The organism is Coprobacillus sp. AF33-1AC, assembly GCF_003475785.1.
GTDB lineage: Bacteria > Bacillota_I > Bacilli_A > Erysipelotrichales > Coprobacillaceae > Faecalibacillus.
This window is the reverse complement of sequence record NZ_QRQB01000012.1, coordinates 1-57671: the sequence shown is the minus strand read 5'-3', so window position 1 is coordinate 57671 and position 57671 is coordinate 1. Positions and strand designations below refer to the sequence as shown.

Annotated in this window: 55 protein-coding genes and 3 other annotated features (1 of these 58 running past the window's edge); of the genes, 49 read left to right on the top strand and 6 right to left on the bottom strand. The window is 32.1% G+C overall.

All coding sequences use genetic code 11. The annotated features are described in order from the left end of the window. The 14 genes from gap to DWZ53_RS05925 form a co-directional block, all read left to right on the top strand. A protein-coding gene (gene gap, locus DWZ53_RS05990) for a type I glyceraldehyde-3-phosphate dehydrogenase (protein WP_118432789.1) crosses the window boundary here: on the top strand, nucleotides 1-860 show its 3' portion. Its footprint begins 154 nt before the window's first position; the window shows 860 of its 1014 coding nt (coding positions 155-1014); the start codon falls outside the window, past its left edge; it ends in the stop codon at nucleotides 858-860. 174 nt (nucleotides 861-1034) lie between these two features. After that, nucleotides 1035-1274: a binding site (T-box leader), on the top strand. A 55-nt stretch (nucleotides 1275-1329) separates the two neighbouring features. After that, nucleotides 1330-2142: a MetQ/NlpA family ABC transporter substrate-binding protein gene (locus DWZ53_RS05985; RefSeq protein WP_118432788.1), complete on the top strand. Its 813-nt coding sequence runs from the start codon at nucleotides 1330-1332 to the stop codon at nucleotides 2140-2142. A 41-nt stretch (nucleotides 2143-2183) separates the two neighbouring features. Then, complete coding sequence (locus tag DWZ53_RS05980) at nucleotides 2184-3152, top strand: methionine ABC transporter ATP-binding protein (RefSeq protein WP_118432787.1); 969 nt, start codon at nucleotides 2184-2186, stop codon at nucleotides 3150-3152. Beyond that, entirely contained in the window at nucleotides 3149-3784 is a 636-nt protein-coding gene (locus tag DWZ53_RS05975) for a methionine ABC transporter permease (protein WP_118432786.1), read from the top strand. Before DWZ53_RS05980 ends, DWZ53_RS05975 begins: the two co-directional genes overlap by 4 nt. A gap of 115 nt (nucleotides 3785-3899) precedes the next feature. Then, nucleotides 3900-5342: a S41 family peptidase gene (locus DWZ53_RS05970; RefSeq protein ID WP_118432785.1), complete on the top strand. Its 1443-nt coding sequence runs from the start codon at nucleotides 3900-3902 to the stop codon at nucleotides 5340-5342. Between the two features lie 11 nt (nucleotides 5343-5353). Next, on the top strand, nucleotides 5354-7327 hold the full coding sequence (uvrB, locus tag DWZ53_RS05965) for an excinuclease ABC subunit UvrB (RefSeq protein ID WP_118432784.1): 1974 nt from the start codon (nucleotides 5354-5356) through the stop codon (nucleotides 7325-7327). Further along, nucleotides 7317-8681 carry a CCA tRNA nucleotidyltransferase gene (locus tag DWZ53_RS05960; protein ID WP_118432783.1) on the top strand — a complete coding sequence of 455 codons (1365 nt, stop codon included), beginning with the start codon at nucleotides 7317-7319 and terminating at the stop codon, nucleotides 8679-8681. Before uvrB ends, DWZ53_RS05960 begins: the two co-directional genes overlap by 11 nt. Then, nucleotides 8671-11490 (top strand): excinuclease ABC subunit UvrA, encoded by a 2820-nt coding sequence (gene uvrA / locus DWZ53_RS05955; RefSeq protein WP_118432782.1) that lies wholly within the window; start codon nucleotides 8671-8673, stop codon nucleotides 11488-11490. The genes DWZ53_RS05960 and uvrA overlap by 11 nt, the downstream gene beginning before the upstream one ends. Nucleotides 11491-11501: 11 nt before the next feature. Continuing rightward, nucleotides 11502-12440 (top strand): HPr(Ser) kinase/phosphatase, encoded by a 939-nt coding sequence (gene hprK, locus DWZ53_RS05950; RefSeq protein WP_118432781.1) that lies wholly within the window; start codon nucleotides 11502-11504, stop codon nucleotides 12438-12440. A gap of 2 nt (nucleotides 12441-12442) precedes the next feature. After that, nucleotides 12443-13243, top strand: a complete 801-nt coding sequence (lgt, locus tag DWZ53_RS05945) for a prolipoprotein diacylglyceryl transferase (RefSeq protein ID WP_118432780.1) — start codon at nucleotides 12443-12445, stop codon at nucleotides 13241-13243. Between the two features lie 24 nt (nucleotides 13244-13267). Then, entirely contained in the window at nucleotides 13268-13951 is a 684-nt protein-coding gene (locus tag DWZ53_RS05940; RefSeq protein WP_118432779.1) for a restriction endonuclease, read from the top strand. A 56-nt stretch (nucleotides 13952-14007) separates the two neighbouring features. After that, nucleotides 14008-14655: a pyrophosphatase PpaX gene (gene ppaX, locus DWZ53_RS05935; RefSeq protein WP_118432778.1), complete on the top strand. Its 648-nt coding sequence runs from the start codon at nucleotides 14008-14010 to the stop codon at nucleotides 14653-14655. After that, nucleotides 14649-15572, top strand: a complete 924-nt coding sequence (trxB, locus tag DWZ53_RS05930) for a thioredoxin-disulfide reductase (protein WP_118432777.1) — start codon at nucleotides 14649-14651, stop codon at nucleotides 15570-15572. Before ppaX ends, trxB begins: the two co-directional genes overlap by 7 nt. Next, nucleotides 15565-16248 (top strand): Bax inhibitor-1/YccA family protein, encoded by a 684-nt coding sequence (locus DWZ53_RS05925; RefSeq protein ID WP_158568191.1) that lies wholly within the window; start codon nucleotides 15565-15567, stop codon nucleotides 16246-16248. Before trxB ends, DWZ53_RS05925 begins: the two co-directional genes overlap by 8 nt. A gap of 35 nt (nucleotides 16249-16283) precedes the next feature. On the opposite strand, the gene DWZ53_RS05920 is transcribed toward DWZ53_RS05925, so the two are convergent. Continuing rightward, the gene (locus tag DWZ53_RS05920; RefSeq protein ID WP_118432775.1) at nucleotides 16284-16574 is read right to left on the bottom strand and encodes a hypothetical protein; all 291 of its coding nucleotides are present in this window, start codon (nucleotides 16572-16574) and stop codon (nucleotides 16284-16286) included. A gap of 152 nt (nucleotides 16575-16726) precedes the next feature. Between DWZ53_RS05920 and DWZ53_RS05915 the strand changes: the two genes are divergently transcribed. Continuing rightward, nucleotides 16727-17101, top strand: a complete 375-nt coding sequence (locus DWZ53_RS05915) for a helix-turn-helix domain-containing protein (RefSeq protein WP_118432774.1) — start codon at nucleotides 16727-16729, stop codon at nucleotides 17099-17101. A 10-nt stretch (nucleotides 17102-17111) separates the two neighbouring features. Beyond that, nucleotides 17112-17384 carry a GNAT family N-acetyltransferase gene (locus DWZ53_RS05910; protein WP_199589116.1) on the top strand — a complete coding sequence of 91 codons (273 nt, stop codon included), beginning with the start codon at nucleotides 17112-17114 and terminating at the stop codon, nucleotides 17382-17384. A gap of 130 nt (nucleotides 17385-17514) precedes the next feature. On the opposite strand, the gene bilS is transcribed toward DWZ53_RS05910, so the two are convergent. Further along, complete coding sequence (gene bilS, locus DWZ53_RS05905) at nucleotides 17515-18030, bottom strand: flavodoxin family protein BilS (protein WP_118432773.1); 516 nt, start codon at nucleotides 18028-18030, stop codon at nucleotides 17515-17517. Between the two features lie 123 nt (nucleotides 18031-18153). Here bilS and rapZ point away from each other — a divergent pair, with 123 nt between their 5' ends. The 4 genes from rapZ to DWZ53_RS05885 are packed head-to-tail and all read left to right on the top strand — an operon-like array spanning nucleotide 18154 to nucleotide 20451. Beyond that, nucleotides 18154-19002, top strand: coding sequence for an RNase adapter RapZ (gene rapZ, locus DWZ53_RS05900; RefSeq protein ID WP_118432772.1), 849 nt, complete (start codon nucleotides 18154-18156; stop codon nucleotides 19000-19002). Beyond that, nucleotides 19002-19952 (top strand): DNA-binding protein WhiA, encoded by a 951-nt coding sequence (gene whiA / locus DWZ53_RS05895; protein ID WP_118432771.1) that lies wholly within the window; start codon nucleotides 19002-19004, stop codon nucleotides 19950-19952. Before rapZ ends, whiA begins: the two co-directional genes overlap by 1 nt. Further along, a complete protein-coding gene (locus DWZ53_RS05890) occupies nucleotides 19952-20170 on the top strand; it encodes a helix-turn-helix domain-containing protein (protein ID WP_199589114.1) in 219 nt (72 codons plus the stop codon). Before whiA ends, DWZ53_RS05890 begins: the two co-directional genes overlap by 1 nt. Continuing rightward, nucleotides 20170-20451, top strand: a complete 282-nt coding sequence (locus DWZ53_RS05885) for a hypothetical protein (RefSeq protein ID WP_118432769.1) — start codon at nucleotides 20170-20172, stop codon at nucleotides 20449-20451. Before DWZ53_RS05890 ends, DWZ53_RS05885 begins: the two co-directional genes overlap by 1 nt. 250 nt (nucleotides 20452-20701) lie before the next feature. On the opposite strand, the gene DWZ53_RS11185 is transcribed toward DWZ53_RS05885, so the two are convergent. Beyond that, nucleotides 20702-21094, bottom strand: coding sequence for a hypothetical protein (locus DWZ53_RS11185; RefSeq protein ID WP_199589112.1), 393 nt, complete (start codon nucleotides 21092-21094; stop codon nucleotides 20702-20704). 162 nt (nucleotides 21095-21256) lie between these two features. Here DWZ53_RS11185 and DWZ53_RS05875 point away from each other — a divergent pair, with 162 nt between their 5' ends. From DWZ53_RS05875 to DWZ53_RS05810, 14 genes are all read left to right on the top strand, one after another. After that, the gene (locus DWZ53_RS05875; protein WP_158568189.1) at nucleotides 21257-21724 is read left to right on the top strand and encodes a GNAT family N-acetyltransferase; all 468 of its coding nucleotides are present in this window, start codon (nucleotides 21257-21259) and stop codon (nucleotides 21722-21724) included. Between the two features lie 139 nt (nucleotides 21725-21863). Continuing rightward, nucleotides 21864-23045 (top strand): DUF5050 domain-containing protein, encoded by a 1182-nt coding sequence (locus DWZ53_RS05870; RefSeq protein ID WP_118432767.1) that lies wholly within the window; start codon nucleotides 21864-21866, stop codon nucleotides 23043-23045. Between the two features lie 12 nt (nucleotides 23046-23057). Continuing rightward, nucleotides 23058-24404, top strand: a complete 1347-nt coding sequence (gene murF, locus DWZ53_RS05865; RefSeq protein ID WP_118432766.1) for a UDP-N-acetylmuramoyl-tripeptide--D-alanyl-D-alanine ligase — start codon at nucleotides 23058-23060, stop codon at nucleotides 24402-24404. 2 nt (nucleotides 24405-24406) lie between these two features. After that, on the top strand, nucleotides 24407-25033 hold the full coding sequence (locus tag DWZ53_RS05860; protein ID WP_118432765.1) for a lysozyme family protein: 627 nt from the start codon (nucleotides 24407-24409) through the stop codon (nucleotides 25031-25033). Between the two features lie 57 nt (nucleotides 25034-25090). Beyond that, nucleotides 25091-26131, top strand: a complete 1041-nt coding sequence (locus DWZ53_RS05855; protein ID WP_118432764.1) for a D-alanine--D-alanine ligase family protein — start codon at nucleotides 25091-25093, stop codon at nucleotides 26129-26131. A gap of 133 nt (nucleotides 26132-26264) precedes the next feature. After that, nucleotides 26265-26517 (top strand) — a binding site (T-box leader). Nucleotides 26518-26576: 59 nt separating this feature from the next. Beyond that, the gene (gene leuA / locus DWZ53_RS05850) at nucleotides 26577-28253 is read left to right on the top strand and encodes a 2-isopropylmalate synthase (protein WP_118432763.1); all 1677 of its coding nucleotides are present in this window, start codon (nucleotides 26577-26579) and stop codon (nucleotides 28251-28253) included. Between the two features lie 14 nt (nucleotides 28254-28267). Beyond that, nucleotides 28268-28762: an acetolactate synthase small subunit gene (gene ilvN, locus DWZ53_RS05845; RefSeq protein ID WP_118432762.1), complete on the top strand. Its 495-nt coding sequence runs from the start codon at nucleotides 28268-28270 to the stop codon at nucleotides 28760-28762. A gap of 104 nt (nucleotides 28763-28866) precedes the next feature. Beyond that, entirely contained in the window at nucleotides 28867-29883 is a 1017-nt protein-coding gene (ilvC, locus tag DWZ53_RS05840; RefSeq protein ID WP_118432761.1) for a ketol-acid reductoisomerase, read from the top strand. Between the two features lie 88 nt (nucleotides 29884-29971). Further along, nucleotides 29972-31246, top strand: coding sequence for a 3-isopropylmalate dehydratase large subunit (leuC, locus tag DWZ53_RS05835; RefSeq protein WP_118432760.1), 1275 nt, complete (start codon nucleotides 29972-29974; stop codon nucleotides 31244-31246). Beyond that, a complete protein-coding gene (gene leuD / locus DWZ53_RS05830) occupies nucleotides 31246-31734 on the top strand; it encodes a 3-isopropylmalate dehydratase small subunit (protein WP_118432759.1) in 489 nt (162 codons plus the stop codon). Before leuC ends, leuD begins: the two co-directional genes overlap by 1 nt. Continuing rightward, the gene (leuB, locus tag DWZ53_RS05825; RefSeq protein ID WP_118432758.1) at nucleotides 31734-32816 is read left to right on the top strand and encodes a 3-isopropylmalate dehydrogenase; all 1083 of its coding nucleotides are present in this window, start codon (nucleotides 31734-31736) and stop codon (nucleotides 32814-32816) included. The genes leuD and leuB overlap by 1 nt, the downstream gene beginning before the upstream one ends. Before the next feature lie 14 nt (nucleotides 32817-32830). Continuing rightward, nucleotides 32831-34507, top strand: coding sequence for a dihydroxy-acid dehydratase (ilvD, locus tag DWZ53_RS05820; RefSeq protein WP_118432757.1), 1677 nt, complete (start codon nucleotides 32831-32833; stop codon nucleotides 34505-34507). 18 nt (nucleotides 34508-34525) lie between these two features. Then, the gene (gene ilvB / locus DWZ53_RS05815; protein ID WP_118432756.1) at nucleotides 34526-36205 is read left to right on the top strand and encodes a biosynthetic-type acetolactate synthase large subunit; all 1680 of its coding nucleotides are present in this window, start codon (nucleotides 34526-34528) and stop codon (nucleotides 36203-36205) included. A gap of 104 nt (nucleotides 36206-36309) precedes the next feature. Then, nucleotides 36310-37167 (top strand): YitT family protein, encoded by an 858-nt coding sequence (locus DWZ53_RS05810; protein ID WP_118432755.1) that lies wholly within the window; start codon nucleotides 36310-36312, stop codon nucleotides 37165-37167. Between the two features lie 6 nt (nucleotides 37168-37173). Here the strand turns inward: DWZ53_RS05810 and DWZ53_RS05805 are convergent, their stop codons facing one another. Then, nucleotides 37174-37818, bottom strand: coding sequence for a Crp/Fnr family transcriptional regulator (locus DWZ53_RS05805; RefSeq protein ID WP_118432754.1), 645 nt, complete (start codon nucleotides 37816-37818; stop codon nucleotides 37174-37176). Between the two features lie 84 nt (nucleotides 37819-37902). Here DWZ53_RS05805 and DWZ53_RS05800 point away from each other — a divergent pair, with 84 nt between their 5' ends. Further along, the gene (locus tag DWZ53_RS05800; protein ID WP_118432753.1) at nucleotides 37903-38745 is read left to right on the top strand and encodes a YitT family protein; all 843 of its coding nucleotides are present in this window, start codon (nucleotides 37903-37905) and stop codon (nucleotides 38743-38745) included. Here the strand turns inward: DWZ53_RS05800 and DWZ53_RS05795 are convergent. Beyond that, the gene (locus DWZ53_RS05795) at nucleotides 38734-39048 is read right to left on the bottom strand and encodes a rhodanese-like domain-containing protein (protein ID WP_118432752.1); all 315 of its coding nucleotides are present in this window, start codon (nucleotides 39046-39048) and stop codon (nucleotides 38734-38736) included. The two genes, DWZ53_RS05800 and DWZ53_RS05795, sit on opposite strands and share 12 nt — an antisense overlap. Nucleotides 39049-39132: 84 nt before the next feature. Here DWZ53_RS05795 and pgk point away from each other — a divergent pair, with 84 nt between their 5' ends. Both pgk and tpiA read left to right on the top strand, forming a co-directional pair. After that, nucleotides 39133-40317, top strand: a complete 1185-nt coding sequence (gene pgk / locus DWZ53_RS05790; protein ID WP_118432751.1) for a phosphoglycerate kinase — start codon at nucleotides 39133-39135, stop codon at nucleotides 40315-40317. Nucleotides 40318-40336: 19 nt separating this feature from the next. After that, nucleotides 40337-41080, top strand: a complete 744-nt coding sequence (gene tpiA, locus DWZ53_RS05785; RefSeq protein WP_118432792.1) for a triose-phosphate isomerase — start codon at nucleotides 40337-40339, stop codon at nucleotides 41078-41080. A gap of 57 nt (nucleotides 41081-41137) precedes the next feature. Here tpiA and DWZ53_RS05780 read toward each other — a convergent pair whose 3' ends face one another. Then, a complete protein-coding gene (locus tag DWZ53_RS05780; protein WP_118432750.1) occupies nucleotides 41138-42010 on the bottom strand; it encodes a 6-phosphofructokinase in 873 nt (290 codons plus the stop codon). 215 nt (nucleotides 42011-42225) lie between these two features. On the opposite strand from DWZ53_RS05780, the gene rplK reads away from it, so the two are divergent. The 12 genes from rplK (at nucleotide 42226) to DWZ53_RS05720 (ending at nucleotide 57579) form a co-directional block, all read left to right on the top strand. Then, complete coding sequence (gene rplK / locus DWZ53_RS05775; protein ID WP_118432749.1) at nucleotides 42226-42648, top strand: 50S ribosomal protein L11; 423 nt, start codon at nucleotides 42226-42228, stop codon at nucleotides 42646-42648. A 48-nt stretch (nucleotides 42649-42696) separates the two neighbouring features. Beyond that, nucleotides 42697-43389 (top strand): 50S ribosomal protein L1, encoded by a 693-nt coding sequence (gene rplA, locus DWZ53_RS05770; RefSeq protein WP_118432748.1) that lies wholly within the window; start codon nucleotides 42697-42699, stop codon nucleotides 43387-43389. A 10-nt stretch (nucleotides 43390-43399) separates the two neighbouring features. Then, nucleotides 43400-43514 (top strand) — a sequence feature (ribosomal protein L10 leader region). Between the two features lie 35 nt (nucleotides 43515-43549). Then, nucleotides 43550-44077: a 50S ribosomal protein L10 gene (rplJ, locus tag DWZ53_RS05765; protein WP_118432747.1), complete on the top strand. Its 528-nt coding sequence runs from the start codon at nucleotides 43550-43552 to the stop codon at nucleotides 44075-44077. A gap of 54 nt (nucleotides 44078-44131) precedes the next feature. Further along, a complete protein-coding gene (gene rplL, locus DWZ53_RS05760) occupies nucleotides 44132-44503 on the top strand; it encodes a 50S ribosomal protein L7/L12 (protein ID WP_118432746.1) in 372 nt (123 codons plus the stop codon). A 56-nt stretch (nucleotides 44504-44559) separates the two neighbouring features. Beyond that, nucleotides 44560-45153, top strand: coding sequence for a class I SAM-dependent methyltransferase (locus tag DWZ53_RS05755; protein ID WP_118432745.1), 594 nt, complete (start codon nucleotides 44560-44562; stop codon nucleotides 45151-45153). A gap of 173 nt (nucleotides 45154-45326) precedes the next feature. Then, nucleotides 45327-48971, top strand: coding sequence for a DNA-directed RNA polymerase subunit beta (gene rpoB, locus DWZ53_RS05750; protein WP_118432744.1), 3645 nt, complete (start codon nucleotides 45327-45329; stop codon nucleotides 48969-48971). Nucleotides 48972-48984: 13 nt separating this feature from the next. Then, a complete protein-coding gene (gene rpoC, locus DWZ53_RS05745) occupies nucleotides 48985-52638 on the top strand; it encodes a DNA-directed RNA polymerase subunit beta' (protein WP_118432743.1) in 3654 nt (1217 codons plus the stop codon). A gap of 183 nt (nucleotides 52639-52821) precedes the next feature. Beyond that, on the top strand, nucleotides 52822-53235 hold the full coding sequence (gene rpsL, locus DWZ53_RS05740) for a 30S ribosomal protein S12 (RefSeq protein WP_118432742.1): 414 nt from the start codon (nucleotides 52822-52824) through the stop codon (nucleotides 53233-53235). 31 nt (nucleotides 53236-53266) lie between these two features. After that, entirely contained in the window at nucleotides 53267-53737 is a 471-nt protein-coding gene (gene rpsG / locus DWZ53_RS05735; protein WP_118432741.1) for a 30S ribosomal protein S7, read from the top strand. Between the two features lie 36 nt (nucleotides 53738-53773). After that, nucleotides 53774-55849, top strand: a complete 2076-nt coding sequence (fusA, locus tag DWZ53_RS05730; RefSeq protein WP_118432740.1) for an elongation factor G — start codon at nucleotides 53774-53776, stop codon at nucleotides 55847-55849. Nucleotides 55850-55940: 91 nt separating this feature from the next. Beyond that, nucleotides 55941-57125 (top strand): elongation factor Tu, encoded by a 1185-nt coding sequence (gene tuf / locus DWZ53_RS05725; protein WP_118432739.1) that lies wholly within the window; start codon nucleotides 55941-55943, stop codon nucleotides 57123-57125. A gap of 142 nt (nucleotides 57126-57267) precedes the next feature. After that, nucleotides 57268-57579 carry a PTS lactose/cellobiose transporter subunit IIA gene (locus tag DWZ53_RS05720; protein ID WP_118432738.1) on the top strand — a complete coding sequence of 104 codons (312 nt, stop codon included), beginning with the start codon at nucleotides 57268-57270 and terminating at the stop codon, nucleotides 57577-57579. Nucleotides 57580-57671: the final 92 nt, after the last annotated feature.

Genomic DNA, 57671 nt, shown 5'->3' with positions numbered 1-57671 from the left:
GTAAATATGCTTTAGCTGATACAGTAAAAGCTGGTGAAGGATCAATCACAGTAGATGGTAAAGAAATTAAAATCTACGCAGAAGCTGATGCTTCAAAATTACCTTGGGGAGATTTAGGAGTAGACGTAGTATTAGAATGTACTGGTTTCTACACTTCTAAAGCTAAATCTCAAGCTCATATCGATGCAGGAGCTAAAAAAGTTGTTATCTCTGCACCAGCAGGAAATGACTTACCAACAGTTGTATTCGGTGTAAACGAAGGTGTATTAACTGCAGAAGACAAAATCATCTCAGCAGCTTCATGTACAACTAACTGTTTAGCACCAATGGCTAACGCTTTAAATAACTTAGCTCCAATCAAATCAGGTATCATGTTAACAGTACATGCTTACACTGGTGACCAAATGGTATTAGATGGACCTCATAGAAAAGGTGACTTAAGAAGAGCTCGTGCAGCTGCAGTAAATATCGTACCTAACTCAACAGGTGCTGCAAAAGCAATCGGATTAGTTATCCCAGAATTAAACGGAAAATTAATCGGTTCTGCACAACGTGTACCAGTTCCAACTGGATCAACTACTATCTTAACTTCAGTTGTTGAAGGTGAAGTAACAGTTGAACAAGTTAACGCAGCTATGAAAGCAGCAACAACTCCATCATTCGGATATACTGAAGAATTATTAGTATCTTCTGATATCGTTGGTATGACTTATGGATCATTATTCGATGCAACTCAAACTATGGTTAAACCATTAGACAACGGAACTACTGAAGTTCAAACAGTTGCTTGGTATGACAACGAAAACTCATATACTTCTAACATGGTTAGAACTATTAAATATTTCGCTGAATTAGCATAATCCAATTGTGAAACAACAAAAAGGGATCTTGAAAAATAAGATTCCTTTTTTTGTGTCTTATAACTAACTCATAAATCAAAGTGTTTTTGGTTTGTGAGTTTTATTTTGAATGAAAAATATATAAAAACTATTGACATCTAATTCATATAGGTTTAATATGAATTACGCAATACAACAAAGACATTGAAAAGGAAAGTAATTTATCAAACATGCATAGAGAATTCTTGGTTGGTGAAAAAGAAAGATGAATGATAAACGAAGATGGCCTTGGAGTTGCATACCGAACCTGATTACAGGCTAGGCTATGACGGTTTCACCCGTTACAGTGATAGAGTATGATAGTACTCGATGAGGAAATAATTGTGAAATTATTTTAAATTAAGGTGGTAACACGGGGTATAACTCGTCCTTTAGATAAGGATGAGTTTTTTGTTTGTTGTGTTGAAAATAAACGAGGGGGAAAATAAAAATGAAAAAAGGATTAAAATTATTATTATCGGCAGCATTTGCATTAACACTTGCAGGATGCGCTAATGGGTCATCAAATGATGATAAAACAATTAAAGTAGGAGCAACAGCAATACCACATGCACAAATTCTCAATGATGTGGTAAAGGATGAATTAAAAGATAAAGGGTATAAATTAAAAGTAGTAGAATTTACTGATTATGTTAAACCTAATACTTCTTTAGAAGATGGAGATTTAGATGCAAACTATTTCCAAACTTTATCTTATTTACAAGCTCAAAATAAACAAAGAGGTTTGCATTTAAAAGCGGTAGCAGGAATTCATTATGAAGCAATGGGAATTTATTCTCAAGATATTAAATCATTAGATGATATTAAAGATGGAGCTTCTATTGCTATTCCAAACGATACTTCTAATGAATCAAGAGCGTTAGCTTTATTACAAAAACAAGGTTTAATTAAGTTAAACAATGATAAAAATTATAACTTACAAAGCATTACTTCAAATCCACACAATTATCAATTTAAAGAATTAGAAGCAGCTAATTTACCTAATAACTTACCAGATGTAGATGTAGCGGTTATTAATGGTAACTATGCTTTAGAACATAACTTAGGAGATAAAGCAAATGTCTTAGTAGCAGAAGATTTCACTGATCAAGAAGCTAAACCATATATTAATTATTTAGTAGTTAAAGAAGGAAATGAAAAATCTGCTAAAACAAAAGCATTAAAGAAAGCATTACAATCAGATGCAGTAAAAGAATATATTAAAAAATATAAAGGTTCTGTAAAAGACGTATTTACTGATTAATGATAAGGGCTGATGTTTACAATTTGAAAGGAACATATAAAATGATAGAAATAAAGAATTTATATAAAAGTTATGAACAATTAGAAGTGCTTAATGATATTTCTTTTAACATTGATAAGGGTGATATCTTTGGTATTATTGGTCAAAGTGGTGCAGGTAAATCAACATTATTACGTTGTCTCAATGGTTTAGAAACCTTTCAAAAAGGAGAAGTCATTGTAGATCATCAGCCCATATCATCATTAAACAAAAAAGAGTTAAGTTATATTCAAAAAGAAATGGGAATGATTTTTCAAAACTTCAACTTATTAAATCGTTTAAATGTTTATGATAATATTGCTTTACCATTAAAGTTTTGGAAACAAAACCCTAAAAGTGAAGAAAATAAAAAAAGAATAGATGAATTATTAAAGTTAGTAGGTTTAGAGGATAAAAGCCAAGCATATCCTCGTCAATTAAGTGGAGGTCAAAAACAAAGAGTCGCTATTGCTAGAGCGTTAGTCTTAAATCCTAAGATTCTGTTGTGTGATGAAGCGACATCAGCTTTAGATCCACAAATTACAAGAGATATTCTTAACTTACTACAAAAAATCAATAAAGAATTGGATATTACTATTGTTGTAGTAACCCATCAAATGGAAGTCATTAAACAAATTTGTAATAAAGTTGCTTTTTTAAAGGATGGACATGTTTTATCAGTAGGAAAACCTGAAGATTTATTTGTAGGACCTGATAAAGAAATACAAAAATTTATCGGTGATGATATAGAAATTTTACCTACTACAGGAAAGAATATTAAATTATTCTTTACTAATAATAATGCTAAATCACATACGATTACTGATTTAGCGAGAACTTTAAATATTGATTTTGATATTTGCCAAGGTAAATTAGAAAACTTTAGAGGTTCAATGTTAGGAAGTTTAATTATTAATGTTGAATTAGCTGATTATCCAGCAGTACAACAATATTTAAATGATCATCAAATTGGATGGGAGGAAATAGGATGAGTGAAGTATTAATACAAGCCACATATGAAACATTATATATGGTTTTAGGTTCAACGTTCTTTGCAGTGATTTTAGGTTTTATTCCGGCTATTGTTTTAACATTAACAGCACCGGAAGGATTAAAACCGAATAAAGTTGTTTATCATATTTTAGATGTCATTGTTAATGTTTTTAGAAGTTTCCCATTTGTGATCTTGATGGTTATTGTGATCCCACTTACGAGATTAATTGCTGGTAAGGCTATTGGAACTACAGCAGCTTTAGTACCACTTACTATTTCAGCGATTCCTTTTGTTGCTAGAGTTATTGAAAGTGCCTTAAGAAGTGTTGATATTGGTTTGGTGGAAGCGGCGAGATCATTTGGTGCAAGTGATTTTCAAATTATTATCAGAGTTTACTTAAAAGAAGCCTTACCAGGTATTTTATCAGGCATTACTCTTACCATGATTAGTATTGTAGGCTATAGTGCAATGGGTGGTGCTTTGGGTGCCGGAGGAATTGGTGATATTGCTATTCGTTATGGTTATCAGGCTTATCAAATACCTTATCTTATTGCCGCAAGTATTATTTTAATTATCTTTGTACAAATTATTCAATCTATTGGTAATCACTTATATAAGAAGTTATCTTAAAGGAAATCTTTTCAAGATTTCTTTTTTGTTTAAGTTCAAGTTGGTTATAATAAAATGTGTATCAAGCAAAGTATTTTAATTGTAATTATGTTAAAATAAAAGGCGAGGTGATTCGATGGATGATTTTATTAGACCACCAAAGAAGGTCGAAAAAAAGAAAGATAAACGTTTTGTAAAAGAAACGTTAATTATAATTGTTATTGTTATTTCTTTAGCGTTAGGTTTTGTTGCCGGTTATTTTTCTAAAAAGACAAATGTTGTTCATTCAACTAATAAAAAAGGAGTCGTTGAAGAAGTTTATTCAACAATGAAAAATAATTGGGTGAATGCCAGTGGAGAAAAGGTAGATATAGAAACAGACGGTTTAAAAGGTTTTGTTGATGGCTTAGGTGATATTCATTCTAGTTACTTTACCAGCGATGAAGCTTCACAATTTAATGAAAGTGTTGGTGGTAACTACCAAGGAATAGGTGTAGGTTATACAATGGTTTCAGCAGGAGCGATGATTACTAAAGTCTACGATCATTCACCAGCCAGTGAACAAGATTTAAAAACAGGAGATATTTTAGTAAGTGCTAATGGACATCCTTTAGCTGGTTTAGATACTGATAAGGTGAAAGAATATGTACGTGGTAAACCGGACACTACTGTAGAATTAGGAATATTAAGGGGCAAAGAACAGTTTACTAAGACACTGACAAGAAAAGCTGTGGATACTTCTGTAAGTTATGAAATTCGTAATCAAGATGGAAAATCATTTGGTTATATTCAAATGAGTACCTTTGGTACTGATACGGCTAATCAAGTTGAAGAAGCCCTTAAACAATTTAAAGAGAAAAACCTTACATCATTAGTTATTGATTTAAGAGATAATGGTGGAGGTTATTTAAATGCAGCAGTAAATATTTTAGATTTATTTTTACCAAGTGATAAATGTATTTATCAAATGAAAGAAAAGAATAGTGCGACTAAAAAGTACTATGCTAAGACAGATCATTATTATCATTTTGATTATGGTTATATTTTAGTTAATGAAAATACAGCCAGTGCTTCAGAATTAACAGCAGGAACTTTACAAAATCAATTAGGATATAAGCTCATTGGAACAAAGACTTATGGTAAAGGAACAGCCCAAACACAATTAACTTTATCTGATGGATCAGTATTGAAATATACTTATGCTAAATGGATGTTACCTAATGGTAAATGTATTCATGGTAAAGGATTAACACCTGATATTAAAGTAGATAATGCAAGTTTATCTAATATTACAATTAAGAAAATAAAAACACCATTACAAGTAGATCAAGTGAGTTCATCTGTTAAATCAATGCAAAAGATGTTAAAGATTTTAGGATATCAAGTCGATCGTGAAGATGGTTATTTTTCTCAAGCATCTATGAGTGCTTTACAACAATTTGAAAAAGATAACAACTTAACTGAAGATGGCACATATAGCGAAGATGATAAGTTAATGTTGATTGCGAGAGTAATGACCTATATTCAAGATCAAAGCCATGATCAACAATATGCACGTTTACTACAAGAAATGCAATAGGAGGAAAGCCTATGGAAAAATTTAAACTGGTATCTGATTATCAACCCATGGGAGATCAACCAGAAGCAATAGAAGAATTAGTAGCGGGAATTGAAGCCGGAAAAAAAGAACAAGTTTTACTTGGGGGAACAGGAACAGGGAAAACGTTTACTGTTTCTAATGTGATTGCGAGAGTGAATAAGCCTACTTTGGTTTTGGCACACAATAAAACATTAGCTGGACAATTATATTCGGAATTAAAAGAATTCTTTCCTGAAAATAGAGTAGAATACTTTGTTTCTAACTTTGATTTTTATCAACCGGAAGCCTATATTCCTGGACGTGATTTATATATTGATAAAAATGCTAAAACAAACTATGAAATAGAAATGCTAAGAAGTGCAGCAATGAATTCTTTAATTGAAAGAAAAGATGTCATTGTTGTGGCTTCGGTGGCTTCTATTTATGGACTAGGAAACCCCGAACAATATAAAGAAATGATTTTTTCATTAAGAGTGGATCAAGAAATAGATCGCAGGGAATTATTAACCTTTTTAGTAGATCGTCAGTATCAAAGAAATGATATTGAACAGAGTAAAGGAACTTTTAGAGTTCGTGGTGATGTAATTGAAATTGTACCGGGTCATACAGAGTCTTATTTGATTAGAATAGAATTATTTGGTGATACTGTAGAACGGATTTGTGAAGTAGATCCATTAACAGGACATGTCCTTGGCAGTTACAATACTTATACTATTTATCCGGCCTATGGCTATGTAACCAAAAAAGAACAAATGTTAAAGGCATGTGATACGATTAGTACAGAATTAGAAGAACGTTTAAAAGAATTTAAAGCTGAATCGAAACTTCTTGAATATGAACGCCTTGAACAAAGAACACGTCATGACGTAGAAATGTTAAGAGAAGTGGGAATGTGTCCCGGAATTGAAAATTATTCTCGTCATATTGATGGCAGAAAAGCAGGACAAAGACCTTATACATTGATTGATTATTTCCCGGATGACTTTTTATTAGTTGTTGATGAAAGTCATGTCATGTTACCTCAAGTAAGAGGAATGTATAATGGCGATCGTAGTCGTAAAGAAACATTAGTAGAGTATGGTTTTCGTTTACCTAGTGCCTTAGATAATCGTCCTTTATATTTTGAAGAATTTGAATCATTGATTCATCAGGCTATTTATGTTTCAGCAACACCTGGTGATTATGAATTAGAAAAAGTGAATCATCATGTTGTTGAACAAATTATTAGACCAACAGGTTTATTAGATCCTTTAATTGAAGTCAGACCAATTGAAGGACAAGTAGATGATATCATTGATGAAATCCATCAACGCATGGAAGTTAATGAAAGAGTGCTGATCACGACGCTTACAAAGAGAATGGCTGAAGATTTAAGTGCCTATCTAAAAGAATTAGGATTAAAAGTAGCGTATTTACATTCAGATACAAAGACATTAGAAAGAACGGAAATCTTAAGAGATTTACGTTTAGGTAAGTATGATGTTCTAGTAGGAATCAACTTATTAAGAGAAGGGCTAGACTTACCAGAAGTATCACTGGTATGTATTTTAGACGCTGATAAGGAAGGTTTCTTAAGATCAAATCGTTCATTAATTCAAACAATTGGACGTGCAGCCAGAAACAGTCATGGTAAGGTTATTATGTATGGTGATAAAATAACTGAATCAATGCAGTATGCGATTGATGAAACGAATCGTCGTCGCCAAATCCAAGAAGCATATAATAAAGAACATCATATTATTCCACAAACTATTCGTAAAGAAATTCATGAAGCAATTCATGGTCAAGAAGTTATTGATAATGCAAGTAGTTTAGTTAAAAAAGGTAAGAAAGCCAAAGCTCAAGATAAAAAGAAAGTGATTGCTGAACTTGAAAAACAAATGAAAGCAGCAGCAAAAGAATTAGACTTTGAAAGAGCAATGGAATTAAGAGATATGATGTTGGAGTTACAAGGTGAAAAATAGTTTTCAATTTGATGCATTTGAAAAGAAAGTACTGGATGATTTAGTTAAACATCATGCTAAACTTTATATTGTTGGTGGTGCGATAAGAGATTTAATTCTTTTTAATAAAACAAATCCTCATGATATAGATATTGAAATTTATCATTTACCGATTGATGAATTGATTAAAATTTTATCTCAATATGGACATGTTCGTACTGTAGGTAAATCGTTTGGCATTGTCAAACTAGATACTTTACCTCGTTTTGATTTTGCCTTACCAAGGATAGAAGTAAAAACAGGACATACACATCGAGATTTTCAAGTTTCTCTTAATCCAGATATGGATTTAAAAGAGGCTTGTAGACGAAGAGATTTTACGATGAATAGTTTGATGTATGATTATCAAACACATCATATTTATGATTTTTTTGGTGGGATTGAAGATTTAAATCATCATGTTATTAAAATGATTGATGAAAAGTCTTTTCAAGAAGATCCTTTACGCATTTTAAGAGCAGCTCAATTTGCTTCAAGATTAGAAATGACTGTTGATATTCAAACTCAACAATTATGTAAAAAAATGATTCAAGCAGGAGCATTACAACATTTGAGTCATGAACGAATTGTAAGTGAATATAACAAACTATTAATGAGTAACAAACCATCAATCGGGTTAAAATTCTTATTAAAAATCAATGGTTTATTTAAACCATTGATGGTTTTAAAAGATTGTCACCAAAGATTAGACTATCATCCTGAAGATGATGTGATGTCGCATACATTATTAGTTGTAGACTTAGCAGCTTTATGTAAACATCATACGAGTTATCCTTTAGGCTTTATGTGGGGTGCTTTATTACATGATATTGGTAAACCCCTCGTTACGACCCCTGATGGTAGAGCACCAGGACATAATGAAAGTGGTGTTCAAGTCTTTAATGAATACTTTGCCGGTATTTTACAAAATCAAAGACTCAATCAGTATGTGAAAACCATGATTTATTATCATATGCATTTAATGAATATGGCAAGGAATCATAGTCGTGATTTTCGTTTTTATCAACTATTAAAGGGCATTGATGGGATTATGCCTTTAGAAGATTTAGTCTTGATTTCAAAATGTGATAAATTAGGTAGATATGATAATCGACCAGAGACAATTAAATTACTGGATGATTTTATTGAAGATAAAACAAGTCGTTTAGGGAAAGAAGCTTTAAAACCAGTCATTACAGGAAAAGATTTATTACCTTTAGGTATTCGGGGTTCCCAGTTTAAAGAATTATTAGATTGGGCTTATGAATTACAAATGAAAGGGCACGATAAATTTGATATAATGCATTTAATAAAGGAGAAGTTAAATGGAAGATAAATTAATTATTAAAGGTGCTAGAGAAAATAATTTAAAGAATATTAGTTTAGAGATTCCTAAAAATAAGTTAGTCATTATGACTGGATTATCAGGTTCAGGAAAGACTTCTCTCGCTTTTGATACGATTTATGCAGAAGGACAAAGACGTTATGTAGAATCCTTATCTGCTTATGCGAGACAATTTCTAGGAAATATGGAAAAACCAGATGTGGATGTATTAGAAGGATTATCGCCTGCAATTGCGATTGACCAAAAAACGACTTCTAATAATCCTCGTTCTACTGTAGGAACAGTAACGGAAATTTATGATTATTTACGTTTATTATATGCTCGTGTAGGGAAAGCGTATTGTCCAACTCATGGTACGGTGATTGAAAGTCAAACAATTAAACAAATGGCAGATATCATAGATCATTATGATGATGGTGATAAATTACAAATTCTAGCAAGAGTGGTTAAAAATCAAAAGGGAACATTTAAAGACTATTTTGATGATTTATTAAAAGAGGGTTACTTACGTGTCATTGTTGATGGTGAGATGCGCCTATTAGATGAAAAAATCGAACTAGATAAAAATAAAAAACATAATATTGATGTTGTCATCGATCGTATTATAAAAAAAGAAGGTTATCGTAGTCGTTTAATAGATTCTTTAGAAGTAGGATTAAAACTGACTGGTGGTGAAGTCATTGTTTCTAACCTTACTAAGAAAAAGGAAGAATTATTTAGTGAACATTTAGCTTGTCCTATTTGTGGCTTTTCAGTTCCTAAATTAGAACCAAGATTATTTTCTTTTAATAATCCTTTAGGGGCTTGTCCTGATTGTCGAGGATTAGGAGTTAAAAATGAAGTCGATATTGATTTATTAATTCCAGATATGAATTTATCTATTAATCAAGGTGGAATTCGTTATTTTAAAACATCAGTAGGAACAGATCGTATTGAATGGCAACGTTTTTTAGTGCTATGTCGTACATATCATATTGATCTTGATAAACCATTAAAAGACTTTACTAAAAAGGAAATGCATTATATTTTATATGGATCTTCAACACCTATTACTTATGAAATTGTATCAAGTAGTGGTAATGTAAGTAAAACAACAAAGTTCATTGAAGGTGTTAAAACACTTATTGAAAGACGTTATGAAGAAACAACATCAAGTTGGTCTAAAGAATGGTATGCTTCATTTATGGCAGAACATGTATGTCCTACATGTAAGGGAAGAAGATTAAATGATCAGGTCTTATCTGTAAGAGTTGGTGATTTAAATATTGCTGAATTTACAGAAATGTCAATTGAACAAGCTTTAGAGTTTATTAAAAATTTACAATTAACAGATTATCAATTAAATATTGCACGTTTAGTTATTAAAGAAATTAAAGATCGTTTAGAATTCTTAAATAATGTTGGATTAGGTTATCTTACTCTTGCTAGAAGAGCTGGTGGTTTATCAGGTGGTGAAGCACAGCGTATTCGTCTAGCCACTCAAATTGGAACACGTTTATCAGGTGTTCTCTATGTTTTAGATGAACCTTCGATTGGTTTACATCAACGTGATAATGATAAACTTATTCAATCATTAAAGGATATTCGTGATTTAGGAAATAGCGTTTTAGTTGTAGAACATGATGAAGATACAATGAGAGAAAGTGATTTTATTGTTGATATTGGTCCTGGAGCTGGAGTTCATGGGGGAAATGTCATTGTGGCAGGAACACCTCAAGAAGTTATGGCTTGCAAGGAGTCTATTACAGGACAATATTTATCAGGGGCAAAGAAAATAGAAGTGCCTCAAAAAAGAAGAAAAGGTAATGGTAAGTTTATTGAAATTAAAGGGGCACAAGAAAATAACTTAAAGAAAATTAATGTGAAGTTTCCACTAGGATGTTTTAATGTGGTAACCGGAGTATCTGGAAGTGGAAAATCAACATTAGTGAATGAAATTCTTGGTAAAGCTTTAATGAAACATGTTTATCATTCAAAAGAAAAACCAGGTAAGTATCGTGAAATTAAAGGATTTGAAAATATTGATAAAGTGATTGAAGTATCACAAGATCCAATAGGAAGAACACCACGTTCTAATCCGGTAACTTATACCGGTGTTTTTGATGATATTCGTGATTTATTCGCTAAAACTAATGAAGCGAAGATGAGAGGATATGATAAAGGACGTTTTTCATTTAATGTTAAAGGAGGACGTTGTGAAGCCTGTCAAGGTGATGGTGTTAAAAAGATCTCAATGCATTTTTTACCTGATGTTTATGTGCCTTGTGAACAATGTGAAGGAAAACGTTATAATGAAGAAACGTTACAAGTCACATATAAAGATAAAAATATTTATGATGTACTAGAAATGACAGTTGAAGATGCTGTATCATTCTTTGAAAACTTACCTAAAATAAAAAATAAATTACAAACACTTTATGATGTGGGATTAGGCTATGTTAAATTAGGACAAAGTGCAACAACTCTTTCCGGGGGAGAAGCGCAACGTGTTAAGTTAGCTAGTGAATTACAAAAGAAGGCAACTGGTAAAACAGTCTATATTCTTGATGAACCAACAACAGGATTACATAGTGATGATGTCAATCGTTTAATTAGTGTTTTACAAAGAATTGTTGATCAAGGGGATACGATTATTATGATTGAACATAACTTAGATATGATCAAGGTTGCGGATTATATCATTGATTTAGGTCCTGAAGGTGGAGATGGTGGTGGAACTGTTGTGGTTACAGGAACACCGGAAAAAGTCGCTCAATGCAAGGATAGTTATACCGGACAATTCTTAGAGAAAATGTTGTAGGAGGGGAAAATATGAAGTCAACAACAGTAAAAAGATTATTTAATAAAAGTGAAGATTATGTACAAATTACAGGAAATGAAGAATCACTAGAAAGATTAGTTCTTGTAAGTGAAGTCAATCGACCAGGTTTTGAATTAGCAGGTTTCTTTAAACATAGTGATTTTAGACGTATTATTATCTTTGGAGAAAAGGAAATAGCATTCATTAATGAAATGAGTGACGAACGTCAAAAAGAAATTTTCCCTGCCTTAATAAATGATTTAGTACCATGTATTGTTATTTGTAAAGGATTAGAATGTCCAGCAATTTTAAAAGATATTGCTGCTGCTAAGAACTTTCCAATCTTTATTTCACAACTTCCTACAGGTAGAGTATCAAATAATTTAATTAATGAATTAGAAGAACAATTAGCTAAAGAAACATTAATGCATGGAGTATTCTTAAATATTTATGGTAAAGGTGTTATTATCAAGGGAGATAGTGGTATTGGTAAATCAGAAATTGCCTTAGAATTAGTTAAAAGAGGACATTTATTGATTGCTGATGATGCTGTTGAATTATATTTAATTGGTCAACGTATTGTAGGTAAAGCGCCAGAAGTATTAAAGAGTTTATTAGAAATTCGTGGTATTGGTGTTATTGATGTTTCTAAGATGTTTGGTATTAGTTCTGTCTTAGAAAGAGATAATGTAGATTTGATTATTCAATTAGATCGTTGGGTTCCTTCTCGTGAATATACACGTGTAGGGGTTGAAGAAAATGAGGCAGTAGAAGATATTTTAGGTGTTAAGATTCCTAAGGTTGTTGTTCCTGTATCAAGTGGACGTAGTATGGCTGTTATTATTGAAACGGCAGTAATGAATATGCGTTTACGTGATAATGGTATTGACTCAAGTAAAGAATTTGTTGATCGTATTTTAAAGAATATTGATAAAAATAGTAAGGAGTAATTATGAAATTTTTTCCTAATCCTAAAACATTTCTACAATTAGGTTCATGGACTATTCAAATGTATGCTGTTTGTATTTTAATAGGTGCTTTTATTGCCTATGGTCTTGGACAACATCATTTTAAAAAGATGGGATATCATAAAGATATTCTATCTGATTATTTCTTTGGTGTCCTTATTATAGGTATTATTGGTGCTAGAATCTGGTATGTGATCTTTATGTGGAATGAAATCTATGCCCAAGATTTATCATTAATATTTCAAATTAACCAAGGAGGTCTTGCTATCCAAGGTGGGATCATAGCAGGCTTGATATTTAGTTATTGGTATTTTAAAAAGCACAATATTCCCTTTTTGCTTGCCGGAGATGCCATTATGCCGGGGGTATTAATTGCTCAAGCTTGTGGCAGATGGGGTAATTTCTTTAATCAAGAAGCCTATGGATCAAGTGTAAGTTTAGCGTTTTTAAAATCATTACATTTACCTCATTTTATTATTTCTAATATGTGTATTGATGGTGTTTACCATCATCCTACTTTTTTATATGAATCTGTGTTAAATGTGATTGGTTTTTTATTGATTTATTTTGTGATTAGAAAGTTTCAAACTAAGCAGGGAGAACAATTTTTTAGTTACTTTATTTGGTATGGGGTGATTCGCTTTTTTGTAGAATCATTAAGAACAGATAGTTTATTCTTTATGGGATTAAAGATGGCACAGTTAACATCAATCGCATTTATTATTATTGGTGTAATTGGTTTTCTTTGGTGTAAAAAATATGGAGTAAAAGCAAAGGTTGCATAAGCAACCTTTTATTAAGGAGCGAGTATGAAATATATTTTATATACAATTTTATTATTGCCTTTTCGTATGATGAAATTAATCATTTCTTGTTTTTTTACAGTGATTAAAAATATCTTTTTTAATCAATATGATTTAAATAAAATACATCATATGGACGGTCATGAGTTTGAGTATTTTACTAAAAGGCTCCTAGAAAAAAATGGGTTTAAACATGTTAAAGTCAGTCAAAGTCAAGGAGATTACGGTATAGATGTTTTTGCCTGTAAAAAACAGGTAACATATGCAATTCAATGTAAAAGATATCTTAAACCGGTTGGTATTAAAGCAGTACAAGAGGCTAAAAGTGGGTGTGATTATTATCAATGTGATGTTCCTGTTGTTTTTACAAATTATGTATTTACGCCGGCAGCTAAAGAACTAGCAAAAAATATTCATGTTGAACTATGGGATGAAGAAACACTTTATATGTTATTAAAAAAATCAAAGTTGGTTTTAAAACCCTTACCATTATATTATTTGTTGATATCTTTGGTAGTGACTTGTTTATTAGGATACATATATTATCATTACCAACAAAGTCATCAATTATGGTTATGTCTTATCAGTTTATTTTTCTTGTTTTCTATTATATGTAAAATGATAAGACATAAAAAACAAGATTATTTATTAATGCAAGATGAATATGTTATTCATGATTATCAAGATTAAGCATAATATTTTTCATCAAACATTCATTATGCTATACTACAAAAAAAGGAGATTGTATGAAACCAGCAGTTATATTTGATTTAGATGGAACATTATTATATACAGATGAATTAATTAGAGAATCATTTATTCGTGTATTCGCTAAAATGATGCCTGATTATACTTTAAGTGAAGAAGAAATATTATCATTTTTAGGACCTTCTTTAAAAAAGACTTTTTCTAAGTATTTACCAGAAAATAAGGTTGATGAAGCTATTCAATGCTATCAAGAATATAATTTAACTCATCATGAAGATTTTGTTTATCCTTATCCTACCGTGATAGATACACTTCAATATTTAAAAAGTGAAGGTTATCCATTAGCTATCGTAACAACAAAGATGAAAGAATCGGCAGATGTAGGGATTCAACTCTTTCATTTAGATGATTACATTGATGTCGTTATTGGTCGTGATCGTGTAAAACATGAAAAACCGGATCCTGAAGGTATTTTAAAAGCAATGGAATTATTAAAAGTTAATAAAGCTTATTATATTGGGGATAATACAACCGATATTGAAGCTGGAAAACGAGCAGGTGTCAAAACAATAGGAGTAAAGTGGTCACCTAAAGGATATGACGCGATGGCACAATTAAATCCAGATTTATTAATTGATCAAATGAAAGAAATTATACCTTATATAAAGGAGGATGAACAATGTTAGATTTAGTTATTATTGGCGCTGGACCTGCTGGATTAGCTGCATGTTTATATGCTAGTCGGGCTGGGTTAGAAGTACTTGTATTAGATCAAGGAGCACCAGGTGGAAAATTGAATGTTTCGGCACAGATTGAAAATTATCCTGGACAAGAGTGTGTCGCCGGACCACAGCTGGCTTACCAAATGTATGAACAAGCATTAAGCTTTGGTGGAAAACAAACATATGGAATTGTAGAAAAAGTCATTGATTATGGAAGTTATAAAGAAGTGAAATGTCATGATGAAACTTATCAGACAAAGTATGTTTTGATAGCATCAGGAACAAAGGAAAGAAAGATGAATCTTGAGCATGAAGAAGAACTAACAGGAAGAGGAATTTCTTATTGTGCTGTTTGTGATGGACCTTTCTTTAAAGATGAAGAAGTAGCGGTTATTGGTGGTGGTAATTCAGCATTAGAAGAATCATTATATTTGGCTACGATCTGTAAGCAAGTTCATTTGATTGTAAGAAGAGATGTTTTTAGAGCGGATCAAATTATTGTTGATAGAGTTTTAAAAGATGATAAAATAAAAGTACATCTAAAGCATAGTCCTTTTCAAATATTACAGGAAAATAAAAAAGTTGCTGGATTAGTTATTCAAAATAATGAAACTTTAGAAAAAGAACAGTTAAAGGTAACAGGTATTTTTCCTTTTATTGGATTAGATCCAATTACTGATTTTGTAGATGATTTAAAAATTACGAATGAACAAGGCTATATTCCTACTGATGAACATATGGAAACAAAAGTAAAAGGAATCTTTGCTGCGGGAGATGTAAGAGAAAAGACATTAAGACAAGTTGTAACAGCGGTTAATGATGGAGCAATTGCTGGACAATATATTTCAAATTTAAAGAAAGAAGGAAATGAAGATGAATGATACTTATGAATATGTAGAAGATCAATCTATTTCTATCCAACATTATGTTAATAATATTTTTAAATGGATGGTTTTAGGTGTAGCGATTACTTTTCTAACAGCATTTGGTTTAGAAAGAACATCATTTGTATATGATGCTGGATTAATTCCTTTAATTGCGATTGTTTTACAATTGTTTGTGGCAGTAAGAATTGCTAGACACTTACTTTCAATGAAAGCATCGACGGTGAAGTTTTTATATATCGCTTATTCTGTTCTTACCGGAATGACTTTTTCGATTGTTATTAGTTGTTATACTGCAATGTCAGTAACATTAGCTTTCTTAGTAGCAGCTATTTATTTTGGAGTATTAGTTATTGTTGGAACAGTGTTAAAAAAAGATCTAACAAAGATTGGAACAATCTGTTATACAGGTTTATTTGTTTATGTTATTTTTAGTATTATTGCGATGATATTTAATTTAGGTATAAGTTCTTTACTATTACCACTTATCTCTTTAGTGTTATTTGCAGGAATTACGGCTTATGATATGCAAAAAGCAATTCAATTTTATTATCAAGCGCAATCCAACAATGAAATGCTTACTAAACTTAGTATTTATGGTGCATTTACATTATATCTAGATTTCGTTAACATCTTCTTAGATATCTTACAATTATTAGGTAAAGAAAATTAAAAATAAGCACACTACATTGTAGTGTGATTATTTATTTATGCGACAGTATAAATTTTAACTTCAGGATCTTTTGACCATAATGGTTGTAATCCAACAAAGACATCATTTTTAAACAATTCACTTGATAAGTATGCTTGAGCGTTTTCTACGCTATCAAAGCCATGCAATACTTGGATATCTTCTTGACGAATTAATAGGTCTTTAGTAAGCGCTCCTTTAATTGTTTTTAAGAAAGGTTCACGGTAATCTTGATAAACCTTTGCGGCATCAGGTCGCTTTTCTTCCTCAATATACATTGTGCTTTGTAAGTATGCTTTAACTTTCATTTTTATTTCCTCCTTTAATCTATACTTATTATAGAAAAGTGGCTATGAGTTGATAAGATATAAGCAAATTTATAAGTAACTATTAAATTTCATAGTAACTTGTAGAAAAAAAGAGGATTAAATATAATAAACAAAGAAAAGGGAGAGACATAATGTATCAAAAAAAATTGGAAAGAGATATTCGTTGTCCATTAGAATATGGGTTAGAAATCTTTGGGGGTAAATGGAATTCACGAATTATTTGTGTTCTAGCAACAACTGGGACTTTACGCTATAGTCAAATTCGTAAAGAAATGGGCAATATTACAGATGCTGTTTTGGCTTCAACTTTAAAACAATTAATTCAAAATCAAATTGTATTAAGAAAATCTTATGATGAAATTCCACCAAGAGTAGAATATTCGTTGACTGATTATGGAAAATCAGTTGTACCTATCTTGCAAAGCATTTGTAAATGGGCAGGAGCTTTTTATAAAGAAGACAATGAACATACAATGATACAATGTCAAAGGTGTGATTATAAATAAAGGGGAAGTTATGAAATATACAGAAGAAAAGATATTTAACGAAAAACAAGTTCAAGATTTATTTTTATCTATTAATTGGCTGTCAGGTAATTATCCAAAACGTTTATATAAAGCATTAATGCATTCATCAACAGTTATTACAGTAGGGGATCAAGCACGTTTAGTAGGGTTGGTTCGGGTTTTAGATGATAGTGAAATGTTGGCATATATTCATTATGTGTTAGTTCATCCTGATTACCAAGGACAGGGAATTGCTGGAAAAATGATCAAAATGGTAAAATAAAATATAAAGATTATTTATATATAGAAGTCATGCCAGAAGAAAGTAAAAATGCTTTATTTTATCAAAAATTTGGTTTTAAAATTATGGAAGATGGCGTGGCTATGCAAATATGTAATAAATAAAAAATCCACTACTGTGGATTTTTTACTTGATGAATAATTTGTAATGTAAGATTTTGTAGATTGTTTAAGTCTTGTTGATCAGGATGTGATAAAGCTTGTTCAAAGTTATTTAATGCGAGTTGTAATTGTTGATTATCAGGATTCTTTTTTAATAATGAGAGATAACGTTGTTTAACAGATTCTGGCATCTTTCCTTGACAAATAAAACAGTCAACAAGGGTAGTAGAAGCAGGAAGTATTTGTTTAAAACGTTGTTTTAATTGGTCAAAATATGTTTGTGAACCCCCAAAACCGCATGTTGCAAAATAGACAATTTTTTTATTATCTAAGGTTTTTACATACTGTTGAATAGATTCACTACAATTTCCTTTATCTGTCCAACTACCAATAAAATATAAATCAGCATGGATTTCTTTTGGCTTACCGATATAAACGATTTCTTCATTTTGACAAGTCATTTCAATATGTAGAGCTAACATCTTGGTATTACCAGTAAGACTATCGTATATAATTGCTATTTTCATGATTGATACCACCTTTTTTATTTATTATAACAAAAATAAAAATGTGATGAAAATAAAAATAAGTTTTGTTTTTAAAATATATAGTTTTTTGATAGAATAGGTGTGAAGAAAGGGTGTGAAATCATGGATCAAAATGAAATTGTGATTGTGACAGGAATGTCAGGAGCAGGGAAGACAACTGCAATGGCTGTATTTGAAAATATGGCTTATCGTTGTATAGATAATTATCCAGTAGCACTTTTAACTGAATTTGCTGAAATGATTCAACAATGTGCCAAGTATCAAAAGACGGCAATGGCTGTTAGTCTTGATGATGCTACAAAGGCTATTCGCATTTTATCAAATGTGGATTGGATTCATTTATCAGTTGTTTTTTTAGATTGTGATGATGAAGTTATCTTAAAAAGATATAAGGAAACAAGAAGATGTCATCCTATTTTAATTGGAAATAAAGCATCTAGTTTAATGGAAGCTATAGAATTTGAACGTAAGATTGCTAATCCAATCATGAGATTAGCTAACTTTACTATTGATACTACTAAATTAAAAAAAGCTAAATTACAAAATACGATTGAAAATTATTTTAATCAAAAGTCTGTAGATCCTTTCCGTATTAGTTTTGTATCATTTGGATATAAATATGGGGTTCCTAAAGATGCAGATTTATTATTTGATGTAAGATTTTTACCAAATCCATTTTATATAGAAGAATTAAGACCACTTACAGGTAATGATAAAGCAGTTTATGATTATGTTATTGATAAACCAGAAACCCAAGTCTTTATCACAAAAATGCTAGATTTACTAGATTATTTATTAGCTGAATATGAAAAAGAAGGAAAGATGCATTTAATTATCGGAATTGGTTGTACCGGTGGACAACACCGTTCAGTAAGTTTAACTAATTATTTTGCTGATCATTATAGCCAAATCTATCAAGTTCATCGTTTGCATCGAGATGCTGATCATTAATGAAAGTTTCTTTTGCTAGACAAGTTAAAGAAGAAGTGGTTTTTAATGATTTTGATGAATGCTGTCAAAAGGCGTTATTAAGTTCTATAATTAAAATTAATGGGAATTTATCTTTATCAAATCAAGGCTTATTGCTTACGATTAGAACAGAAAATGCTAAAATTGCATCAAAAGTTCATAAAATGTTAAAAGAACTGTATCATCCTAGTATTGAATTCATGGTTTCTCGTAAAATGAAGTTACAAAAAAATAATGTTTATAAATTAAAAGTAACGAAAGCAAGAGAAATATTGGATGATTTAGGATTAATGAATGGTTTAGGTTTTCATCTTATTCCTAGTCAAAAGATTCTTTCTAAAGAATGTTGTCAAAGAGCTTTTCTTGCAGGAGTCTTTTTATCAAGTGGATCGGTGAATAATCCTGAAACTTCAAATTATCATTTAGAAATGTCTGTTAATGAAGAAGAATATGCAACTTATATTAAAGATTTAATGAATCATTTTGATTTAAATGCCAAAATGATAAAAAGAAGAAATAAGTATGTTGTTTATTTAAAATCATCAGAAAAAATAGGTGATTTTCTAAGAGCAATTGGTGCCAGCCAGTCCGTGCTTACTTTTGAAAGTACAAGAATTGATCGTAATATGTCTAATACAGTGAATCGTTGGAATAATTGTGATATAGCTAATGAAGTCAAAACAATGGCTTCATCAAATAAACAATTAGAAGATATTAATATTGTAGATATGTTTATGGGTATTGATATGCTAGACGAAAAAACAAGATCGGTAGCTTTAATTCGTAGAGCACATCCGGATTTATCTTTAAATGAATTATGTGATGTCTACTTTCAAGAAACGGGACAAACAATTAGTAAATCAGGATTGCATCATCGTTTTAAAAAGATCAGTGATGAAGCCCAAAAGTTATTAAAAATGGAGAATGAATAATGAAAGTGGAAGTAAAGTTTGGTCAACGTCTTAAAGATATAAGAAATAACCAGAATATTTCCCAAGAAGAATTATCCTTTCGGTGTGGTTTATCAAAAAATTATATTTCTGATGTTGAACGAGGAACGAGAAATATATCATTACAGGCAATAGAAAAATTAGCAAAAGGATTACAAGTAAGTATAAAAGAGTTATTTGATTTTAAGGAGGACGAATAATGCCATTATATGAAGTTATTTTAATTGTAGCTGTAATAGTTATTGTATTAAGTTTAATATTCCATTTATTGTTTAGTCCAATTACATGGATTATTGTTGCTATCTTGTTTATTTATTCAATGATTAAACGTCATTTTTATCAAAAAGTGATGGATGAATATAACAGAGAATTTGAAAGACAAGCTGAAGAAAAGAAAAGAGCTTATCAATCAGGAGAAGCTTATCGTTCAGGAAGCGATGATATTATTGACGTAAACTATACAGAAAAAGAAGATGATTAAGGAACAAAGTGATGACTTTGTTCCTTTTTTAATGTGTTATATATTTTTATGACATCGACTTGTGTTGGCATGAATTTAACACCTCGCATTAACATGTTTTTTACTCTTTTTGCCTTTTTATCAATTATTCTTATTTGATGCTCACTTTATAAAATCAAATGATTCCCTGCTATTGTATACTTGCGTTCTATATATTTTTCAGTAATAGGAAACATATCTTGAATAAGAAAAACACTTTCTTTATCATTGTCTAGCATAGTGATATGAAGAATATCACATTTTTTCCTTCTTTTTCTTTCAAATTAATGATTTTTTTATACTTGTGAATTTTACTTGATAAAGGAATCATCCAATATATTTCATTATCTTCTTCTTTTAAACAATAGTAATGAGGTCTATTTTGTTTTTTATTCCCTTTGAGATATGGATCAGACATTTTTTCAAAGAAACTATCTTTTATTATATAAAAACCAGATTTAATCATATTGAATTCTCCTTTTGAATATAAAAAAAGTCCTTCACTTTGAGTGAAGAACTTACACTTACACCCCAACCATTTATATTCCGCATATTGGTCAGCGGTACACTTACGCCCCAACCATTTATATTCCGCATATTGGTCAGCGGTATACTTTCTTTGCAAAAAGATTATATCAACTATTCATGATAAGGTCAATTAAACTCATGTTTTTATTGAATAATATATTTTGTTGATTTAATTTCGATACAAAAATGATTATAGAAAGAAACAAGTTGCAATGTGTTAAAATTAAATCATAGAAAATATATGAAAGAAGATATAAATATGAAAGATCAAATCACTTATAAATTATTAAATAATGATCATCTAGATTTATTGGTTCAACTGAGAATAAAAGATCTAAATATGTATTCCAATAAGAAGATAAGTCAAGAAACAATAGAAAATATTAAAAACTTTTATAGTCATAAAATTGAAAATGGTGAATGTCATACGCTGGTAGGTTATCATTTAAATAAAATTATGGCTACGGCAACAATTTATTATTATCACATTCTACCAAGCAATGAAAATATGATGGGAAAAGTTGGTCAAATTACCAATGTATGGGTAGAAAAATCATATCGACATCAAGGAATAGGTCGATATATGATTCATTATTTAATAAGTCATTATCAAAGAGATGTTGGCATGATATGTTTGAACAGTTCAAATGAAGGCATGGAAATGTATGTAAAACTGGGGTTTAATAAAAAAGATAATTATTTGGTTTATTATCCAAACAATGTATAATTTCCTTATTTTTATGACTAATATTGGTAATAATGAATAAAAAAGAGGAATTATATTTTATATACTGACTTAGTCATTACATTTGACCATTCTTTTTAGATGATGGTTATGGTAAAATGGAGACGCTAGGAGTGGTCGTATGAAATGTTCAAATTGTCAATGTGAATTAAAAGAGGATATGGTCTTTTGTCCAAATTGTGGTCAAAAGATTCAAAAATACAAATCTTGTATACACTGTGGGGTTGCTATCGCAAAAGATGCAACGATATGCCCATTGTGTAAAACAAAACAAGAGGTGGTTTCTAAGCAAGTTGATCCTTATGCTGGGTATTGGAAAAAGCCTAAAGTTTGGATTGTTTCACTATTATGTATTTTTCTTGCTTTAGGATTAGTGACTTATATGCAAAGTCATCCCTTACGTGTGTCTAATCAAACAGGAATAACTTTAAAAGGAAATTATTCAAGAGAAAGTTATTATTGTAATAATCAATATGGTGGACATGTTGCTAAAGATAAAAATTATTTATATTATGTCATGAATCAATCATTATATCGCTTAGATCATCATTTAGAAAATAAAGAATTAGTTTTAGATGATTGTGAGGGGTATTTAACGTTAGTTGATCAAGAATTATATTATTGTGATCAAGATTATAATTATTATTGTTATAATTTAAAAACAAAAGAGAAGAAATTGATTCAAGAAAAGATTTATTATCCGGTTATTTATCAAGATAAATTGTACTATCAAAAAGATCAAGATAACGAAAGTATTTATTGTTATGACTTAAAGAGTGAAGAAGATCATAAATTAAATAATGAAGTATCTTATGATTTAATGATTGATGAAAAGAATCAAAAATTATATTATTTATCACCAGTTGATAAAAAGAATACTTTAAAAGTGATGGATTTAGACGGACAAAATAGTCAAACTATTTATGATCAAGAAGAATGTGAAACTCTCACAATGAATCAAAACCAATTATTTGTTGCTACAGGTGACGGTATTATTCAAATATCAAAGAAAGATCATCAAGTTAAACAGTTAGTAAAGACAGGTTCACTGGTTCAAATTTATCAAGATGATTTATTGTTTGTTAATAATCAAGGAATTCAAAGATTATCGTTAGATAGTCATAAACAAACTACATTTTATAAAGGCATGGTGACATCATTGGAAGTTATTGGACAAGATATCATCATTGATAGTTATCAAGACAATAAAACTATGACTTTATTAGTGGATGAAAAAGGAACAATTAAAGAATTAAAACAATCTCAAGCGGTGAATAAATTTGATGATGCAAGAGATTTTTAAAGGAGAATCAAGATGTATGTATATGAAATAGTAGAAGCAACAAAAGGAACATTAGTGTCGGGAAATATAAACCAGGATATTACTTTCTTTAGCCAAGATAGTCGTCAAATGGCACAAGGTGGCATGTATATTCCCTTAAAAGGAGAACGCTTTGATGGTCATGATTTTATTGAAAGTGCCTTTGATACTGGGGCTGATGCGATTATTAGTCATAAAGATGTAAGTTATCCAGACAAAATTGTAATTCGTGTTCAAGATACGATGCAGGCTTTAAAGGATATGGCTATATATTTAAGAGAACATCGACCAGTTAAAGTTGTTGGGGTGACTGGAAGTGTTGGAAAAACAAGTACAAGAGATATGATTTACAGTGTGATTAAACAAAAATATCACACTTTAAAAACAGAAGGAAATTATAATAATGAAATAGGTTTACCGCTTACTATTCTTCGTTATGTAAATGAAGAAGTGATGGTTTTAGAAATGGGAATGAATCATTTAAAAGAAATGTCTCGTTTATCTTATATTGCTAGACCTGATATTGCTTGTATTACGAATGTTGGTACAGCTCATATTGGAGAACTTGGAAGTAGAGAAAATATTTTAAAAGCAAAATTAGAGATTGTTGATGGAATGAAAGAGGGGAGTTCTTTAGTTATTAATGATGATAATGATATGTTGCATACAGTATCATTAGAAAATATGAATGTGATTCGCTGTGGACATCAAGATGAAGATCAATATTGTCTAAAAAATGTTGTTTTAAATGAAAATGATAGTGATTTTGATGTGATGATTGACGGTCAATTAGAACATTTTCATTTAAATGTTCAAGGTGAACATAATGTCAGTAATGCGTTGATTGCCATAGCGATAGGAAGAGCTTTAGATATTGATGTAGCAGCGATACAAAAAGGACTTGCAGATTTTGTGTTAACTAAAAATCGTATGGATGTGATTAATATTGATCATGGGGTGACTTTAATTGATGGGACTTATAACGCTAATGTTGACTCCATGATTTCTAGCCTTGCCGTGTTATCACGTTATCAAAGAAGAAAAATTGCAGTTCTTGCAGATATGTTAGAATTAGGTGATTATAGTGAATCTTTACATCGTCAAGTTGGTAAGAGTGTTGTTGATCATCATATTGATGTTCTAGCTTGTGTAGGGAAAGAAGCCCATTATATTGGAGAAGAAGCATTAAAACAAGGTATGAAGGAAGTTTATTGTTTTGATGATAATGAAGCATTACTTGCTTTTTTAAAGGAAGAACTAGAAGAAAAAGATATTGTTTTATTAAAAGGAAGTCATGGTATGCATTTAAAAGAAATTGTTGATGCCTTGATGAAGGGATAATCATGAAAAAGAAAAAACTGCGTTTAAAAAAACAACCCTTCTTTATTCTTATTATTTGTTTGTTAGGTTTATTTGCTTTTTCTTTTTATCAGTTAATTGAAGAACATTTAAAAGTAGAAAATGATTTAGTTTCTTCTGAAGTATCAGCGTATCATGATACACTGACAAAATATGCTAAACAAAATCAAATTGAAGAGTATGTAACTTTATTAGAAGCCATGATGATGCAAGAATCAGGGGGTAATGGTCTTGATCCTATGCAATCTAGTGAGTGTGAATTTAACCAACAGTATGAAAAGAAGCCTAATGCGATTACAGAACCAGAGTATTCAATTCAAGTGGGAGTTAAATATTTTGCTAAATGTTTAAAGAAGGCCAAAGTAACATCGCTAGATGATAAAAATAAAATTTATTTAGCTTTACAAGGATATAATTATGGGGTTGGATATATATACTATGTTAATCTTCATGGTGGTAAGTATACATATCAAAATGCAATAGATTTTTCTAATAAGTGTAAACAAGAAAAAAATGTGAGTGTATATGGAGATAGTAAGTATGTTTATCATGTTTTACGTTACTATCAAGATACGTCATTTGTAGATGATTGGTTGGAATTATATCATTAATGATTGAATGTTGATGGTTTAAGAGTATAATTCAAGTGAAATGAAAAGGAGAATAAGATGAAACAAAAATTAATTGTTATTTGTGGGGGACAATCAAGTGAACATATTGTTTCACGTATGTCTTGTACTTCAGTATTAAATAATTTAAATAAAGATAAATATGATGTGACTTTAGTGGGAATTGATAAAGATGGAACTTGGTATCAATTACCTTTAGATATTCCTGATTTAAGTCAAGATAGTTGGTTGGATCGTGCAACAAAGATTGATCAAGTATTTGATTTATTAAAACAACAAGATGTTGCTTTTCCTGTTTTACATGGAGCTTATGGTGAAGATGGAACAATTCAAGGTTTATTTGAATTAGCAAATCTTCCTTATGTAGGATGTCGTGTTTTAGCTTCAGCTGTATCAATGGATAAGATTTATACTAAAAAGATTTTAGAAACTGTAGGGATTCCTCAAGTTAAATCTTTATATATTAAAAAGAGATATGATGGTGATTTAGTGGTTGTTGATCATCAATTTAATGAAATTAAAGATGTTGAAACAACAATTAAAGAAGAACTTGGTTTTCCATGCTTTATTAAAGCAAGCCGCTCAGGTTCGAGTGTAGGATGCTATCGTGTAGATAAACAAGCCGATTTAATGAGCAAATTATTAGACGCTGCAAAATATGATCGTCATATTGTTGTTGAAGAATGTGTAGATTGTATTGAACTTGAAACAGCAGTATTAGGTAACGATGATCCAATTGTTTCTCGTGTTGGACAAATTATGCCTCATGGAGAATTCTATACTTTTGAATCAAAATATGAAGATGCTGAAAGTAAGACATGTATTCCAGCTTTAGTAGATCAAAATATCCAGGAAAAAATTAGAGACTATGCTTTGAAAGTATTTAAAGCTGTAGATGGACATGGTTTATCAAGGGTAGATTTCTTTTTAGATAAGAAAACAAATCAAATTTATTTAAATGAAATTAATACTTTACCTGGATTTACTAAGATTTCTATGTATCCTCAATTAATGAATGATTTTGGTATTAGTTATAGTGAATTATTAGATCGTGTTATTCTTTTAGCGTTTGATAGATAATTTTATGGTAATCCTAAATATTAATAAATGAATTTGGATGCTACTAAAGATTGTGCAAAAATTAACACAATTTCTTAGTTAAAAGGGTTGACTTTATCAAGAAAAAAGACTAACATAATAGTCAATCAATAAAACAAATACTTCGATAGGAACTAGTAAATAATACGTTGAAGCAAAGAGAGGTTCTGGCTGGTGGAAAGAATCGTTTGATGATTATTGAACTCATCCTTGAGTGGAGCGCTGAACTTAAAGTAGGTGGCTACGGCATGCGACCGTTAACACGCAAGAGTATGGACTACATATGTAGCGTACTCAATGAGGTTAATAAAGTGATTTATTAATAAAATGAGGTGGAACCACGAAGTCATGATGCTCTCGTCCTCAAAATAGCAAGGCTATTTTGAACACGAGAGTTTTTTTTATAAAAATAGGAGGAAGAAAGAAAATGATGAATTATCAAAAGTATAAGAGATTTGAACCAATCAAATTTGATGAACGTACATGGCCTAACAAAACAATTGATAAAGCGCCTACATGGGTATCAGTTGATTTACGTGACGGGAATCAAGCACTTATTACACCAATGAAAATTGAAGAAAAAGTGGAAATGTTTCAACTCTTAGTTGATATGGGATTTAAAGAAATAGAAGTTGGTTTTCCTTCTTCTAGTCAAATAGAATATGATTTTTTAAGAATTTTAATTGATGAACATTTAATTCCTGATGATGTAACAGTTCAAGTGTTAACTCAAGCAAGAGAACATTTAATTAGAAAAACATTTGAAGCATTAAAAGGATTAGATAAAGCAATCGTCCATGTTTATAATTCAACATCAACTTTACAAAGAGATGTTGTTTTCCATAAAGGAAAAGAAGAAATTAAACAAATCGCTATTGAAGGTGTTCGTTTAGTTAAAGAATTATCTAAAGAATTTGATGGAAAAGTCATTCTAGAATATTCTCCAGAAAGCTTTACGGGAACTGAATTAGATTATGCATTAGAAGTATGTGAAGCTGTGATGGATGAATGGGGTGCAACTCCTGAAAATAAAGTGATTATTAACTTACCATCAACAGTAGAAATGTCAACACCTAATGTGTATGCAGATCAAATTGAATGGATGGCAACACATTTTACAAATCGTGATCGTGTTATTTTATCATTACATACACACAATGATAGAGGTTGTGGTGTGGCAGCAAGTGAACTTGGAATAATGGCTGGAGCTGATCGTGTTGAAGGAACATTATTTGGTAATGGTGAAAGAACTGGAAATGTCGATATCGCTAATATTGCATTAAATATGTTTACTCAAGGGGTTGATCCAGAACTTGATTTATCCAATATGAATCATATTAAAACTGTTTATGAAAAATGTACGAAGATGGAAGTGCCACCTCGTCATCCTTATGTAGGTCAATTAGTCTTTACAGCTTTCTCTGGAAGTCATCAAGATGCGATTAATAAAGGAATGCATGCAATGCAAGAAAGACATCAAACAACTTGGGAAGTTCCTTATTTACCAATTGATCCTAGTGATTTAGGACGTCAATATGAACCAATCGTTCGTATTAATTCTCAATCTGGTAAAGGTGGCGTTGCTTTCGTTATGGAAAGTATGTATGGTTACCATTTACCAAAAGGATTACAAGTTGATTTTGCTAAAGTCATTCAAGATATTTCTGAAGAAGAAGGTGAAGTATCACCAGAAAGAGTTTATGATACTTTTATTGAAGAATATGTTGATAATGAAGAACCTTATGCTTTTATTAAACAAAAATTAATTGATATTAGTGATGAAAATGATGAATTTGAAAGACGTGCTGAAATTACATTAAAAGATCATGGTGAAATTAAAACAGTTGTGGGTTATGGTAATGGACCAATCGATGCTGTAAAAGATGCTTTTAATGCAAATGGTTATGTTTATACACATTTATTAGATTATAGTGAACATGCTTTAACTTCAGGATCTAGTTCTAAAGCGGCAGCATATGTTTATTTAAGAGTTAAAGGAAGTGCAATTCAAGAATACGGTGTTGGTGTTCATCCAAATATTACAACAGCAACAATTAAAGCAATTATTTCAGCAATGAACCGTATTCATGCACGTTTGAAATAATAAAGGAGGCTATCATGAATCGTTTAGTATTATCTTTATTAGTAGAAAATAACCCAGGTGTATTAAGCCGTGTTGCTGGTTTATTTAGCCGTAGAGGTTATGGAATTGACAGTTTATCGGTTGGTAAAACAAATCAACCTGGAATATCAAGAATGACAGTTGTCGCTGTAGGTGACGAACAAATTCTAAGTCAGATTCAAAAACAACTAGGTAAACTGGTTGAAGTGCTTGAAATCTTTCCACTTGATCCTGCTGATTCCGTATATCGTGAATTAGTCATGATTAAAGTAGAAGCTGATGAAGCACAAAGAGCTTCAATTGTATCAATCGTTGATATTTTTAGAGCTCGTATTATTGATGTCGCACCGACATCATTAATCATTGAAGTAACTGGAGATGCATCAAAGATTGAAGGATTACTTGCAATGTTAGATGGATTCAATGTAACTGAGATCGTACGTACTGGATTATCCGGTATGAAACGTGGTCTTAGTCATGTTGATAAATAATTGGTTTGGAAGTGAGCCTTGGAAACTAAAAGTCGCCTTAGCGGCCCATATGGAAACATATGAACTTCAAAAAGTCACAAAGAAATTATATGGGGGATGAAAAAATGGCTAAAATTTTTTACGAAGCAGATTGTGATTTATCATTATTAGATGGTAAAACTGTAGCAGTTATTGGGTATGGTTCTCAAGGACATGCTCATGCATTAAACATGAAAGAATCTGGTGTACATGTCATTATTGGTTTATATGAAGGTTCAAAATCATGGAAAAAAGCAGAAGAACAAGGATTTGAAGTTTATACTTCAGCAGAAGCAGCTAAAAAAGCTGATATCATCATGATCTTAATTAATGATGAATTACAAGCAAAATTATACAAAGAATCAATTGAACCAAACCTTGAAGAAGGTAACATGTTAATGTTCGCACATGGTTTCAATATTCACTTTGGACAAATCGTACCACCTAAAAACGTAGATGTTACTATGATTGCTCCTAAAGCACCAGGACATACAGTACGTAGTGAATATCAAGCAGGAAAAGGGACTCCTTGCTTAATTGCTGTTGAACAAGATTATACTGGAAAAGCTCAAGACTTAGCTTTAGCTTATGCCCTTGCAATTGGTGGAGCAAGAGCTGGTGTTCTTGAAACTACATTCAGAACTGAAACTGAAACTGACTTATTTGGTGAACAAGCAGTATTATGTGGTGGTGTTTGTGCATTAATGCAAGCAGGTTTTGAAACATTAGTAGAAGCTGGATATGATCCAAGAAATGCTTACTTTGAATGTATTCATGAAATGAAATTAATTGTAGACTTAATTTATCAATCAGGATTCGAAGGTATGAGATATTCAATTTCTAATACTGCTGAATATGGTGATTATATTACTGGACCTAAGATCATTACAGAAGATACTAAGAAAGCTATGAAACAAATCTTAAAAGATATTCAAGATGGTACATTCGCTAAAGACTTCTTATTAGATATGTCTGCTGCTGGTGGTCAAGCTCATTTCAAAGCTATGCGTAAATTAGCTGCTGAACATCAATCAGAAACAGTTGGTAAAGAAATCAGAAAATTATATTCTTGGTCAGATGAAGATCAATTAATCAACAACTAATATAAACAACACACTTAGTGTGTTGTAACTAGGGAGTAGCAATACTCCCTAATTACAACCTACTAAGGTTAAAAAGGGGGATATGTAAATGTCAATGACAATGACACAAAAAATACTAGCAAAACATGCAGGATTAGATCATGTAGAAGCTGGACAATTAATTGAAGCTAAATTGGATGTTGTAATGGCTAATGATATTACTGGGCCAATGGCACTTCCAATTTTTGATAAAATGGCTGACCATGTGTTTGATAAAGATAAGGTAGTATTAGTACCTGATCATTTCACACCTAATAAAGATATTAAATCAGCTGAAAATTCTAAAGCTATTTTAGATTTTACTAATAAACAATGTTTAACTCATCGCATGGAACAAGGTAAATGTGGTGTTGAACATGCAATTTTACCAGAAAAAGGAATTGTTGTAGCGGGTGAATGTATTATTGGTGCTGATTCTCATACTTGTACTTATGGTGCTTTAGGTGCTTTTTCTACAGGTGTAGGAACAACTGATATTGCTACTGGAATGGCTACTGGTGAATTATGGTTTAAAGTGCCTAGTGCAATTCAATTTGTTTTAACTGGTAAACCACAAAAGTATGTAAGTGGTAAAGATATTATTTTACATATTATTGATAAGATTGGTGTTGATGGTGCTTTATATAAATCAATGGAATTTGTTGGTGAAGGTATTCAATATTTAACAATGGATGATCGTTTTACTATTTGTAATATGGCGATTGAAGCAGGGGCTAAAAATGGTATTTTCCCTGTTGATGAACAAACTAAAGCTTATATTGAAAAACATTCAACAAAACCTTATGAAGTATTTGAAGCAGATGAAGATGCTCAATATGAAGAAGTTGTTGAAATTGATTTAAGTCAAGTAAGACCTACAGTAGCATTTCCTCATTTACCAGGTAATGGTCATACTATTGATGAAATTGAAGCTATGGATAAAATTTATATTGATCAAGTTGTCATTGGATCATGCACAAACGGTCGTTTATCTGACTTAGAAAAAGCAGCTGCTATTTTAAAAGGTAAAAAAGTAGCAGATAATGTTCGTGTTATGGTTGTGCCAGCAACTCAAAAAATATTCTTACAATGTATCCAAAAAGGATTAGCAGAAATCTTTGTTGAAGCTGGGTGTGCTTTTAATACTCCAAGTTGTGGACCATGTATGGGTGGTCATATGGGAGTTATGGCTAAAGGAGAAAAATGTGTTTCAACGACAAATCGTAACTTTGTTGGACGTATGGGAGATACAGAAGCTCTTATTTATTTAGCTTCTCCAGAAGTTGCTGCAGCGAGTGCGATCGCTGGATATATCGCAAATCCTGAAAAAGTAGGTGAAATGTAATGAAAATATATAAATATGGTGACAACGTCGATACAGACGTTATTATTCCTGCACGTTATTTAAATTCGTTTGACGCTCAAGAACTAGCCACTCATGCAATGGTAGATATTGATCCTGATTTTGCGAAAACTGTAGAAAAAGGGGATATTATTGTTGCTGGTAAAAACTTTGGTTGTGGTTCTTCTCGTGAACATGCTCCTTTATGTTTAAAAACAGCAGGTGTTAAATGTGTTATTGCTGAAAACTTTGCTCGTATTTTTTATCGTAATTCAATTAATATTGGTTTTCCAATTATGGAATGTAAAGAAGCTGCGCAAAAAATTGAAGCAGGGGATGAAGTTACAGTTGATTTTACAACTGGTGTGATTACTAATAAAACAAAAAATGAAACTTATCAAAGTCAACCTTTCCCAGAATTCTTACAAAAAATGATTGAAGTTGAAGGTTTGGTTAACTATGTAAATTCAAAAAAAACAGGGGTAGAATAATGGAAAAGAATATTGCAGTCATTAAAGGAGATGGCATTGGACCTGAAATTGTAACTGAAGCAATGAAAGTCTTAGATGCTATTGGAAATAAATATCATCATCAATTTAATTATACTGAAATTTTAATGGGTGGTTGTTCTATTGATGCTTATGGGGTTCCACTTAGCGATGAAGCATTAAATATCGCTAAAAATAGTGATAGTGTTTTACTTGGAGCCATTGGGGGAAATACATCAACTTCTCCTTGGTATCAATTAGAACCTTCATTAAGACCAGAAGCAGGGTTATTAAAAATAAGAAAAGAATTAGGCTTATTTGCTAATTTAAGACCAGCTTATTTATATGATGAACTAAAAGGGGCTTGTCCACTAAAAGAAGAATTAACTGAAGGTGGATTTGATATGATGATTATGAGAGAACTTACTGGAGGTTTATATTTTGGTAAACGTTCTACTCAAGAAGAAGATGGTCAATTAGTAGCACGTGATGCGATGAGTTATAGTGAAACTGAAATTAGAAGAATTGCTAAACGTGGTTTTGATATTGCAATGAAAAGAAGAAAAAAAGTAACAAGTGTAGATAAAGCTAATGTTTTGGATACATCTCGTTTATGGCGTAAAGTCATAGAAGAAGTAGCTCAAGATTATCCAGAAGTAACATATGAACATATGTTAGTTGATAATTGTGCGATGCAGTTAGTAAGAGATCCTAAACAGTTTGATGTTATTTTAACTGAAAATATGTTTGGTGATATTTTATCTGATGAAGCAAGTATGGTTACGGGATCTATCGGTATGTTATCAAGTGCTTCTTTAAGAGAAGATAAATTTGGTATGTATGAACCTAGTCATGGTAGTGCTCCTGATATTGCAGGACAAAATATTGCTAATCCAATTGCGACTATTTTATCTGCTGCGATGATGTTACGTTATTCTTTTGATTTGGATCAAGAAGCGAAAGATATTGAAGATGCAATTGAAAAAGTATTAAAAGAAGGATATCGTACAACTGATATTATGTCTGAAGGAAAGAAATTAGTTGGTACAAAAGAAATGGGAGACTTAATTGTAAGTCATTTATAAAGGGAGGAACAAAGATGCGTAGTGATAATGTCAAAAGTGGTGTTGAAAGAGCACCTCATCGTTCTCTATTCAATGCTTTAGGATATACTGAAGAAGAATTAGATAGACCATTAATTGGGGTAGTGAATTCATATAATGAAATTGTCCCAGGTCATATGAACTTAGATAAAATTTGTGAAGCTGTTAAAAAAGGAATTTATTTAGCTGGTGGGGTACCAGTAGAAGTACCTGCTATTGCTGTATGTGATGGTATTGCCATGAATCATACAGGAATGAAATATTCATTAGTAACACGTGAATTAATTGCCGATAGTACGGAATCACTAGCAATGGCTCATCAATTTGATGGAATGGTTATGATTCCTAACTGTGATAAAAACGTTCCTGGTTTATTAATGGCAGCTGCTCGTTTAAATATTCCTACTGTTTTTGTATCTGGGGGACCTATGTTAGCTGGACGTAAGCTAGATGATAAAAAAACTTGTTTATCTTCATTATTTGAAGCGGTAGGGCAATTTAATGCTGGTAAAATGACGGAAGAAAAATTAAAAGAATTTGAAACAAAAGCATGTCCTACTTGTGGATCATGTTCAGGAATGTATACAGCCAACTCTATGAACTGTTTAACTGAAGTATTAGGTATGGGATTAAAAGGAAACGGAACAATTCCTGCTGTATATAGTGAAAGAATTAGATTAGCTAAACATGCTGGTATGGCTGTTATGGAATGTATTAAAAAGGACATTAAACCTCGTGATATTATGACAAAAGAAGCATTCTTAAATGCTTTAACTATTGATATGGCACTTGGATGTTCTACTAACTCAATGTTACATTTACCTGCTATTGCTCATGAAGCAGGAGTTGAATTAAACTTAGAAATCGCTAATGAAATTTCTAAGAAAACACCAAACTTATGTCATTTAGCACCAGCTGGTGATACTTTCATGGAAGATTTAAATGATGCTGGTGGTGTTTATGCAGTGATGAATGAAATTAATAAATTAGGTTTATTACACACTGATTTAATAACTGTTACAGGTAAAACTGTAAAAGAAAATATTGAAGGATGTGTTAACTTAAATCCAGATATTATTAGACCAGTAGAAAATCCTTATGCACCATATGGTGGAATTGCGGTATTAAAAGGAAACTTAGCACCAAATGGTGCTGTTGTAAAACAATCAGCAGTAGCACCAGAAATGATGGTTCATACTGGACCTGCTCGTGTTTTTGATAGTGAAGATGATGCCATTAAAGCTATTCGTGCTGGTAAGATTGTAAAAGGTGATGTTGTTGTGATTCGTTATGAAGGACCTAAAGGTGGACCTGGTATGCGTGAAATGTTATCACCAACTTCTGAAATTGCCGGTATGGGATTAGATAAAGATGTTGCTTTAATTACAGATGGTAGATTCTCTGGCGCTACACGTGGAGCATCAATTGGTCATGTTTCACCTGAAGCAGCTGCTGGTGGACCTATCGGTTTAGTTGAAGAAGGAGATATTATTGATATTAATATCTTAGAACATTCGATGAATGTACGTGTAAGTGATGAAGAATTGGCTGCTAGAAAAGCAAAATGGCAACCAAGAGAACCAAGAATCAAAAAAGGTTATCTTGTAAGATATGCAGCATTAGTTACATCTGCTGATAAAGGAGCTATTTTACAAGCACCTGAAGAAAAATAATAAAAGGGGGAAGAGAATATGATGTTAACAGGTTCGGAAATAATTTGTGAATGCTTAATCGAACAAGGTGTTGATACGGTGTTTGGTTATCCAGGAGGAACAATTCTAAACGTCTATGATGCTTTATATCAATATAAAGATAAAATTAATCATATTTTAACTTCGCATGAACAAGGTGCGGCTCATGCTGCTGATGGTTATGCACGTGCAACAGGTCGAGTAGGAGTTTGTATGGCCACATCTGGACCTGGAGCAACAAATTTAGTTACTGGAATTGCAACAGCTTATATGGATTCTATTCCATTAGTGGCAATTACAGCTAACGTTGCAGTTTCTATTTTAGGTAGAGATAGTTTCCAAGAAATTGATATCACTGGTGTGACAATGCCAATTACTAAACATAATTTTATTGTTAAGGATATTAAAGATTTAGTACCTACAATTAGAAAAGCATTCCAAATTGCTAAAGAAGGTAGACCAGGACCTGTTTTAGTAGATATTACAAAGAATGTGACTGCTGAAAAAATGGAATTTGAATCTCAAGTTCCTGAAGTCATTGAACCTAGAACTTATACTTATTCTTCAAAAGAATTAGAAAAAGTTGTAGAAATGATTAAAGAAAGTAAGAAACCATTTATCTTTGTTGGTGGTGGTGTAATTGCTTCTGGTGCAAGCAATGAACTTAAAGAGTTTGCTGAAAAGATTGATGCACCGGTTACAGATTCTTTAATGGGAAAAGGTGCTTTTGATAATACGAGACCACGTTATACAGGAATGCTTGGAATGCATGGAACGAAAGCAAGTAACTTTGGAGTCAGTCAATGTGACTTATTAATTGTTATTGGAGCACGTTTTTCGGATCGTGTTACTGGTAATACAGCAACATTTGCTAAAGATGCTAAAATTATTCATATTGATATTGATACTGCAGAAATTAATAAGAATATTATTGTTGATTTAGGTGTTGTTGGTGATGCTAAAATGATTCTTAAAGAATTAAATCATATGATTGAACGTCAAAGTCATCCTCAATGGTTAAAAGAAATTCGTGATTTAAAAGAAAGATATCCATTAAGTTATGATCAAACTGAATTAACTGGACCTTATGTTATTGAACAAATCGATTATCTAACAAATAGTGATGCTATTATTTGTACTGATGTTGGTCAACATCAAATGTGGGCAGCGCAATATTATCACTACCGTCATCCACGTCAACTTATTACTTCGGGTGGTGCTGGAACAATGGGATTTGGTTTAGGTGCTGCAATTGGTGCTAAATATGGTCAACCTCATAAATATGTTTTCAATATTGCTGGTGATGGATGCTTTAGAATGAATATGAATGAATTAGCTACAGCAAGTCGTTATAATGTTCCAATTATTCAAGTTGTTATCAATAATCATGTTCTTGGAATGGTAAGACAATGGCAAACTTTATTCTATGGTGAAAGATACAGTAATACTATTTTAGAAGATAAAGTTGATTTCTGTAAAGTTGCTGAAGGATTAGGTTGTAAAGCTATTAAAGTGACAACTAAGGAACAAGTTGCACCTGCAATCAAAGAGGCAATGGAATATGAAGGACCGGTTTTAATTGAAGTTGTAATTGGAAAAGATGACAAAGTATTCCCTATGGTTGCACCTGGTTCTGCAATCTCATCAGCTTTTGATGAAACAGATTTAAAAAATAAATAATACTAAAAGAGGGTATCATTTAAAATGATATTCTCTTTTTTATTTTTAGGGTTGTAAATTGTTTTGAAGTGAGTACAATATAGTATGTTTTTAGGGAGAAAATTATGAAATTACTAACGAAAAGAAATTTAAAATCAGCAGGATGTGTGATTGTTTCTGCACTTATGATGGCTATGGCAACCAAGACATTTGTTAGACCGGCACATTTATTATCGGGTGGATTTATGGGAATTGCGATTCTTATAGATATGATAGGTGAATTAGTACATGTATCTATACCAACTTCAGTAGGTTTATTATGCTTAAATATTCCAGTGGCATTATTTTGTGCTAATAAGATATCTAAGCGATTTGTCTTTTTTTCTATGATGCAAGTTTTTTTAACTTCATTCTTTTTGCAAATCGTTCCAGCATTTCCGTTATTTGATGAAGAAATATTGAATGTTATTTTTGGTGGTTTTATTTGGGGCATCAGTATCACAGTTGCGTTAAAAGGCGATGCTTCAAGTGGTGGTACCGATTATATTGCTTTATATGTTTCCAATAAAAGCGGTAAAGAAATTTGGATGCAGGTCTTTGTGTTTAATGCATGTTTACTTGCTATATTTGGTTATTTGTTTGGTTTTGATAAAGCAGGATACTCCATTTTGTTTCAGTTTTTATCAACACGTACTATTTCTAACTTTCATAACCGCTACAAACAAGTTATGTTACATATTTATACCCAACATAAAGATCCCATACTGGATGCTTATATCATGAATTTCCATCATGGAATTACTGCTTTAGATGGCTTTGGTGGTTATTCAAGGGAACCTGTTAGTTTGCTTACAGCGATTGTATCAAGTTACGAAGTAGGGGATGTGATTGAATTACTACAAAAAATAGACCCTCAAGTTATTGTCAATGTGACGAAAACAGAAAACTATGTTGGTCGTTTCTATAATAAACCATTAGATTAAAAAGCATTAGCGATCCTCTATGAGGTTCACTAATGCTTTTTTATTCACTACTTTTATTTTACGATATGAATTTTTTATATAACCCTTTTGATCAAATTCCTTAAGTATTTTAGAAACAGTTACTCTTGCTAGACCAACACTATTAGCGATATCTTCGTGAGTGTAAGGTATGGTAGAATTAAGAATTCCCTTTTCAATGTTATCCTTTTGTGTAAGTTCAAGCAGGAATGCAGCAACTTTTTCATAGCGATTATAACTGTATGCTCTTTTGATTGCGTTTGTTAGGTAATTGCAGGTATCAGTCATGATTTGCAACAAAGATATTGTCAGTTCTTGAGATTCATGCAAGTAAGGATAAAATTGGTTAAGTTTGCATTTTATTAATTGAACTTCATTAATAGCCTCTACAGTAGTGGGTCTAGAAGAACATTGGATAAAAGATGAGTCACCAAAAATTCTTCCTTTATCTAAAACATCAATTGTGATGTCATCACCTTGGCTTGTTAGAGTATAAACGCGGACTCTTCCTTTTAAAATTAAAAAAAGTTCATGAGATTGATCTTCTTGAAGATAAATGAGTTCTTTAGGATGATATGTTACTTGGGTACCGGCTTTTTTGAAATATGTAAATAGTTTTTCATCAAGTTTCATTTTTTTCACTTCCTTGCTTAAATTGTAACATAGGTTACAATTTTACGAAAGATAAAGTGTTAAAGTCATAAGCGAGGTGAGAGTATGAGAGAAAGATTAATGAAATTGATGATGATTATTTTTGGAAATGTCATGATTGCTTTTGCAGTAGCAGTTTTGTTGTTGGATAACCATATTATTGCTGGTGGGGTATCAGGAATAGGTGTCGTGATGAATCATTATATGTATTTGCCAGTTTCAATAACAGTAGGTGTGGTTAATGTCATTTTATTTGTTTTAGGTTGGGTTGTAATGGATAAGGAATTTGTTATGAAGTCTTTATTATCATCTATTGTTTTCCCTGTTATGTTAGGTTTTTTTCAAAATAATCCTATGTTTAAACATGTACTTGATGATCCTTTACTTGCGGCTGTGCTTGCAGGATGTTTAATAGGTATAGGAATTGGTCTTGTTATTCGTTCAGGTGGCTCTACTGGTGGAATTGATATTATTGCTTTATGTGTGAATAAAAAGACCAACGCACCTACACATATCGTGATGAATTTTATAGATTTAACAATCTTGTTATTACAAATGAGTTTCCATGATATAACACATGTGACGTATGGAATTGTAACAGTTGTTTTAACGGCTTTTATGATGAATAAGACATTATCAAATGGACGTCAATTAGCACAATTAATGGTTATTTCAGATGCGTATGAACAAATGAAACAAGTCATTTTAAATCAAGGTGATGCAGGACTAACATTTATTGAAACTGAAAAGGGATATAGTGGTGAAAAGTCTAAACTTATTTTAACGGTAGTTCCTTATGATAAGTTACCGATGTTAAAACAAATGATTAAACATATTGATCAACATGCTTTTATTGTTGTCAGTCATGTTGATGAAGTGGGTGGACGTGGCTTTTCTTTAGAAAGATGAGTGTCGCTTTAATTCATATTGAATAGTATAGAAACCACCTTCAACGCTATAGGCATGATAGCCTAATTGATTGAGTGATTGGGCGAGTTTTAAAGAACGATGACCAGTATAACAAAGTAAAATAATGGGTATTTGTTTGGATAATTGGGGAATATGCTCGTTAAATGAATCAAAAGGAATATTGATAAAAGGAGAAAGATGAAGTTTGTTAAATTCATAGGGATCTCTTAAATCAATAAACTGATATTTTTTGGCTAAAAGAGTAGATAAAAATTGGGCTTGAATAATGGGTTTAGAATTCATGAAATCACCTCATAATATAATATGAAATTAATTGAAAACAATGTGTAACAGTGATATAATTCAGCCATGGAGGATGATTTAAAGATGGATAAGAAAACTATTAAAGATATTGAAGTTACTGGAAAAACTGTCTTAGTTCGTGTTGACTTCAATGTACCTAGAAACAAAGAAACTGGAGAAATTACAAACGACAATAGAATTGTTGCTGCTTTACCAACTCTAAAATATTTATTAGAACAAAAACCTAAAGCAATTGTATTATTCTCACATTTAGGAAAAATTAAAACTGAAGAAGACAAAGCTAAAAATGATTTAGCTGTAGTTGCTCCTAGATTATCAGAATTATTAGGAGTAAATGTTCAATTCGTTAACTGTACAAGAGGAAAAGAACTTGAAGATGCTGTAGCTAATGCTATTGATGGACAAGTTATTTTAGTACAAAATACACGTTATGAAGCTGGAGAAACTAAAAATGATCCTGAACTTGGAAAATATTGGGCTTCATTAGGTGATGTATTTGTTGAAGATGCATTCGGATCTGTTCATAGAGCACATGCTTCTACTGCAGGAATACCTCAACATTTACCATCTGCTGCTGGTTTCTTAGTAGAAAAAGAAATCGCATATATCGGAAAAGCTGTAAGCAATCCTGAAAGACCAATGGTTGCTATTTTAGGTGGAGCTAAAGTTTCTGATAAAATCTTAGTAATCGAAAACTTATTAAAAATTGCTGATAAAGTTATCGTTGGTGGAGGTATGTGCTATACTTTCGCAAAAGCTCAAGGGCATACAATTGGTAACTCTTTAGTTGAAGATGATCGTTTAGATGTAGCTAAAGATATCTTAGCTAAAGCTGGAGATAAATTAATCTTACCAGTAGATTCTGTAATCAATACTGCATTTGCTCCTGAAGGAGATATTAAAGTATGCGGTGAAGATGTACCTGATGGATACATGGGATTAGATATCGGACCTAAATCAGTAGAAAATATTAAAGCTGCTTTAGCTGGTGCTAAAACTGTTGTATGGAATGGACCAATGGGTGTATTTGAAATGGAACCATTCGCAAAAGGAACAATCGCTGTATGTGAAGCATTAGCAGAATTAGAAGATGCTAATACTATTATCGGTGGTGGAGATAGTGCTGCTGCTGTTATGCAACTTGGATTCGCAGATAAAGTTTCTCACATCTCAACAGGTGGTGGAGCTTCATTAGAATATATGGAAGGTAAAACTCTTCCAGGTATTGCTGCTATTGATGACAAATAATAAGGGAGATAAAGAAGTCATGAGAAAACCAATTATCGTAGGAAACTGGAAAATGAATAAAACAATCGCTGATACTAAAGCGTTTGTTGAAGCAGTTGATGCAAAAGTTTCAGCATCTGCTGATTGGGGTATTGCTACTCCATACTTATCATTACAAACTGCAAAAGCAGGAGCTAAAAACTTAATTGTTGCTGCTGAAAACTGCCATTTCAAAGATAGCGGAGCTTTCACTGGTGAAGTATCTGTAGAAATGTTAAAAGAAATCGGAGTTGAATGGGTTATCTTAGGTCACTCTGAAAGAAGACAATATTTTGGTGAAACTGATGAAACAGTTAACGCTAAAATGTTACAAGTATTAAAAAATGATATGACACCTATCGTTTGTGTTGGTGAAACATTAGAACAATATGAAGCTGGAACAACTAAAGATGTTGTTAAAACTCAAGTTGTTGGTGCATTCAAAGATGTATGTCCAAATTGTGCTTCAAGAACTGTTATTGCTTATGAACCAGTATGGGCAATTGGAACAGGTAAAACTGCTACTAATGAAATTGCTCAAGATGTTTGTGGATATATTAGAACAGTTGTTGCTGAATTATATGGACAAGAGGTTGCTGATAAAGTAAGAATCCAATATGGTGGATCAGTTAAACCTGAAGGATTAAAAGCTTTATTAGAACAACCTGATATTGATGGAGCATTAGTTGGTGGAGCTTCATTACAACCAGAATCATATTTAGCAATGGTTCAAAATTTAGGATAATAAATAAAGAATAAAATATATAAAGTCCCAAAAGTTTAATTACTTCTGGGACTTTTTTTATATGATATTAACAGCGATAACCTTATTGTTTTTTAACTTAAGATATTGATTAGTCTGTTGATGATTATAGAGTTCTATGGCTTTATAAGCATAATTTCGTGCAAGAATACGATCGTAAGCATTGGGCATACCTCCTCGATAGAGAAATGTTATATCATTGTATCTTACTTCAAACTGAGTTTTACTTTCAATAAAGTTTTTTAATTGTTCACCTTGATTAAAATTTGATGATAATAAAATCATTGCATTATTTGATGTATCATAACAAACTTGTAATTTGTTGAGTAATTTTTGAGGGTGTGATAAAGAATGGTTATCCACATAAAGAGCATCCATGCTAGAGCAAACATCTTTAATCAGTTTATTATTTGAACATCCCTCAATTTTAATGATGGTACATTTTTGATGGGAACTTGATGTGTCATAGAGTTTGTCTAGCATATTGACAAGGGTATCAAGGGCACTACTGTACCCTACTGAATAGTCATTGTCTAAAGTGCAAGGAATAACAATACAATGAATACCTTTATTAATTAGTTTTCTAGCGATGTTATAACTACCATGACCGCCGATGACAAATAGACAGTCAAATTGATTTTGATAATAGTGATTGATGACTTGTTCAAGATATTCTTGATTAATGAAATCACGGGGATCACCGGTATGAAGAATAGTACCACCTTGATTCATAATACTTAAATAATTTTGATATTCTAGTTTTATAATCTGATTTGTCATTAAACCATTAAATCCATCTAAAATACCATATGATTCAATATGATTGTTATAACATGATTTTAATAGATGATAGATAATCGTATTCATGCCGGCACTAACACGGCTAGATGATAAGATAGCTATTTTTTTCATAAATTCACCTCTCGTTTTTTTATATTATAGCGATGAATGAATAAAGAGGAAAGAAGAATAAAAAAATTATAAAAAAATGTTGCATTTATCGAATAATATTGTATAATGTTTTAGCGACGCAGTATATTACTGTGTTTATGTTACTGAGCGTGGAAGGACTTGACGCTGTCTGTTTGACCACAGCACGGACAAAATTTTATAAGGAGGAATGTCACGTGAGTAAAAAAGTCGTTAGAGTAATGAAAATTCAATTCCAAGCTGGACAAGCTAAACCTGGACCAGCGTTAGCAGGAGCAGGAATTCAAATGCCTAAATTCTGTACTGCATTCAATGATCAAACTAAAGATCGTATGGGTGAAACAGTACCAGTTGTATTAACTGTTTATGAAGATAAAGATTTTAGTTTTGAATTAAAAACTGCACCAGCTTCAGAAAAAATCAAGAAAGCTTTAGGAATCAAAAAAGGTTCTAGTAATGCAGGAACTACTACTGTAGGTACATTATCAGCTGATCAATTAAAAGAAATCGCTGAATACAAAATGCCTGACTTAAATGCAAATGATTTAGATGCTGCAATGAAAATCGTTGCTGGAACAGCTAAAAACATGGGTGTTAAAGTTGAAGGATTCGATGCGTAAGCATCATGTGGAAGGATAATCCGTTATAACCACTAAGGAGGAAATTACATGGCAAAGAAAAGTAAAAGATATACAGAAGCAGCTGCACAAATTGAAGCTGGAAAAGCATATTCAGTTGAAGAAGCTGTAGAATTAGTTAAAAAAACAAGCACAGTTAAATTTGATGCTAGTGTTGATGTTGCATTCAAATTAGGATTAGATGTTAGACAAGCTGACCAACAATTACGTGGGGCTGTTGTATTACCTCATGGAACAGGTAAAACTAAAAAAGTTTTAGTTGTTACTCAAGGTGAAAAAGCTAAAGAAGCACAAGAAGCAGGTGCTGATGTAGTTGGTGGAAAAGAAATTTTAGAAGACATCAAAAAAGGATGGTTAGATTTTGAAGTTATGATCGCTACTCCTGATATGATGGCTGAATTAGGTAAATTAGGACGTATCTTAGGTCCTAAAGGATTAATGCCTAACCCAAAAACTGGAACAGTAACTATGGATGTTGCTAAAGCAGTTAAAGAAACAAAAGCTGGTAAAGTTACTTACCGTACAGATAAAGAAGGAAACGTACATTTACCAATCGGTAGAGTTTCATTCGATAATGATAAATTAGTTGAAAACTTCAACACAATTTATGATTTAATCGTTAAATTAAAACCAAGCACTGCAAAAGGTGTTTACATGAAAAATGTAGTGATCTCATCTACTATGGGACCTGCAATTAAAGTTCAAGCTGCTGTTGCAAAATAGTAGTTATTAAAAAGTCGCAATCAATATACCGTAGACAGTAACTGGGAAACCTTAATTTGTTACCGAGGTGTTAAGTTTATTTTAAACATTAACTCCCGTCTACCGGGAGTTTTATATAGCGTGTATATTGTTGCATATAAATTTTATAGGAGGTGTGACAATGTCAGTAGAAGCAATTAATGCAAAGAAAGTCGTTGTTGAAGAAATCGCTGGTAAATTAAAAGAAGCACAATCTGTAGTTGTAGTTGAATATCGTGGTTTATCAGTTGCAGAAGTCACTGAATTACGTAGAAACTTACGTGCTGAAGATGTAGATTTCAAAGTTTACAAAAACAAATTAGTTCAAAGAGCTACTGAAGAAGCTGGCCTTGCTGAAATCAACGATCAATTAGTTGGACCAAATGCTATCGCTTTTGGTAACAGTGATGCTGTAGCACCTGCAAGAATTCTAGCTAAATTCGCTAAAGATCATGAAGCTTTAGTAATTAAAACTGGAGTTGTTGAAGGTAAAGTATTATCTGTTGATGAAATTAATGAAATTGCTAAATTACCTGGACGTGAAGGAATGTACTCAATGTTACTTGGTATGTTACAAGCACCAGTTAGCAAATTCGCTAGAGTTGTTAAAGCAGTTGCTGATGCAAAAGAAGCTGCACCAGCAGAAGAAGCTCAAGAAGCTGCTGAATAACAAACAAAAACAAAACATATTAAATATTGAAATAAGAAAAAGGAGACAATTATCATGGCAAAATTAACTCATGAAGATATCTTAGCTTACTTAGAAGAAGCTACAATTTTAGAATTAAACGATTTAGTAAAAGCAATCGAAGAAAAATTTGATGTAACTGCTGCTGCACCTGTTGCTGTTGCTGCTGCTGGAGCTGATGCTGCTGATGCTGCACCTGCTGAAGTAACTGTAACATTAACTGATGTTGGTGGAACTAAAGTTGCTGTAATCAAAGCTGTAAGAGAAATTACTGGATTAGGATTAGTTGATGCTAAAGGTTTAGTTGACAAAGTTCCTGCTGTAATTAAAGAAAACGTTTCAGCTGATGAAGGAAAAGAAATTAAAGAAAAATTAGAAGCTGCTGGAGCAACTGTAGAAGTTAAATAATTTGACTTTAATAAAAAAGAGCCTTTCGAGGCTCTTTTGTTTTATAGGTGATGAAAATGAAACATTATTACACAAATAATACTGATTTAAAAAGTGAGCCCACTTCATTTGTTTTTAGGTTTAAACAATATGATTTCTTATTTAAAAGTGATATTGGTGTTTTTTCCAAGTCGATGATTGACTATGGTTCACAAGTTTTGCTTAATGCATTTGAAAAACCAAATCACGCTAAAAGTTTATTAGATGTTGGTTGTGGATATGGAACTTTTGGTATTTGTTTAAAGAAATTATACCCAGAATTAAAAGTGGATATGGTTGATGTTAATGATCGAGCATTACTTCTTGCTAAAGAAAATGCTAAAAATAATAATGTTGGTGTTACAGTATTTGAAAGTTATACATATCAAAATGTAAAAGAAACATATGATATTATTGTTTCTAATCCTCCGGTAAGAGCGGGCAAGGAAGTTGTTACTTCTATTTTATGTGATGCCTATAAATTTTTAAATAATCAAGGACAATTGTGGATTGTATCACAGAAAAAACAAGGGGCACCATCAGCTAAGAAAAAGATGGAAGAAGTTTTTGGAAATTGTGATATTGTTAAAAGAGATAAAGGCTATTATATCTTGGTAAGCACTAAGAGATAGTCTTTTTTATATTGTGAATAAGTTAAAAAAATATTGAAAATATCAATAAAAGTTATTGACTTGCATATAACCTTGTGCTAACATAATAAAATGCCTATTAATGTTTAAAACTAAGTGCTTTTTTGCGCTCAAAAACAGTTAAATAGAGATATAAAAAGGGGTGGAGTTAATACGTGGAAAATCAAACAACTACAGCGAAAAGTAAAATTACTCGTCGTAATTACTCAAGAATCAGTGGTTCTTTAGAATTACCAAATTTAGTAGAAATTCAAACAAATTCTTACAAATGGTTTAAAGAAGTAGGAATTAAAGAAGTATTTGAAGATATCTACCCAATTACTAACTTTAATGAAACATTATCATTAGAGTTTGTTGATTGTGCTTTTGATGAACCAAAATACTCTGTTAATGAAAGTAAAGATCGTGATGCAAACTATGCAGCACCTATTCGTGCTACTTTACGATTAGTTAATTCAGGTACTGGTGAAATTAAGGAACAAGAAGTATTTATGGGAGATTTCCCATTAATGACAGACTCAGGAACATTCATTATCAATGGGGCAGAACGTGTTATTGTTTCTCAATTAGTTCGTTCTCCAGGTGCATATTTTGCTGATGCATTAGATAAGAGTGGGAAAACTATTTTTGAAGGTAGTATTATTCCTTCAAGAGGTACATGGTTAGAATTTGAAAACGATGCGAAAGATGTATTAAATGTTCGTATTGACCGTAATAGAAAAATTCCTGGTACTGTATTATTACGTGCTTTAGGTCTTTCTAGTGATGAAGACATCATTGAAGTGTTCGGTGATCATGAATTTATTAGAAATACATTAGCTAAAGATAACACAACAAATACAGAAGAAGCGTTAATTGAAATTTACAATAAGTTAAGACCAGGTGAACCAGCTACATTAGATGGTGCAAATAACTTACTTTATACTCGTTTCTTTGATGCTAAAAGATATGATTTAGCAAAATCAGGTCGTTTTAAATTTTCTAAGAAGTTAAGTTTATTAGACCGTATTGCTGGACGTATTTTAGCTGAAGACGTTATTGATGTAGATGGAAATGTTGTTGCTAAAGAAGGAACAACAATTACTAAAGAAGTATTAGAAACATTAAAACCTGTTTTTGAAGCAGGAGCACATACTATGGAAGTTAAAACAAATCCTCATTTAGAAAGTAACGGGGTTGTGCAAGTTATTCATGTTTATGTGGATGAATCAAAATCTAAAGTGATGAAAGTTATGGGTACTGATTTATCTTTAAATAGTAAATTTGTTACTATTTCTGATATGTTAGCTGCTTATTCTTATATGTTTAACTTAGTTGATATCTTTAATTCATATGATTTAGCTGCTGAAGATAGAGTATCTCATATGGCTCGTATTGGATTATTAGATGATATCGATCATTTAGGAAACAGACGTGTACGTTCTGTTGGGGAATTAATTCAAAACCAATTTAGAATTGGTTTATCAAGAATGGAAAGAGTTGTTAAAGAAAGAATGTCATTATCTGAAGTAGATTCAGTAACACCTCAATCATTAACAAATATTCGTCCATTAACTGCAGCAATTAAAGAATTCTTCTCATCATCACAATTATCACAATTTATGGATCAAATTAATCCATTAGCAGAGTTAACAAATAAACGTCGTTTATCTGCACTTGGACCTGGTGGTTTAAGCCGTGATCGTGCTGGATATGAAGTTCGTGACGTGCATGCATCTCACTACGGTAGAATTTGTCCAATTGAAACTCCTGAAGGACCAAACATCGGGTTAATTTCAACACTTGCATCTTATGCAAAAATTAATGAATATGGATTTATCGAAACACCATATCGTAAAGTAAATCATTGTGTCATTGATGAAAATGATGTTCAATATTTAACTGCAGATGAAGAAAAGAATTTCGTTATTGCTCAAGCTAATGTTCACACTAGTGAAACTGGTGAAATCTTAGATGATCAGGTAATTGCTCGTCATTTAGGTGAAAATATTATGGCAAATAGAGAAGAGGTAGATTACATCGATATTTCGCCAAAACAAATCGTTTCTGTTGCAACATCATGTATTCCATTCTTGGAAAACGATGATGCGACTCGTGCCTTGATGGGTGCCAACATGCAACGTCAGGCTGTACCTTTATTAAATCCACATACTCCATTTGTTGGAACAGGTATGGAATACCAAGCAGCAAGAGATTCTGGAGCTGCAGTTGTAAGTAAACATAATGGTTATGTTTCTTATGTTGATGCTAAAAAGGTTGTTATTACAACAGATGATGGAGAAGAACATAAGTATCGTTTATCCAAATTTGCTATTTCAAATGCTGGTACATGTATTAATCATAAACCAATCGTTGTGACTGGTGAAAAGGTTGTTAAAGGACAAGTATTAGCTGATGGTCCAGCAATGGAACAAGGTGAATTAGCACTTGGACAAAACGTATTAGTTGGATTCATGACATGGAATGGTTATAACTATGAAGATGCCGTTATTATGTCAGAAAGATTAGTTAAAGAAGATGTTTATACTTCTATTCATATTGATGAATATTCAATTGAATGTCGTGATACAAAATTAGGACCTGAAGAAATTACAAGAGATATTCCTAATGTTGGTGATGAAGCACGTAAAAATTTAAATAGTGATGGTATCATCATGATTGGTGCTGAAGTAAAAGAAGGAGATATCTTAGTTGGTAAAGTAACTCCAAAAGGTCAAGCTGAATTATCGGCAGAAGAAAAATTATTACTTGCTATCTTTGGTGAAAAATCAAGAGAAGTAAAAGATAACTCTTTACGTGTTCCTCATGGTGGGGCAGGTATTGTTCATGATATTAAAATCTTTGATCGTAAAAATGGTGATGAATTACAACCAGGTGTAAACCGTGTTGTTAAAGTCTACATCGTTCAAAAACGTAAAATCTCTGAAGGAGATAAGATGGCTGGTCGTCATGGTAATAAAGGGGTTATTTCTAAAATCTTACCAATTGAAGATATGCCACACTTAGAGGATGGTACACCATTAGATATCATGCTTAACCCATTAGGGGTACCTTCTCGTATGAATATCGGGCAAGTATTAGAATTACATTTAGGTTATGCAGCAAAACAATTAGGTTTATATATTGCAACTCCTGCTTTTGATGGTTTACATCGTGAAGATCTTGAAGGTCTAATGAAAGAAGCAGGAATGAGTGAAGATGGTAAACAACCAGTTATTTCTGGTCGTACTGGAGAATATTTTGATTCACCTATTTCAGTAGGTATTATGTACTTCGTTAAATTATCACACATGGTTGATGATAAGTTACATGCTCGTTCAGTTGGTCCTTACTCATTAGTTACTCAACAACCATTAGGTGGTAAAGCACAAAATGGTGGACAAAGATTTGGGGAAATGGAAGTTTGGGCTCTTGAAGCATATGGAGCTGCTTATACATTACGTGAAATCTTAACTGTTAAATCTGATGATGTTGTTGGTCGTGTAAAAACATATGAAGCGATTGTTAAAGGTCAACCATTACCAGAACCAGGATTACCTGAATCATTTAGAGTATTAAAGAAAGAATTACAAGCATTAGCGTTAGATATTCGTTTGCTTGATGAAAACGATAATGAGATCGATGAAAGAAATATCGAAGACGAAGAACGTCGTTTCCCAACTTCTATTGATAAAGAAGATGTTGTCAAAGAAGAAAAAGCAAAACCAGAAGAAAAAGAAGATAACGTTGATGAAGTCATCGAAGAAGAATTTGATGAATTGGCAGAAGGTCAAGACATTGAAGAAAGTGAATCATTATAAGGAGGATAAATAGATGTCAAATACTAATAAATTTTCATCAATCCAAATTGGATTAGCTTCTCCTGAAAAGATTCGTGAATGGTCTTATGGTGAAGTAAAAAAACCGGAAACTATTAATTATCGTTCTCAAAAACCTGAAAAAGATGGTTTATTCTGTGAAAGAATCTTTGGCCCATCAAAAGATTGGGAATGTAGTTGTGGTAAATACAAAAAAGTAAGATATAAAGGTGTTATTTGTGACCGTTGTGGTGTAGAAGTAACAAAATCAGCTGTACGTCGTGAACGTATGGGGCATATTGAACTTGCTACACCAGTAGCTCACATTTGGTATTTAAAAGGAATTCCATCAAGAATGGGATTAATCCTTGATATGTCACCAAAACAATTAGAAGAAATTATTTACTTCGTTTCTTATGTTGTTATTGATAAAGGTTCTACACCTTTAGAATATAAACAAGTTTTATCTGAAAGAGATTATCGTAAATGTTATGAACAATTTGGTAATACTTTTGAAGCTAAAATTGGTGCTGAAGCAATTCAAACATTATTAAAACAAGTTGATTTAGATGCAGAATTTGAAGCTGTAAATAAAGAATTAAAAGAAGCTCAAGGACAAAAACGTTCTAAATTATTAAAACGTTTAGAAGCAATTGAAGCATTCAGAAGTTCAACTAATAAACCTGAATGGATGATTCTTGAAGCTTTACCAGTTATTCCACCTGATTTACGTCCAATGTTACAATTGGATGGTGGACGTTTTGCAACAAGCGATTTAAATGATTTATATCGTCGTGTTATCACTCGTAATAATCGTTTAAAGAAATTGTTAGAATTAGGAACACCATCAATCATTGTTCAAAACGAAAAACGTATGTTACAAGAAGCTGTTGATGCATTAATTGATAATGGTCGTCGTTCTAAACCAATTACTGGAGCTGGTGGACGTGCCTTAAAATCATTAAGTCATACATTAAAAGGTAAACAAGGACGTTTCCGTCAAAACTTACTTGGAAAACGTGTTGACTATTCAGGACGTTCAGTTATCGCTGTAGGACCAGATTTAAAAATGTATCAATGTGGTATTCCACGTGAAATGGCTTTAAGCTTATTCAAACCATTTGTTATTCATGGTTTAGTTGCTCAACAAATCGCAACAAACATTAAAGCTGCTGAAAGATTAATTGACAAAATGGATGATCGTATTTGGCCAATCGTTGAAGATGTCATCAAAGAACATCCAGTATTATTAAACCGTGCCCCTACACTTCATAGATTAGGGATTCAAGCATTCGAACCTAAATTAGTAGAAGGACGTGCTATTCGTCTTCACCCATTAGTTACTCCTGCATTCAATGCCGATTTCGATGGGGACCAAATGGCTGTCCATGTACCACTAGGTGAAGAAGCTATCCAAGAAGCAAGACAATTAATGTTAGGTTCTACAAACATCTTAGGTCCTAAAGATGGTAAACCAATCGTTACACCATCACAAGATATGGTGTTAGGTAACTACTACTTAACATTAGAAGATATTGGTGCTATTGGTGAAGGTACTGTTTTTGCTGATCGTAATGAAGTTGATCATGCATATTTTGCTAAGACTGTAAACTTACACACAAGAGTGGCTATTAAAGCATCTTCATTACACAATGTGACTTTTACTGAAGAACAAAACAATAGTTATTTAATTACAACTGTAGGTAAGATTTTATTTAATGATATTTTTGATGGACAATTCCCATTTATTAATGAGCCAGGTAAAGAAAATTTAAAAGGTACACCAAGTAAATACTTTGTACCTATGGGAACAGATATTAAAGCGCATATTGCTACTCAAGCTCCTGTTAAACCATTAGGTAAAAAAGCGTTAGGAAATATCATTGATGAAGTATTCAAACGTTCTGCTTTAACTGATACAAGCTTGATGCTTGATAAGTTAAAAGATCAAGGATTTAAATATTCAACAATTGCAGGTATCACTGTATCTGCTTATGATATTCAAGTTCCTCAAGCTAAATTTGAAATTTTCGACAAAGCTGATGAAAAACTTGAACAAATTAAAAACTTCTATAATAAAGGTAAATTAACTGAATCTGAAAGATATCAAAGCGTTATTAAATTATGGACAGGAGTTAAAGATGAAGTCCAAGAAGTCGTTCGTCAAGAGTTCGAAGCTGATGACCGTAACCCAATCTTCATCATGTCTGACTCTGGAGCCCGTGGTTCACTTTCTAACTTTACTCAGTTAGTAGGTATGCGTGGGTTAATGTCAAATCCAAAAGGGGAAACTATCGAGTTACCTATCAAGTCTGCCTTCCGTGAAGGTTTAACTGCATCAGAATTCTTTATTTCAACACATGGTGCCCGTAAAGGATCTACTGATACTGCCTTAAAGACAGCCGATTCAGGTTACTTAACTCGTCGTTTAGTAGACGTAGCTCAAGAAGTTGTTATTTCTGAAGAAGATTGTGGAACAGATAGAGGATTTATCGTCACTGAATTATATAACAACGATGATAATGCAGTTATTGTTCCATTATTTGACCGTCTAGTTGGTCGTTATTCACAAAAAGATATTTATCATCCTGAAACAAAACAATTATTAGTTGGTGCAGGTGAATTATTCACTGAACAAAACGCTAAAGAAGTTTGTGATGCAGGAATTAAAGAAGTTGAAATTCGTTCAGTTCTTGGATGTGTAGCTAAAGGTGGAATTTGTAGAAAATGTTATGGTCGTAACTTAGCTACAGGTGATGTTGTTGAGTTAGGTGAAGCTGTAGGTATTATGGCTGCACAATCAATCGGTGAACCAGGTACACAGCTTACAATGCGTACATTCCATGATGGTGGGGTTGCCGGTGGTGCTGATATCACTCAAGGGTTACCTCGTATTCAAGAGTTATTTGAAGCAAGAAATCCAAAAGCTAAATCTATCATTTCTGAAATTGATGGTGAAGTTACAAATATTATTGATAATTCAGGAAGAATGGAAGTTGTTGTTACAAATGATTTAGAAACAAGAAGTTATTTAACTCCATATGGTGCTAAATTACGTGTCCAAGTTGGTGATCATATTTCTGTAGGTAATAAGATTACTAAAGGATCAATTGATCCAAAAGAATTATTAGCTGTTGCTGATACAGAAGCAGTTGAAAGATATATTATCAAGGAAGTTCAAAAGGTATATCGTATTCAAGGTATCGAAATTTCTGATAAACATATTGAAATTATTGTTCGTCAAATGTTAAAGAAAATGAGAATCATTGAAGGTGGAGATACTGGTTCACTTCCTGGTACACATGTTAATACAACTACATTTACTGAATTAAATAGAGAAGCATTAAAAGCAGGTAAACATCCAGCTGTAGGTAGACCTATCTTATTAGGTATCACAAAAGCATCTCTTGAAACAGATTCATTCTTATCAGCTGCATCATTCCAAGAAACTACAAAAATCTTAACTGATGCATCTATTAAAGGTAAGAAAGATTACTTAAAAGGATTAAAAGAAAATGTTCTTATTGGTAAATTATTACCAGCTGGTACAGGACTTCGTGGTCCATTAAAATCACCAGAAAGAATTGCTAGGGAAAAAGCCGAAGCTGAAGCTCAACAATTAGCTGCTTTAGATGGTAATGAATCTCACATTGATCATGTAGAAGAATAATCAACAGGAGCCATTTGGCTCCTGTTTTTAAAAATGATTGATTTTATCAAATAATTTTAAATTATTGTTGACTTTTTAAATGGTTTCATATATTATAATCTACGGTACTCAAAGAAGAGTACATTATTTTACTGTTAATTATGAAACACCCGGTATTGTGTGTTATCAAGAAAGGAGAAAGAAATGCCTACAATTAATCAATTAGTTAGACAAGGTCGTTCAGACAAAACAACAAAATCAAAATCACCTGCTTTAAATAGAGGTTACAACTCTTTAGCTAAAAAAGCTACAAGTACTAAATCACCTCAAAAGCGTGGTGTTTGTACGCGTGTTGCTACTATGACACCTAAGAAACCTAACTCAGCTTTACGTAAATATGCCCGTGTTAGATTATCAAATGGTATGGAAGTAACTGCATATATTCCAGGAATTGGACATAACTTACAAGAACATAGTGTTGTTTTAATTCGTGGTGGTCGTGTTAAGGATTTACCAGGGGTACGTTACCATATTATTCGTGGTACTATGGACTGTGCTGGTGTTAACGATCGTAAACAAGCTCGTTCAAGATACGGAGCTAAAAAACCAAAAGCTTAAAAATTACAAATTAGTATAGGAGGAAATATAAATGGCAAGAAAAGGTCAAGTTGCTAAAAGAGACGTTCTACCTGATCCAGTATACAACTCTAAAACTATTTCTAAATTAATCAACAACATTATGTTAGATGGTAAAAAAGGTGTTGCTCAAAACATCTTATATGATGCATTTAAAAAAGTTGAAGAAAAAACTGGAAACTCAGCAATGGAAGTATTTGATCAAGCAATCAATAATATTATGCCAGTATTAGAACTTAAAGTTAGACGTATTGGTGGTGCTAACTACCAAGTACCAGTTGAAGTTTCAGCTGAAAGAAGAATGACTTTAGGGTTAAGATGGTTAGTTAACTATTCACGTTTAAGAAACGAAAAAACTATGGTTGATCGTTTAGCAAACGAAATTATTGATGCTTCAAACGGAACAGGAGCTTCTGTTAAGAAAAAAGAAGATACTCATAAAATGGCTGAAGCTAATAAAGCATTCGCTCATTTCCGTTGGTAATAAAGTAGTTAATAATATATTGAAAGGAGAAAGATTATGTCTCGTGAATTTTCGTTAGAGAAAACTCGTAATATTGGGATCATGGCTCATATTGATGCTGGTAAAACAACAACAACTGAACGTGTCCTTTATTACACTGGTAAAATCCACAAAATCGGTGAAACACACGAAGGTGCATCACAAATGGACTGGATGGAACAAGAACAAGAACGTGGTATCACAATTACATCAGCAGCAACAACTGCTCAATGGAATGGATATCGTGTAAACATTATCGATACACCGGGCCATGTAGACTTCACTGTAGAAGTTGAACGTTCATTACGTGTATTAGATGGTGCTGTTACTGTATTAGACTCAAAAGCTGGTGTTGAACCTCAAACTGAAACTGTTTGGCGTCAAGCAACAACTTATGGAGTACCTCGTATTGTATTCTGTAATAAAATGGATGCAACTGGGGCAGACTTTATTATGTCATTAGAATCTTTAGAAAAAAGATTAGGTGTTCGTGGTATCGCAGTTCAATTACCAATTGGTGCTGAAGATACTTTCGAAGGTATTATTGACTTAATTAAAATGAAAGCCGTATATTTTGAAGGGGATAAAGGTGAAAACGTTGTTTACAAAGATATCCCAGAAGAATATATGGAACAAGCTAAAGAATACCGTTCAAAAATGTTAGATGAAGCTGCTTCTTATGATGATGACTTAATGATGAAAGTCTTAGAAGAAGAAGAACCAACTGAAGAAGAAATCAAAGCTGCTATCCGTAAAGGAACATTAGCTGTAGAATTATTCCCAGTATTATGTGGTTCAGCTTACAAAGACAAAGGTGTTCAACCAATGTTAGATGCAGTAATTGATTATTTACCTGCACCTACTGATATTCCTTCAATTAAAGGACATGATGAAAATGATAACGAAGTTGAAAGACATGCATCTGATGATGAACCGTTCTCAGCTTTAGCATTCAAAATCATGGCTGATCCATTTGTTGGAAAATTAACTTTCTTCCGTGTGTACTCTGGTACTGTAAAATCAGGAAGTTATGTATTAAACTCGACTAAAAACAAAAAAGAACGTTTAGGACGTATTTTACAAATGCATGCCAATAAACGTAATGAAATCGAAGAAGTTTACGCTGGAGATATCGCAGCAGCTGTAGGTTTCAAAAACACTACAACTGGGGATACTATCTGTGATGAAAAGAATTTCGTTATTCTTGAAAAAATGGAATTCCCTGAACCAGTTATCGAATTAGCTATTGAACCAAAAACTAAACAAGATCAAGATAAATTAGGTATGGGATTAGCTAAATTAGCTGAAGAAGATCCTACATTCAGAACATATACAAACCCTGAAACTGGAGATACAGTTATCGCTGGTATGGGTGAGTTACACTTAGACGTTATCGTTGATCGTTTAAAGAGAGAATTCAAAGTAGAAGCTAATGTTGGTGCTCCACAAGTAGCATATCGTGAAACTATCACAAGTGCTGCTGAATGTGAAGGTAAATATGTAAAACAATCTGGTGGTCGTGGACAATACGGTCACGTATGGATCAAATTTGAACCTAATGAAGGTAAAGGATTTGAATTCGTTGATGCAATCGTTGGGGGAGCTGTCCCTAGAGAATATATCAACTCTGTAAAAGTGGGTCTTGAAGATGCACTAGAAGGTGGTATGATTGCAGGATATCCAGTATTAGATATCAAAGCTACATTATTTGATGGTTCTTACCATGATGTCGATTCATCAGAAATGGCTTATAAAGTTGCTGCAAGTTTAGCACTTAAAGCTGCAGGTAAGAAATGTGATCCAGTCATTCTTGAACCAATTATGGCTGTAGAAATTACTGCACCATCTGAATACTTAGGAAGCGTTATGGGAGACGTATCTTCTAGACGTGGTATGATTGAAGGACAAGAAGAAAGAGGAAACGCTGTATCTGTACAAGCATCTGTTCCTTTATCAGAAATGTTCGGATATGCTACTGATTTAAGATCTTTCACTCAAGGTCGTGGTAACTACACTATGAGATTTGATAGATATGAACCAGTACCAAAATCAATTAAAGAAGAAATCATTAAGAAAAATGGTGGAAATAACTAATTTTCAAAACTAAAATTATATTGATTTTTTCAAATAAATAAATTAGAATGTTAATGTACGAAATTTTAAATAAATATAGGAGGAACCTTAAATGGCTAAGGAAAAATTTGACCGCTCAAAAGCGCACGTTAATATCGGAACAATTGGTCACGTTGACCATGGTAAAACAACTTTAACAGCTGCAATTACAACTGTATTATCTAAAGATGGACAAGCACAAGCAATGGATTATGCTGCTATCGATGCTGCTCCAGAAGAAAAAGAACGTGGTATCACAATCAACACTGCACACGTTGAATATCAAACTGCTACTCGTCACTATGCACACGTAGACTGTCCAGGTCATGCTGACTACATCAAAAACATGATTACTGGTGCAGCTCAAATGGATGGTGCTATCTTAGTAGTAGCTGCTACTGATGGACCTATGCCTCAAACTAGAGAACATATCTTATTATCTCGTCAAGTAGGTGTACCTTACATCATCGTATTCTTAAATAAATGTGATATGGTTGATGACGAAGAATTATTAGAATTAGTTGAAATGGAAGTTCGTGAATTATTAAATGAATACGGATTCCCAGGAGATGATACTCCAGTTATCCGTGGATCTGCTTTAAAAGCATTAGAAGGAGATCCAAAATGGGTTCCAGCTATTCATGAATTAATGGATGCTGTAGATACTTATATTCCAACACCAACTAGAGATACTGATAAACCATTCTTAATGCCAGTTGAAGACGTATTCACAATCACTGGACGTGGTACAGTTGCTACTGGACGTGTTGAACGTGGACAATTAAACTTAAATGATGAATTAGAAATCGTTGGTATCAAAGAAACTCAAAAAACAGTTGCTACTGGTATCGAAATGTTCCGTAAATTATTAGATTACGCTGAATCAGGAGATAACATTGGTGTATTATTACGTGGTATCAACCGTGATCAAATTCAACGTGGACAAGTATTAGCAAAACCTGGATCAGTACATCCACATAGAAAATTCAAATCTCAAGTTTATGTATTATCTAAAGACGAAGGTGGACGTCATACACCATTCTTCGCTAACTACAGACCACAATTCTACTTCAGAACTACTGACATTACTGGTGTAATTGAATTACCAGAAGGTGTAGAAATGGTTATGCCTGGAGATAACGTAGAATTAACAGTTGAATTAATTCACCCAATCGCTATCGAAAAAGGAACTAAATTCTCTATCCGTGAAGGTGGTAGAACTGTAGGTTCTGGAAATATCTCTGATATTATCGAATAATAGATTCAAAAAGATACTCTAATGAGTATCTTTTTTATATTATGAAAAACAGGGAAAGCGCTTGAATATAACTTGTTTGTTTGATAAAATAAGAATGCAGATATGAATCTGAAATATATATGTGTTGTAAGGAGATATTAAAATGGATGAACAAGAACAAGTAGTAATTAACTTAATCGTAAACAGTGGTAGTGCACGTAGCTCTGCAATTGAAGCTATTCAATATGCAAAAGCTGGAGATATTGCTAAAGCTGAAGAATCATTACAAACAGCTAAAGAAACAGTTAATGAAGCACATCATTCACAAACTGAATTAATTCAAGCTGAAATTAGAGGAGAAAAAGCTCCATTAAATTTATTAATGGTTCATGCACAAGATCATTTAATGACTGCATTAGTTGTTATCGATTTAGCTCAAGAATTCATTGATTTATACAAAAAAATTGAAAAATAATAATAAAGTCAATGACTAAACACATTGGATATCAATCTAATGTGTTTTTTTTATTTAATTTAAAGAAAACACTTTACAAAGGCAAGAAAAGA

Bases quoted from the DNA above. Each gene is read 5' to 3' on its own strand.
- DWZ53_RS05985 (WP_118432788.1), top strand. From the start codon at position 1,330: ATGAAAAAAGGATTAAAATTATTATTATCGGCAGCATTTGCATTAACA.
- DWZ53_RS05980 (WP_118432787.1), top strand. From the start codon at position 2,184: ATGATAGAAATAAAGAATTTATATAAAAGTTATGAACAATTAGAAGTG.
- DWZ53_RS05975 (WP_118432786.1), top strand. From the start codon at position 3,149: ATGAGTGAAGTATTAATACAAGCCACATATGAAACATTATATATGGTT.
- DWZ53_RS05970 (WP_118432785.1), top strand. From the start codon at position 3,900: ATGGATGATTTTATTAGACCACCAAAGAAGGTCGAAAAAAAGAAAGAT.
- uvrB (WP_118432784.1), top strand. From the start codon at position 5,354: ATGGAAAAATTTAAACTGGTATCTGATTATCAACCCATGGGAGATCAA.
- uvrA (WP_118432782.1), top strand. From the start codon at position 8,671: ATGGAAGATAAATTAATTATTAAAGGTGCTAGAGAAAATAATTTAAAG.
- hprK (WP_118432781.1), top strand. From the start codon at position 11,502: ATGAAGTCAACAACAGTAAAAAGATTATTTAATAAAAGTGAAGATTAT.
- lgt (WP_118432780.1), top strand. From the start codon at position 12,443: ATGAAATTTTTTCCTAATCCTAAAACATTTCTACAATTAGGTTCATGG.
- DWZ53_RS05940 (WP_118432779.1), top strand. From the start codon at position 13,268: ATGAAATATATTTTATATACAATTTTATTATTGCCTTTTCGTATGATG.
- ppaX (WP_118432778.1), top strand. From the start codon at position 14,008: ATGAAACCAGCAGTTATATTTGATTTAGATGGAACATTATTATATACA.
- trxB (WP_118432777.1), top strand. From the start codon at position 14,649: ATGTTAGATTTAGTTATTATTGGCGCTGGACCTGCTGGATTAGCTGCA.
- DWZ53_RS05925 (WP_158568191.1), top strand. From the start codon at position 15,565: ATGAATGATACTTATGAATATGTAGAAGATCAATCTATTTCTATCCAA.
- DWZ53_RS05920 (WP_118432775.1), bottom strand. From the start codon at position 16,574: ATGAAAGTTAAAGCATACTTACAAAGCACAATGTATATTGAGGAAGAA.
- DWZ53_RS05915 (WP_118432774.1), top strand. From the start codon at position 16,727: ATGTATCAAAAAAAATTGGAAAGAGATATTCGTTGTCCATTAGAATAT.
- DWZ53_RS05910 (WP_199589116.1), top strand. From the start codon at position 17,112: ATGAAATATACAGAAGAAAAGATATTTAACGAAAAACAAGTTCAAGAT.
- bilS (WP_118432773.1), bottom strand. From the start codon at position 18,030: ATGAAAATAGCAATTATATACGATAGTCTTACTGGTAATACCAAGATG.
- rapZ (WP_118432772.1), top strand. From the start codon at position 18,154: ATGGATCAAAATGAAATTGTGATTGTGACAGGAATGTCAGGAGCAGGG.
- whiA (WP_118432771.1), top strand. From the start codon at position 19,002: ATGAAAGTTTCTTTTGCTAGACAAGTTAAAGAAGAAGTGGTTTTTAAT.
- DWZ53_RS05890 (WP_199589114.1), top strand. From the start codon at position 19,952: ATGAAAGTGGAAGTAAAGTTTGGTCAACGTCTTAAAGATATAAGAAAT.
- DWZ53_RS05885 (WP_118432769.1), top strand. From the start codon at position 20,170: ATGCCATTATATGAAGTTATTTTAATTGTAGCTGTAATAGTTATTGTA.
- DWZ53_RS05875 (WP_158568189.1), top strand. From the start codon at position 21,257: ATGAAAGATCAAATCACTTATAAATTATTAAATAATGATCATCTAGAT.
- DWZ53_RS05870 (WP_118432767.1), top strand. From the start codon at position 21,864: ATGAAATGTTCAAATTGTCAATGTGAATTAAAAGAGGATATGGTCTTT.
- murF (WP_118432766.1), top strand. From the start codon at position 23,058: ATGTATGTATATGAAATAGTAGAAGCAACAAAAGGAACATTAGTGTCG.
- DWZ53_RS05860 (WP_118432765.1), top strand. From the start codon at position 24,407: ATGAAAAAGAAAAAACTGCGTTTAAAAAAACAACCCTTCTTTATTCTT.
- DWZ53_RS05855 (WP_118432764.1), top strand. From the start codon at position 25,091: ATGAAACAAAAATTAATTGTTATTTGTGGGGGACAATCAAGTGAACAT.
- leuA (WP_118432763.1), top strand. From the start codon at position 26,577: ATGATGAATTATCAAAAGTATAAGAGATTTGAACCAATCAAATTTGAT.
- ilvN (WP_118432762.1), top strand. From the start codon at position 28,268: ATGAATCGTTTAGTATTATCTTTATTAGTAGAAAATAACCCAGGTGTA.
- ilvC (WP_118432761.1), top strand. From the start codon at position 28,867: ATGGCTAAAATTTTTTACGAAGCAGATTGTGATTTATCATTATTAGAT.
- leuC (WP_118432760.1), top strand. From the start codon at position 29,972: ATGTCAATGACAATGACACAAAAAATACTAGCAAAACATGCAGGATTA.
- leuD (WP_118432759.1), top strand. From the start codon at position 31,246: ATGAAAATATATAAATATGGTGACAACGTCGATACAGACGTTATTATT.
- leuB (WP_118432758.1), top strand. From the start codon at position 31,734: ATGGAAAAGAATATTGCAGTCATTAAAGGAGATGGCATTGGACCTGAA.
- ilvD (WP_118432757.1), top strand. From the start codon at position 32,831: ATGCGTAGTGATAATGTCAAAAGTGGTGTTGAAAGAGCACCTCATCGT.
- ilvB (WP_118432756.1), top strand. From the start codon at position 34,526: ATGATGTTAACAGGTTCGGAAATAATTTGTGAATGCTTAATCGAACAA.
- DWZ53_RS05810 (WP_118432755.1), top strand. From the start codon at position 36,310: ATGAAATTACTAACGAAAAGAAATTTAAAATCAGCAGGATGTGTGATT.
- DWZ53_RS05805 (WP_118432754.1), bottom strand. From the start codon at position 37,818: ATGAAACTTGATGAAAAACTATTTACATATTTCAAAAAAGCCGGTACC.
- DWZ53_RS05800 (WP_118432753.1), top strand. From the start codon at position 37,903: ATGAGAGAAAGATTAATGAAATTGATGATGATTATTTTTGGAAATGTC.
- DWZ53_RS05795 (WP_118432752.1), bottom strand. From the start codon at position 39,048: ATGAATTCTAAACCCATTATTCAAGCCCAATTTTTATCTACTCTTTTA.
- pgk (WP_118432751.1), top strand. From the start codon at position 39,133: ATGGATAAGAAAACTATTAAAGATATTGAAGTTACTGGAAAAACTGTC.
- tpiA (WP_118432792.1), top strand. From the start codon at position 40,337: ATGAGAAAACCAATTATCGTAGGAAACTGGAAAATGAATAAAACAATC.
- DWZ53_RS05780 (WP_118432750.1), bottom strand. From the start codon at position 42,010: ATGAAAAAAATAGCTATCTTATCATCTAGCCGTGTTAGTGCCGGCATG.
- rplA (WP_118432748.1), top strand. From the start codon at position 42,697: ATGGCAAAGAAAAGTAAAAGATATACAGAAGCAGCTGCACAAATTGAA.
- rplJ (WP_118432747.1), top strand. From the start codon at position 43,550: ATGTCAGTAGAAGCAATTAATGCAAAGAAAGTCGTTGTTGAAGAAATC.
- rplL (WP_118432746.1), top strand. From the start codon at position 44,132: ATGGCAAAATTAACTCATGAAGATATCTTAGCTTACTTAGAAGAAGCT.
- DWZ53_RS05755 (WP_118432745.1), top strand. From the start codon at position 44,560: ATGAAACATTATTACACAAATAATACTGATTTAAAAAGTGAGCCCACT.
- rpoC (WP_118432743.1), top strand. From the start codon at position 48,985: ATGTCAAATACTAATAAATTTTCATCAATCCAAATTGGATTAGCTTCT.
- rpsL (WP_118432742.1), top strand. From the start codon at position 52,822: ATGCCTACAATTAATCAATTAGTTAGACAAGGTCGTTCAGACAAAACA.
- rpsG (WP_118432741.1), top strand. From the start codon at position 53,267: ATGGCAAGAAAAGGTCAAGTTGCTAAAAGAGACGTTCTACCTGATCCA.
- fusA (WP_118432740.1), top strand. From the start codon at position 53,774: ATGTCTCGTGAATTTTCGTTAGAGAAAACTCGTAATATTGGGATCATG.
- tuf (WP_118432739.1), top strand. From the start codon at position 55,941: ATGGCTAAGGAAAAATTTGACCGCTCAAAAGCGCACGTTAATATCGGA.
- DWZ53_RS05720 (WP_118432738.1), top strand. From the start codon at position 57,268: ATGGATGAACAAGAACAAGTAGTAATTAACTTAATCGTAAACAGTGGT.